The 56955-nt window shown below is 57.8% G+C and carries 53 protein-coding genes (1 of these 53 only partly in view); 30 read left to right on the top strand and 23 right to left on the bottom strand.

Annotated features, from left to right (window positions below):
• The 6 genes from EII23_RS02295 to EII23_RS02270 form a co-directional block, all read right to left on the bottom strand.
• Positions 1–722, bottom strand: partial view of a hydroxyacid dehydrogenase gene (locus EII23_RS02295; protein WP_124791724.1) — the 5' portion only. Its footprint begins 211 nt before the window's first position; only the first 722 of its 933 coding nucleotides appear in the window; its start codon is at positions 720–722; the stop codon falls past the left edge of the window.
• Positions 723–800: 78 nt separating this feature from the next.
• Positions 801–1262: a tripartite tricarboxylate transporter TctB family protein gene (locus EII23_RS02290; RefSeq protein WP_185702281.1), complete on the bottom strand. Its 462-nt coding sequence runs from the start codon at positions 1260–1262 to the stop codon at positions 801–803.
• Positions 1255–2781 (bottom strand): tripartite tricarboxylate transporter permease, encoded by a 1527-nt coding sequence (locus EII23_RS02285; protein WP_124791720.1) that lies wholly within the window; start codon positions 2779–2781, stop codon positions 1255–1257. The genes EII23_RS02290 and EII23_RS02285 overlap by 8 nt, the downstream gene beginning before the upstream one ends.
• 54 nt (positions 2782–2835) lie before the next feature.
• Positions 2836–3795 (bottom strand): tripartite tricarboxylate transporter substrate binding protein, encoded by a 960-nt coding sequence (locus EII23_RS02280; protein ID WP_124791718.1) that lies wholly within the window; start codon positions 3793–3795, stop codon positions 2836–2838.
• Positions 3796–3912: 117 nt separating this feature from the next.
• Positions 3913–5073 (bottom strand): UxaA family hydrolase, encoded by a 1161-nt coding sequence (locus EII23_RS02275; protein ID WP_124791716.1) that lies wholly within the window; start codon positions 5071–5073, stop codon positions 3913–3915.
• 5 nt (positions 5074–5078) lie between these two features.
• On the bottom strand, positions 5079–5363 hold the full coding sequence (locus EII23_RS02270; RefSeq protein WP_124791714.1) for a UxaA family hydrolase: 285 nt from the start codon (positions 5361–5363) through the stop codon (positions 5079–5081).
• A gap of 346 nt (positions 5364–5709) precedes the next feature.
• On the opposite strand from EII23_RS02270, the gene EII23_RS02265 reads away from it, so the two are divergent.
• On the top strand, positions 5710–7305 hold the full coding sequence (locus tag EII23_RS02265) for a sigma-54-dependent Fis family transcriptional regulator (RefSeq protein WP_185702280.1): 1596 nt from the start codon (positions 5710–5712) through the stop codon (positions 7303–7305).
• A gap of 142 nt (positions 7306–7447) precedes the next feature.
• Here EII23_RS02265 and EII23_RS02260 read toward each other — a convergent pair whose 3' ends face one another.
• Positions 7448–8389, bottom strand: coding sequence for a chemotaxis protein (locus EII23_RS02260; protein WP_124791710.1), 942 nt, complete (start codon positions 8387–8389; stop codon positions 7448–7450).
• 107 nt (positions 8390–8496) lie between these two features.
• On the bottom strand, positions 8497–9411 hold the full coding sequence (cysK, locus tag EII23_RS02255; protein WP_124791708.1) for a cysteine synthase A: 915 nt from the start codon (positions 9409–9411) through the stop codon (positions 8497–8499).
• A 186-nt stretch (positions 9412–9597) separates the two neighbouring features.
• On the opposite strand from cysK, the gene EII23_RS02250 reads away from it, so the two are divergent.
• Positions 9598–10059, top strand: a complete 462-nt coding sequence (locus EII23_RS02250) for a nuclear transport factor 2 family protein (protein ID WP_124791706.1) — start codon at positions 9598–9600, stop codon at positions 10057–10059.
• 41 nt (positions 10060–10100) lie between these two features.
• Here EII23_RS02250 and EII23_RS02245 read toward each other — a convergent pair whose 3' ends face one another.
• A complete protein-coding gene (locus tag EII23_RS02245; RefSeq protein ID WP_124791704.1) occupies positions 10101–10607 on the bottom strand; it encodes a peptidylprolyl isomerase in 507 nt (168 codons plus the stop codon).
• 192 nt (positions 10608–10799) lie between these two features.
• Between EII23_RS02245 and mutY the strand changes: the two genes are divergently transcribed.
• From mutY to EII23_RS02130, 23 genes are all read left to right on the top strand, one after another.
• Positions 10800–11948, top strand: coding sequence for an A/G-specific adenine glycosylase (gene mutY, locus EII23_RS02240; RefSeq protein WP_124791702.1), 1149 nt, complete (start codon positions 10800–10802; stop codon positions 11946–11948).
• Positions 11949–12166: 218 nt separating this feature from the next.
• Positions 12167–12832 (top strand): ribosome maturation factor RimP, encoded by a 666-nt coding sequence (gene rimP, locus EII23_RS02235; RefSeq protein WP_124791700.1) that lies wholly within the window; start codon positions 12167–12169, stop codon positions 12830–12832.
• A 76-nt stretch (positions 12833–12908) separates the two neighbouring features.
• Positions 12909–14219 carry a transcription termination factor NusA gene (nusA, locus tag EII23_RS02230; RefSeq protein ID WP_124791698.1) on the top strand — a complete coding sequence of 437 codons (1311 nt, stop codon included), beginning with the start codon at positions 12909–12911 and terminating at the stop codon, positions 14217–14219.
• The gene (locus tag EII23_RS02225; protein ID WP_185702279.1) at positions 14203–14448 is read left to right on the top strand and encodes a YlxR family protein; all 246 of its coding nucleotides are present in this window, start codon (positions 14203–14205) and stop codon (positions 14446–14448) included. Before nusA ends, EII23_RS02225 begins: the two co-directional genes overlap by 17 nt.
• Positions 14441–17293 (top strand): translation initiation factor IF-2, encoded by a 2853-nt coding sequence (infB, locus tag EII23_RS02220; protein WP_124791694.1) that lies wholly within the window; start codon positions 14441–14443, stop codon positions 17291–17293. The genes EII23_RS02225 and infB overlap by 8 nt, the downstream gene beginning before the upstream one ends.
• 45 nt (positions 17294–17338) lie before the next feature.
• Positions 17339–17635 carry a DUF503 domain-containing protein gene (locus EII23_RS02215; RefSeq protein ID WP_124791692.1) on the top strand — a complete coding sequence of 99 codons (297 nt, stop codon included), beginning with the start codon at positions 17339–17341 and terminating at the stop codon, positions 17633–17635.
• Positions 17622–18746, top strand: coding sequence for a bifunctional oligoribonuclease/PAP phosphatase NrnA (locus EII23_RS02210; protein ID WP_124791690.1), 1125 nt, complete (start codon positions 17622–17624; stop codon positions 18744–18746). Before EII23_RS02215 ends, EII23_RS02210 begins: the two co-directional genes overlap by 14 nt.
• Positions 18747–18967: 221 nt before the next feature.
• Entirely contained in the window at positions 18968–19951 is a 984-nt protein-coding gene (gene pseB, locus EII23_RS02205; RefSeq protein ID WP_124791688.1) for a UDP-N-acetylglucosamine 4,6-dehydratase (inverting), read from the top strand.
• Positions 19952–19956: 5 nt separating this feature from the next.
• A complete protein-coding gene (pseC, locus tag EII23_RS02200; RefSeq protein WP_124791686.1) occupies positions 19957–21183 on the top strand; it encodes a UDP-4-amino-4,6-dideoxy-N-acetyl-beta-L-altrosamine transaminase in 1227 nt (408 codons plus the stop codon).
• The gene (locus tag EII23_RS02195; RefSeq protein WP_185702278.1) at positions 21128–21691 is read left to right on the top strand and encodes a GNAT family N-acetyltransferase; all 564 of its coding nucleotides are present in this window, start codon (positions 21128–21130) and stop codon (positions 21689–21691) included. Before pseC ends, EII23_RS02195 begins: the two co-directional genes overlap by 56 nt.
• A 7-nt stretch (positions 21692–21698) precedes the next feature.
• Positions 21699–22592 carry an aldo/keto reductase gene (locus tag EII23_RS02190; RefSeq protein WP_185702277.1) on the top strand — a complete coding sequence of 298 codons (894 nt, stop codon included), beginning with the start codon at positions 21699–21701 and terminating at the stop codon, positions 22590–22592.
• Between the two features lie 5 nt (positions 22593–22597).
• Positions 22598–23911, top strand: a complete 1314-nt coding sequence (locus EII23_RS02185) for an aminotransferase class III-fold pyridoxal phosphate-dependent enzyme (protein WP_124791680.1) — start codon at positions 22598–22600, stop codon at positions 23909–23911.
• Between the two features lie 12 nt (positions 23912–23923).
• Positions 23924–24610, top strand: coding sequence for a pseudaminic acid cytidylyltransferase (gene pseF, locus EII23_RS02180; RefSeq protein WP_124791678.1), 687 nt, complete (start codon positions 23924–23926; stop codon positions 24608–24610).
• Positions 24607–25674 (top strand): UDP-2,4-diacetamido-2,4,6-trideoxy-beta-L-altropyranose hydrolase, encoded by a 1068-nt coding sequence (pseG, locus tag EII23_RS02175; protein ID WP_124791676.1) that lies wholly within the window; start codon positions 24607–24609, stop codon positions 25672–25674. Before pseF ends, pseG begins: the two co-directional genes overlap by 4 nt.
• A complete protein-coding gene (locus tag EII23_RS02170; RefSeq protein WP_124791674.1) occupies positions 25649–26578 on the top strand; it encodes a class I SAM-dependent methyltransferase in 930 nt (309 codons plus the stop codon). Before pseG ends, EII23_RS02170 begins: the two co-directional genes overlap by 26 nt.
• 3 nt (positions 26579–26581) lie before the next feature.
• Complete coding sequence (locus tag EII23_RS02165; protein ID WP_124791672.1) at positions 26582–27667, top strand: radical SAM/SPASM domain-containing protein; 1086 nt, start codon at positions 26582–26584, stop codon at positions 27665–27667.
• A 3-nt stretch (positions 27668–27670) separates the two neighbouring features.
• Positions 27671–28978, top strand: a complete 1308-nt coding sequence (locus EII23_RS02160) for a WbqC family protein (RefSeq protein WP_124791670.1) — start codon at positions 27671–27673, stop codon at positions 28976–28978.
• A complete protein-coding gene (gene pseI, locus EII23_RS02155; RefSeq protein ID WP_124791668.1) occupies positions 28956–29999 on the top strand; it encodes a pseudaminic acid synthase in 1044 nt (347 codons plus the stop codon). Before EII23_RS02160 ends, pseI begins: the two co-directional genes overlap by 23 nt.
• A gap of 133 nt (positions 30000–30132) precedes the next feature.
• Complete coding sequence (locus EII23_RS02150) at positions 30133–31287, top strand: hypothetical protein (RefSeq protein ID WP_124791666.1); 1155 nt, start codon at positions 30133–30135, stop codon at positions 31285–31287.
• Between the two features lie 174 nt (positions 31288–31461).
• Positions 31462–32559: a glycosyltransferase gene (locus EII23_RS02145; protein ID WP_124791664.1), complete on the top strand. Its 1098-nt coding sequence runs from the start codon at positions 31462–31464 to the stop codon at positions 32557–32559.
• A gap of 70 nt (positions 32560–32629) precedes the next feature.
• Positions 32630–33832, top strand: coding sequence for a hypothetical protein (locus EII23_RS02140; protein ID WP_124791662.1), 1203 nt, complete (start codon positions 32630–32632; stop codon positions 33830–33832).
• 103 nt (positions 33833–33935) lie between these two features.
• Positions 33936–34970 carry a polysaccharide deacetylase family protein gene (locus EII23_RS02135; protein ID WP_185702276.1) on the top strand — a complete coding sequence of 345 codons (1035 nt, stop codon included), beginning with the start codon at positions 33936–33938 and terminating at the stop codon, positions 34968–34970.
• Between the two features lie 2 nt (positions 34971–34972).
• A complete protein-coding gene (locus EII23_RS02130) occupies positions 34973–35926 on the top strand; it encodes a glycosyltransferase family 2 protein (RefSeq protein ID WP_124791658.1) in 954 nt (317 codons plus the stop codon).
• Between the two features lie 3 nt (positions 35927–35929).
• On the opposite strand, the gene EII23_RS02125 is transcribed toward EII23_RS02130, so the two are convergent.
• The 12 genes from EII23_RS02125 to EII23_RS02070 all read right to left on the bottom strand — a co-directional run bounded on the left by EII23_RS02125 (position 35930) and on the right by EII23_RS02070 (position 49176).
• On the bottom strand, positions 35930–37024 hold the full coding sequence (locus EII23_RS02125; RefSeq protein WP_124791656.1) for a GNAT family N-acetyltransferase: 1095 nt from the start codon (positions 37022–37024) through the stop codon (positions 35930–35932).
• 9 nt (positions 37025–37033) lie between these two features.
• A complete protein-coding gene (locus EII23_RS02120; RefSeq protein ID WP_124791654.1) occupies positions 37034–38122 on the bottom strand; it encodes a DegT/DnrJ/EryC1/StrS family aminotransferase in 1089 nt (362 codons plus the stop codon).
• On the bottom strand, positions 38122–38865 hold the full coding sequence (locus EII23_RS02115; RefSeq protein WP_185702275.1) for a trans-aconitate 2-methyltransferase: 744 nt from the start codon (positions 38863–38865) through the stop codon (positions 38122–38124). Before EII23_RS02115 ends, EII23_RS02120 begins: the two co-directional genes overlap by 1 nt.
• Before the next feature lie 32 nt (positions 38866–38897).
• Positions 38898–39824, bottom strand: a complete 927-nt coding sequence (locus tag EII23_RS02110; protein WP_124791650.1) for a glycosyltransferase — start codon at positions 39822–39824, stop codon at positions 38898–38900.
• An 11-nt stretch (positions 39825–39835) separates the two neighbouring features.
• On the bottom strand, positions 39836–41047 hold the full coding sequence (locus tag EII23_RS02105; RefSeq protein WP_185702274.1) for a glycosyltransferase family 4 protein: 1212 nt from the start codon (positions 41045–41047) through the stop codon (positions 39836–39838).
• The gene (locus tag EII23_RS02100; protein ID WP_124791646.1) at positions 41044–42870 is read right to left on the bottom strand and encodes an ABC transporter ATP-binding protein; all 1827 of its coding nucleotides are present in this window, start codon (positions 42868–42870) and stop codon (positions 41044–41046) included. The genes EII23_RS02105 and EII23_RS02100 overlap by 4 nt, the downstream gene beginning before the upstream one ends.
• Positions 42871–43231: 361 nt before the next feature.
• Entirely contained in the window at positions 43232–44452 is a 1221-nt protein-coding gene (gene nspC, locus EII23_RS02095; RefSeq protein WP_124791644.1) for a carboxynorspermidine decarboxylase, read from the bottom strand.
• A gap of 13 nt (positions 44453–44465) precedes the next feature.
• Positions 44466–45680 (bottom strand): saccharopine dehydrogenase family protein, encoded by a 1215-nt coding sequence (locus EII23_RS02090; RefSeq protein ID WP_124791642.1) that lies wholly within the window; start codon positions 45678–45680, stop codon positions 44466–44468.
• A gap of 87 nt (positions 45681–45767) precedes the next feature.
• Positions 45768–47144, bottom strand: a complete 1377-nt coding sequence (locus tag EII23_RS02085; RefSeq protein ID WP_124791640.1) for a histone deacetylase — start codon at positions 47142–47144, stop codon at positions 45768–45770.
• Positions 47131–47466, bottom strand: a complete 336-nt coding sequence (locus tag EII23_RS02080) for a hypothetical protein (protein ID WP_124791638.1) — start codon at positions 47464–47466, stop codon at positions 47131–47133. The genes EII23_RS02085 and EII23_RS02080 overlap by 14 nt, the downstream gene beginning before the upstream one ends.
• Before the next feature lie 52 nt (positions 47467–47518).
• The gene (gene tmk / locus EII23_RS02075) at positions 47519–48172 is read right to left on the bottom strand and encodes a dTMP kinase (RefSeq protein ID WP_124791636.1); all 654 of its coding nucleotides are present in this window, start codon (positions 48170–48172) and stop codon (positions 47519–47521) included.
• Positions 48148–49176: a 3'-5' exoribonuclease YhaM family protein gene (locus tag EII23_RS02070; RefSeq protein WP_124791634.1), complete on the bottom strand. Its 1029-nt coding sequence runs from the start codon at positions 49174–49176 to the stop codon at positions 48148–48150. The genes tmk and EII23_RS02070 overlap by 25 nt, the downstream gene beginning before the upstream one ends.
• A gap of 82 nt (positions 49177–49258) precedes the next feature.
• Between EII23_RS02070 and surE the strand changes: the two genes are divergently transcribed.
• A complete protein-coding gene (gene surE, locus EII23_RS02065) occupies positions 49259–50017 on the top strand; it encodes a 5'/3'-nucleotidase SurE (protein WP_124791632.1) in 759 nt (252 codons plus the stop codon).
• 4 nt (positions 50018–50021) lie between these two features.
• Here surE and EII23_RS02060 read toward each other — a convergent pair whose 3' ends face one another.
• On the bottom strand, positions 50022–50681 hold the full coding sequence (locus EII23_RS02060) for a DUF4956 domain-containing protein (protein WP_124791630.1): 660 nt from the start codon (positions 50679–50681) through the stop codon (positions 50022–50024).
• A gap of 33 nt (positions 50682–50714) precedes the next feature.
• Positions 50715–52946 carry a CotH kinase family protein gene (locus EII23_RS02055; RefSeq protein WP_185702273.1) on the bottom strand — a complete coding sequence of 744 codons (2232 nt, stop codon included), beginning with the start codon at positions 52944–52946 and terminating at the stop codon, positions 50715–50717.
• 175 nt (positions 52947–53121) lie between these two features.
• Between EII23_RS02055 and EII23_RS02050 the strand changes: the two genes are divergently transcribed.
• The 4 genes from EII23_RS02050 to EII23_RS02035 form a co-directional block, all read left to right on the top strand.
• The gene (locus EII23_RS02050; protein ID WP_124791626.1) at positions 53122–53799 is read left to right on the top strand and encodes a polyphosphate polymerase domain-containing protein; all 678 of its coding nucleotides are present in this window, start codon (positions 53122–53124) and stop codon (positions 53797–53799) included.
• Positions 53800–53937: 138 nt separating this feature from the next.
• Entirely contained in the window at positions 53938–54864 is a 927-nt protein-coding gene (gene fba, locus EII23_RS02045; protein ID WP_124791624.1) for a class II fructose-1,6-bisphosphate aldolase, read from the top strand.
• Between the two features lie 38 nt (positions 54865–54902).
• A complete protein-coding gene (gap, locus tag EII23_RS02040) occupies positions 54903–55904 on the top strand; it encodes a type I glyceraldehyde-3-phosphate dehydrogenase (RefSeq protein ID WP_124791622.1) in 1002 nt (333 codons plus the stop codon).
• 230 nt (positions 55905–56134) lie between these two features.
• Positions 56135–56955, top strand: an 821-nt coding sequence (locus EII23_RS02035) for a flagellin (RefSeq protein ID WP_124791620.1), incomplete at its 3' end; no start/stop codon positions are given.

Below are 56955 nucleotides of genomic sequence, written 5' to 3'. Positions count from 1 at the left end.
TCCTCGTCCACAATGCCGCCCCGCGCCGTGTTGACAAGCAGCACACCCTTGCGCAGGCCTGTCAGACGGCGGGCGTCAAAAAGCATGCGGGTCTGCTCCGTAAGCGGAACGTGCAGGCTGACCGCATCAGACTCCGCCAGCAGCGTGTCCAGGGGCATGGGCGTCACACAAAATTTTTTCCAGACTTCGTCATCATCCGCAAGAAAGGGGTCATGCCCCAAAAGGCGCATCCCGCATGCTCCGGCGCGCACGGCAACCTCGCGGGCAATGCCGCCAAAACCCACCAAGCCCAACGATTTGCCAAAAATTTCCCCTCCCACCATGCGCTCGCGGGGCCACAGCCCGGCAGCCACATCCTCCGAAGCGTGATAACAGCCGCGCGCCAGCATCAGCAGGCAGGCCAGCACGTATTCGGCAACCGCCACGCTGTTGGCGCCGGTAGCGGGAATGACCTGGATATCCCTTGCCCGACAGGCTTCCAGGTCGATATTGTCCAACCCGACCCCCAGACGACCCACGATCTGCAAGCGGTGCGCACTCTCCAGCAGCGCGCCGCGCACCTGAGTCTTGTTGCGCACAATGAGCGCGCGGCAGTCTTTCAGCGCCCCGGCAAGGTCTTGGGGCTTTTGCAGCAAATCCTTGTCATAGAGTACCTCAAAACTGTCTGCCAAACGGGCAACAGCCTCTTCATCCATGAACTCGCTGATGACGATTTCGGCCATGCCATCTCCTCTGCCCGCCGGAAGGCATGCCGGATCGGGACTTTTGCAGAAAATGTTACAAATACTGCTGTAAAAAACCTAAAACAACAGGCCTGCGGGCGTGGGAACATTGAGCAGTTTGACGAAGCACGCCCAGACGGCAATGCTGAAAAGCCCCCCGAAAAGCACTGCGGAGAATGCCTTTCTGCCCAATGAGACTCCTTTTGCCTCATTCAGGATCATGTAGGCCATAACGAGAAAGAGCATGGTGGACGCAAAAAAGCCCAGCCAGTCCAGGCACAGGGCATAGCCGAGGGCCAGAGCACTGATCAGACCGATGCGCGGCCAGTCGGGCTTGTCACTTGCTGCGGCAGCGCGCTCGCGCAGCAGGCCGATTCCGCCCTTGACCAGAAAGTACACCCCCCCGATGCCCACGAATACAATGAGCGCTGATGGAAAAACCCTGCTGACGCCCTCCAGTTCATGCAACTGGACGCCAAATGCCGCCGCCAGGGCAAAAAAGCCCGCACCGGCGCCGAGATCGGCACAGCACTTACGCATGGGAAACCTCCTGCCGCTCCGCATCCCGGAGCCTTTTCTTGCGGGCCAGCCAGAGCGGGGTAAGCAGCGAAAGAACAAGCGCCAGAATGAGTATTTTGGAAATGAGGCTGCCCGTCATGACCGCAAACAGGCCGCCGTCAACAGCAGGAGCAAGGTCCAGGCACTTGCCCAGATTTTCTTCCACCATGGGGCCAAGAATCACCCCCAGGGCCATGGCACCGGTATCCATGCCCATGCGGCCGCCGAAATAGCCGAGAAAGCCGAACAGCACCACAACCCAGATGTCCACAAGGCTGTTGTTGATGGCATAGGCCCCGATAAAAGACAGAACCACAATGCCGATGGCTACCAGGGTCAGGCGGATGTTCAGCAGATGTGCCATGCAACGGCAGAGCACATAGCCCACGGGAACCATGAGAATATTGACCATAAACTGGGAAATGATGAAGGTATAGGCCAGATCTCCCGTGACCGTAAAAATCTTGAAGCCGGGCTGTATGCCGTGCGCCATAAGTGCTCCCAGGATGACGGCGGCCACAGCACTGCCGGGAATGCCCAGAGTCAGCATGGGAATGAGCGAGCCGCCGATGACGGCATTGTTGGCGCTCTCGGAAGAAGCCACGCCTTCAATACAGCCCGTACCGTACATTTCCGGCTTGTCGCTCCAGCGTTTGGACTCGTTGTAGGCAATGATGGAGGCAATTTCCCCGCCAGCGCCGGGCAACATGCCCACCCAGGTGCCGATGAGCGAGGAACGCGTCAGAACAGTTTTGCACTTGGTGGCCAGATAGCGGAACACGCCCCAAAAAGCGCCCTTGCGCGGATTGTAGCTCGCGATGAACTGCTTGCGCGAGCCGATGAGAAAGAGCACCTGGGAAAAAGAAAACAGGCCGATCATGCAGGGGATGACCGATACCCCCTGCACCAGCTCGTAATTGCCGAAGATGAAGCGGGGTGCGCCGCTGTTGGGATCAAGCCCCACAGTGGCTATCAGCATGCCCAGCGCACCGGAGATGATGCCCTTGCCCATGTTGTCCATGCTCATGACCGCGATGGTGGAAAGGCCGAACAGGCAGAGCCAGAAATTTTCCGGACCGCCAAAGCGCAGGGCAAAACGCGCCAGGGCTGCGGCCAGAAAAAGCAGAAAAAACGTGCCCACAATGCCGCCGAAAGAGGACGACAGAAGCGAGACATACAGGCCCTCATCAGCGCGGCCCTGCTGGCACATGGGCCAGCCGTCAAAGGTGGTGGCCACCGAGGAGGGCGTACCCGGCGTACAGATGAGAATGGCCGAATTGGCCCCGCCGTAAATGGCTCCCACATAGATGGCTCCCAGCATGATCAGCCCGCTGACGGGATTCATGGCAAATGTCACGGGAACCATGAGGGCCACGCCCATGGTGGCGGTGAGCCCCGGCAGGGCACCCACAAGGATGCCGCCCACAAGGCCAACGATTATCAGAAAAATATTCAAAGGTTCCAGCATGTGCAGGAAAGCGGGGATGACAAGTTCGCTCATACAGGCTCCTTCTGAAAAAAGCCCGCCAATGTCAGGCACTGGCGGGCTTTCTCTCTATTTTTTCAGCAGACCTGCTTCCTGGAGCATCTGGCGCACATGCGCGTCCAGAGAGGCGATATAGGCTTCAAAATCCGGGCCATCCTTGTATTCGTGGGGCTGCCCGGCCTTTTTCATGTCCGCGATGTACTGGGGATCCTCGCATATTTTGCGGAAAGTCTCGCGCAGGGAGGAGAGAACATCCGCTGGCAGCCCCTTGGGGGCCACAAAACCGCGCCTGATATCGGAAACAATGTCAATGCCCGCTTCCCTGAGGGTCGGAACCTGGGGCAGAAAATCCTCATTGCGTTTTTCCGAAGCCACATTCAGCACATTGAATTCGTCAATGGAGCGCATCACGTCGTTGATATTGCCGATGATCACGTCCACCTCTCCGCCCAGCAGGGCGGCATTCTGGTCCGCCGCGCCCTTGTAGAAGACAGGGGTAAATTTCACATCGGGGAATTTGCGCTGCATGTCGAGATACATGATGTGGTGGCCGGACAGGGGGCCGACCAGGCCGATTTTCACCTTGCCGGGGTTGCCCTTGGCGTGCTCCAGAACAGCGCCGGTGGTGGTGAACTTGCTGTCCTTGCGTACGGCAATGCACTGGGGATCATTGACCACCTGACAGATATAGTCGAAGCTGGCGGGCGTGAACTGGGCGTTCTGGCCCATGTACTGCAAGATGACATGCGGCACGTTGAGCCCGCCCACGGTGTATCCGTCGGCCTTGGCGCGGGCCACTTCCGTAAAGCCGATGATGCCGCCGGCTCCGGGTTTGTACACAAAAACCCAGGGCTGGGGAGAATGTTTGTCCCAGTATTTCTGCATGATGCGGGCTTGAACGTCGCTGGAGCCTCCAGCCGTAAAGGCGATGATCATGTTCACGGGTTTTTCGGGGTAGGCGGCCAGAGCAGGCGCAGCCGCCAAACCAAGCAAACTTGCAACCAGCAGAAGACGTGCAAAAACTTTCATGGTTTCCTCCCGGAAAGTGAAAAATGCTCTCACAATATTTCCAGAAAAGCTGCAACAGGTTCTGTTTTTTCGCGCCGCGCCCCTTTACCGGAACAGGGGCGCGGCGTGCTGCGCCGGTTACGCGCTTTCGTACAAACGGGTCATGACAAATTCGCGGTGTCCGAGAGCTTCGGCGCTGGTATGGCGGCCGTTGCAGGTGCGGATCATCATTTCCAGCAGCTTGTCACCAGCGGCGTTGAGATCATATTCGCGCTGCAAGAGACCACTCACGTCCACGTCAATGTGTTCGCTCATGGTGCGCACGGTACGCGGATTGGCCGACAGCTTGATGACCGGCAGAATGGGGTTGCCGATAATGTTTCCCTGGCCTGTGGGGAAAAAGTGCACCACAAAGCCTGCGGCAGCGGCCAGAGTGACCATTTCTGCGGCGGCGGAAGAAGAGTCCATGAACCAGAGGCCGGGACCGGTGGGGCTTTCGGCCTTGTCCAGGCAACCGACGACCGGAGCCTTGCGGCCGATCTTCTGGATATTGCCCAGAGCCTTTTCCTCGATGGTGGTCAGACCGCCCTCAATATTGCCCTTGGTGGGCTGGGAGTCGCAGAGGTCGTTTGTTTTGTGATCATCCACCACCTTGGCGTACCGATCAAAAAAATACATGAACTTTTTCTTCACTTCCTCGGTGGCGCAGCGCGCGGCCACCAGATGCTCACCGCCGGTAATTTCCGTGGTTTCCCCGAACAGGGTGGTGGCACCGGCCTCCCACAGCTTGTCAAAGGCATTGCCCACCGTGGGGTTGGAGGCGATGCCCGATGTGGTGTCGGACTCGCCGCACTTGCAGGAAACCCACAAATCCTTGATGTCGCAAGGCACACGCAACTGCTCGGTGGCATGGTGCACAAATTCCTTGGCCTTGCGCGATGCGGCGCAAATGGTGGCAAGGTCGCCGTTCTTTTCAATGGCGAAACCGGCCACGGGCTTGCCCGTTTTGGCGATGCCGTCCACAATGCGCTGGGTCCACACAGGCTCGATGCCGATAACCACCACCGCGGCCACGTTGGGATTGCACCCGCAGCCGATCAGCGTACGGAAATGCAGTTCCAGATCTTCACCGAACTGCAACCGGCCATAATGGTGCGGCAGGGCCAGCGTGCCCTTGACATTGTTGGCCACAGCCTCGCAGGCGGCATTGGAAAGGTCGTCCAGCGGCAGGATCACCACATGGTTGCGGATGCCCACGCGGCCATTTTCACGACGGTAGCCGAAGAATTGTCTTTCCATGATGCTTACCACCTCTTGGTCTTGACGTTGTGCACATGCAGGTGTTCGCCCTTCCTGATGGGTTTCACCACCTTGCCGATGTCGGTATTGTATTTGATGACGGTGTCGCCCACGGCAAAATCCTTGAGGGCCACCTTGTGGCCGATGGGAATGTCGTCCAGCACCTTGAACGTGACGGTCTTGTCTTCCTGCATGATCCAGCCGGCACACTCCATGCCTGCCTTCAGCCCCTCGACGACAACCACACCGACGCCGTCCACTTCTTCATGGACCACAAATTGGATGGACATATCAGCTCCTGAATGTTGCTCCGTTATGCATGCCATACCGGCAGGCCCGCGCCGCGCGCGAACCGCCCCATCCCTTGGCAGCCCTCCTGCCGTCCGGTACGGCGCAAAGGCTGTTGCAGGTGAAAAGCAAGGAGCATTCCAAACAAAACATTTTCATAATATCGCGAAATACGTTCTGTTTTTTTACCAGCCTCCTCAAGAATGCCTTCTTGCAGACAAAAAATGTTCATATATGGACAAATATTGTCCAATAGCGTACAAGTGCGGACACAAAAAGTCCGACAGTCCCGCGCGCTCCCCTTGCGTTTTTGCGGAGAGTGAACTGACCGGCATCCACGGAGCCGCCATGCCCCTTTACCTGGAAAATATCCCTGCCTTGGCTACGGAAATAAGCCAGAAACTCATGACAGAGCTGACCGCTTCCACCAGCCGCAAAAATTTTTTTTCTTCTCTCTCGGCGCTGCTGCGCGCCCACATTGCCTTTGACCGCCTGTGCATCAACCTCTATGACCAGGCCGGGGACATGCTCATCTACTTCACGGCCGCCCAGGGAACCATCGCCAGCACGCTTTCACCCGTGCGCCCCGCCGAAACGTCCACCACCGTGGCCGGACGCGTCATTGCTTCGCGCAAGCCCGTGATCATCACGGATTTCAGCAGGGATTTTCCCGATGGCGACCCCCACCCCATTGCCGAAGCCGGGCTTACCGCCACCATGGCCTTTCCCCTGATCCTGGACGACGAGATCTTCGCCACCCTGCACTGCTCCTTTGCCCGGAAACCCGACCATATTTACGAATACGCCACGCTCCTTCTGGCCCTGTCGCCCCCGCTGGCCACCTGTCTGGGCGCCATTCTTTCTCTGGAGCAGGTGCGCAGAAAAGGCTGTCTGCAATGCCAACCCCTGATCCCTCCGCTGGAAAACGATGACGACATTGTCTGCCACAGCCCGGCCATGCGCGAAGTCATGCGCAAGGTGGACGCTGTCAGCGGCCTCAACATCCCCGTGCTGCTGCTGGGCGAAACAGGAACGGGCAAAAGCCTTCTGGCCCATGCCATCCACCGGAGAAGCCCCCGGAAAAATTCCCATTTCGTCAAAGTGAACTGCCCATCACTGCCGCAGACCCTGTTTGAGAGCGAGCTGTTCGGCCATGCCAAGGGGTCTTTTACCGGAGCGGTGAGCAAACGTGTGGGGCGTTTTGAACTGGCCCACGGGGGAACGCTTTTTCTGGACGAGATCGCGGAGCTTTCGCCGGAAATGCAGAGCAAATTCCTCCAGGTGCTGGAGGACGCCAGTTTCGAGCGGGTGGGAGAAAGCGTTTCACTGGCTGTGGATGTGCGGGTTCTGGCGGCAACCAATGTCCATCCCGGGGATGCCGTCAGGCGGAAAAAACTGCGCGCGGACCTCTTTTACCGCCTGTCGCCCTGCTCCATCGAGCTGCCTCCCCTGCGCCGCCGGCAAGAGGACATTCCGCCTCTGGTGACCGCCCTTTCAGCCCAGGTCAGCGCAACACTGGGCCTGCCCGCGGCCTCTTTCGGCAATGCCCTGCTGGCGCCGCTCACGCAGTATCCTTGGCCGGGGAACGTCAGGGAACTGCGCAACGTGTTGAGCAAACTGCTGGTCCTGCGCAGCATGGGCAGAACCCTGACCACGGGTCTGCTTGAGGGCGTTTTGAAAGAAAACAGCCGCACCATGGGGCACGGCTCCGAAAACTGCCCGGAGCCGGAATCTGTGCAGCGCCCCGCACGGAGAAAGGATGTTTTGCCGGAAGATCTTGTGGAAGAAAGGGATGAAACCCTGGCCGCTCTGGAGAAGGAGCATATCCTGCGGGTGCTGCGGCGCACGGGCGGCGTTCTTTCCGGCCCGCGGGGCGCTGCCGCCGCGCTGGGTCTGCCCCGGAGCACCCTGCTGCACCGCATGCGCAAGCTCGGCCTGCGCTGAACGCCCGGTTTTGCCGCAACCGGGCGACCCTGTCGGGCAAGGCAAGGCTGGTCACCCCCGCATGAGGACGGTTGACCTGTCTGGCTTGCAGCAGGCCAAAAAAATCAGGAGCTTCAAAAAGTCCGCGAAAATATCCGGCGCTTTACTCCCACGCCTGCGTGATCAGTTCGTACAGCCGCAGGGAAAGGGCCACCAGATCCGGCTTGGTAAACTGGGCATCCGCGCCCACCACCGCGCACTTCTTGGACAGGCTGTCGTTGATCATGGACGAAAAGATGGCCACAGGCAGTTTGCGCAGAATGGGATCTTCCTTGATGTGCTTGCAGAGAGCCAGACCATCCATGGCGGGCATCTCGATATCCGTAATGACACCCTGCACAAAGTCGGAAATGGGGCGCTGCTCGGCCTCGCACTGCTCGCGCAGAGCCACGAGCCTGTTCCAGCCCTCCTGGCCGTTGACGCTCTGCTCCACCTCAAAGCGCCCTTCCTTGTTGAGCAGGTCCAGCAACAGATTGCGCACGCTGCGGGAGTCGTCCACATGCAGGATCTTGTACGTCCTGCCCTCGCCAAATTTCACGGCATCCGCCTCAAAACGCAGGGCCATGGCCGGATACAGTTCGGCCACAATGGCTTCCAGATCCAGCAGAAAGACCACACGCCCCTCAAGACGCACAACCCCCGTGACCGAACCGCGGCTCATGGTTTGCAAAAACTGGCCCGGAGCTTCCACGTCCGTCCAGCTCAACCGGTAGATGCGGCTGACGCCGGAAACCAGAAAGCCCGTGCGCACGCCGTTGAACTCGGTCACAATGACCTTGGCGTCGGCATTGTCGATGGGGGCGCTGTCCAGAAACTGGGCCATGTCGATGAGCGGCACAATGCTGCCGCTGCGGTGCAGAAACGCGCCGAGAAGCGCCCTGTGGCGCATTTCGGGCATGACCGTGACGGGTTGGCGCCGCCCTATCTCCACCACCTTGGCCACGTTGAGCCCGTAATGGGCCTCATAGCCATCCTGGTTGACGTAGAACTCGACAATTTCGAGCTCGTTGGTGCCGGTTTCCAGCAATATATTGGTCTGGGCCATCAAAAAACTCCGTCGCTATCCGAGTCCGGGCTTGGGTACGCTCTGCCTTCTTATCGGCGCGGAGCGGCAGCCGTTTAGGGCCAAAGCCCATTTTCGCTCCGGCAGGCTCAGGGCATCTCCGCAAAAAGTGCCGTGGACATATAGCGTTCGCCCGTATCACAGGCAAAGGTCACGATATTTTTGCCCTTCATCCCGGGCCGCGCAGCCACGTCAAGGGCCGCGCGCACGTTGGCGCCGGTGGATATGCCTGCCAGTATCCCTCTGGACATGAGCAGGCGCGCTGTTTTCAGGGCGGCCTGACCATCGGCCAGCAGAATTTCGTCCAGCAGGCTGCGGTCAAGAATTTCCGGCACAAAACCCGCACCAATGCCCTGAATGGGGTGCGCCCCCGCCGTACCGCCGGAAAGCACCGGCGATGCCGCAGGCTCCACGGCAATGACCCGAAAGCCCGCAATGCGCTCCTTCAAAAAACGGCCCACGCCGGTGATGGAGGAACCGGAGCCTACCCCGGCCACCAGAACGTCCATCTTGCCCACGCTGTCCCTGAAAATTTCCGGCCCGGTGGTCTTGTAGTGCGCCTGCACGGCCTCGGGATTGGTAAACTGCCCCAGAAGGCGGCCGTCCTCCTGCTCCGCAATGCGCCGGGCTTCCGCCACGGCGCCGGCCATTCCCTGCCCGGCGGGAGTGAGCACAAGCCTGGCCCCCAGCCCCTTGAGCAGATTGCGGCGTTCCAGGCTCATGGATTCGGGCATGGTCAGAACCGCGCGCAGACCGCGCGCAGACGCCACCAAAGCCATGCCGATGCCCATGTTGCCGCTGGTGGCCTCCACCACAAGACCGCCTTTTTCCAGTTCTCCCCACTGCAAGGCGCTCTCGACAAGGTGAAAGGCCACCCTGTCCTTGATGGAGCCGCCGGGATTGCGATTTTCCAGCTTTATCCAGACTGTGCCCGGCAAATCGTCGGACAGATCCAGACGCAACAGGGGAGTATTGCCGATGGTTTGCAAAACAGAAGTAAACATGGCTGCACCCCGTGGCGGGAGGTTTTGCCTGCGCGCCGCTTTTTCGCACGCACTGTACGAAGCCCGGGGCGGGACGCAAGCTTTACAAAGGCTGTTTTTTGCCTGACACTGCACGGAAAGAGTAGAGGAAAGTCCTTTTTTTGGCAATTTTTCCCAAACCCGGCTGCCAGCGCAGTGGAGGCTCCCATGAGATTGCCGCAGACAGTGTTTCTGCCCCTTGCTCTCGTTTTCTGCCTTTTTGCGGGCACGGCCCAGGCCAAACCGGACACCATAGCACTCTACATCGAAGCCCTGCTTGCGGGTGATGCGCCTGCCCTGGAAAAACTCCTGGCCCCCAACTACTGGCATGTGAGCACCAACGGGCACATTCAGGACAAGGAGCATTTCATCAACAGCATCAGGAACAGAAAGCTGGTGGTCAGCCGGATGACCTTCAGCAATGCCCGCACCGTCATGATCGGCGAGGCAAAGCTGGTCACTGCCACCGGCTACCTCAAGGCCACATCGCCGCATCCCTTGCCGGAAGGGCTCCTGCGCTTCACCCTTGTCCTTGTCAAGACCGGCCGGGGCGAACAGGTCGTCCTCTATCAGGGCACTCCGGTGATTCCCGGCAAGGACTGCGACGACGGCAATTGCGACATTCAGTAGACAGACGGTGCCGGACGGCGCGTCCGGCACCGGATCCGTATTCAGAAGCGTCCCGCCGAGGTGATCAGCACCATATCGGTGGGGACATCATCGTGCATGCCCTGGGACTTTGTTTTGACGGCGGCGATTTTGTCCACCACGTTCATGCCTTCCGTGACCCGGCCGAAAACGCAGTAGCCCCATCCGTCCGGCGTGGGGGAAGTGTGGTCCAGAAAGGCATTGTCCACCAGATTGATGAAAAACTGGGCCGTGGCGCTGTGCGGGTCGCGGGTACGGGCCATGGCCAGAGTTCCGCGCGTGTTTTTCAGGCCGTTGTCCGCTTCGTTGGGCACAGGCTCGCCGGTGGGCTTCTCGTCCATGCGCGGGCCGAGGCCGCCCCCCTGGATCATGAAGCCCTTGATAACCCTGTGAAAAATGGTGTTGGCGTAAAAACCGCTGTCCACATACTGCAAGAAGTTGGCAACGGTTTTGGGAGCCTTGTCGGGAAAAAGCTCCACCAGAATGTCTCCGGAAGAGGTTTCCAGCAGAACCGTGGGATTGTCAGCCATGTATGCTCTCCTTCAAGGATGTATGGTGCCGACGGCCCATCGGCCCCCTCCGGGGGCAGGGCTGCGGCTTCAGGGCTGCGCAGACAGCGCCTGCTGCACAAACGTGCGGGCAACGTGCCTTTTGCGCCCGAAAAAACATAGACCAAGGCTCCGGGGATGACAATGCAAACAAAGCAGGCTACACGAAAAGGCATGCCCGCCACTTCCACCCCCGCGCCTCTTTTCGCCGCGTCCCCGACAGCTTCCAGGCATCTGCCGCCCGCAGAGCATTTGCCGGAACTGGGGCAGGCCCTGCTGGACTGGTTCGCCGCCAACCAGCGCGCCCTGCCCTGGCGCAACGGTTATGCGCCCTACCAGGTCTGGATATCCGAAGTCATGCTCCAGCAAACCCGTATGGAGCGCGGTGTGGACTATTTTCTGCGCTGGATGGAGCGTTTTCCCGATGTCGCCACGCTGGCCCGCGCCGATGAGGAGGAGGTTCTGCGCCTTTGGGAAGGGCTTGGCTACTACTCCCGCGCGCGGCATGTGCTGGCCGCTGCCCGCCAGATCATGGAGCGGCACGGGGGCGTTTTTCCGTCGGACCCTGCCCACATCCGCGCGCTCCCCGGCGTGGGGCCGTACACGGCGGGAGCCATTGCCAGCATCGCCTTTGGCTCCATGCTGCCCTGCGTGGACGCCAATGTGGAGCGCGTCATCGCCCGTGTTTTTGACGTGGACGGGCCGGTCAAGCAGGAGCCTGCGGCGGGCGTGGTGCGCGTCTGGGCCTTGCGGCTGGTGCCCGAGGGCAAGGCGCGGGAGCACAACCAGGCCATCATGGAACTGGGGGCCCTGATCTGCGGCAAAAAACCGCGTTGTCCCGCCTGCCCGCTGCAAAGATATTGCATCAGCCACTATCTGGGCATTGAGAAACAGCGCCCCGTGCGCGGCAAACCTGCGGCCATCAGGCCCATCCAGACCGTTGCCGGCGTGCTGCGCCACGCTGGACGCCTCTTTGTCCAGAAGCGCCCGCCTTCGGGCGTCTGGGGGGGGCTGTGGGAATTTCCGGGAGGCCGCATCGAACCGGGTGAAGACGCGCCGTCCGCCATTGTCCGCGAATTTCTGGAAGAAACCGGCTTCACCGTACGCGTAACGCACGGCCTGGGCCTCATCCGGCACGGCTATACCACCTACCGCCTGAGGCAACACTGTTTCGGGCTGGAACTGGAAAGCTGCATGCAGACGGGCAAACCTCCCCTGCCGCCCTGCCTGACAGCGGCCACCGACGCCCGCTGGGTCACCATGGACGAACTGAACTGGCTGGCCATGCCCGCTGCCCACCGCAAACTGGCCGATCTTCTGTAGGCTTTGCGGCGATGCATGCGCAACGACATCCCGTGCCGGGCAAAAAAGCGGGCAGCGCGGACTGTCGCCCCAAATACTGCTTGACAAAACTTCCGTCCCGGCATAAAAATTTTTATTCAAAGCGGCGATGCACGCGTTGCCGCAACATCCTGATGAGGACAATGTTCCACGGGGTGGCCTTTGAACGGGCCCCCTTTTTTTTGTCCGCAAGGAAGGGCATGACAGACAACGATCTCAAAGCCGCCGTCACCCGCCTGGCCGCGCCCGTGGTCACAAGCCTGGGTCTGGTCATATGGGGAGTGGAGGTTCTCCGCGCCGGGCGCACCGTGGTGCGCCTGTTTGTGGATGTTCCCTCTCCCGGCGGAGCGCCCTGCCCGACGGACCTTCCCGCCCGGACAGACGGTGACGAGCAGGACATGGCCGCCCTTTCGGCCAGTCTGGATCAGTGCGAAGAAATATCCCGCCATCTGGGCCTTGCCCTGGAGGTGGAGGACGTTGTCCCCGAAGCCTATGTGCTGGAGGTTTCCACGCCCGGCCTGACCCGCCTCTTTTTCTGCCTCGCGCAGATGCGTCCCTATCTGGGATCCGTGGTGGAAGCCCGGCTGCTGGAAGCCGTGGACGTTCCCGGCGGCGGGCATCCCCGTCGGCTGTGGCGCGGCGTACTGGACGCCGTGGAAGACGATGCCTTTGTGCTCTCTCCGGCAACCATTTCCCCGGAGGGGCTGGTAGAACCGGAAAATGTTTCGCCCGTGCGCATACCCTGGCACACGGTGCGCCGGGCCTGCCGCATGTATATTTTTGCAAAACCGCAAAAACCGGGCAAAGGGCCGAAGCGCGCCCCAAACAAACCGGAACGCGGCAAACAGACGGTGAAACAGCGTTGACCCGTGACGCTACAGGTCGGACAACCATGCCGGAATCTGCGATTTCATGCCGCATGCGCGGCTGCCGGAGGCACTCATGAATCTCGAACTCAAAAAGGCCATTGACCAGATCAGCAAGGACAAGGGCCTCAATCGCGACATGCTCATTTCCACCCTTGAAGATGCCGTGCGCACCTCCGTTCTGCGCCGCTTCAACGAGAATATGGACGTGGAAGTGAGCTATAACGACGAAACGGGCGACATTGAGGTCTACCAGTTCAAAATAGTCATGGCCGACGGCGATGTGGCCAATCCCGACCTCCAGATCGAGCTTTCCGAAGCGCGCACCCACGATCCTTCGGTTCAGGTGGACGACGAAGTGGGCTTTCGCGTCAAGGTGGAAGACCTGGGACGCATCGCGGCCCAGTCGGCCAAGCAGGTGATCATCCAGCGCATGCGCGATGCCGAACAGGAAATCATTTTCGGGGAATACAAGGATCGCGTGGGCGAAATCGTGTCCGGCACAGTGCAGCGGCGCGACAAGAACGGCTGGGTGGTCAACCTGGGCCGCACCGAGGCTCTATTGCCGCGCGAGGAGCAGATCCCGCGCGAACACTACAAACGGGGCGACCGCCTGCAGGCCCTGATTATCGAAGTCCGCCAGGAAGGACGCGGCCCGCAGGTCATCATTTCCCGTGCGCACAGGGACTATATGGCTGCCCTCTTTCGTCGCGAAGTGCCGGAAGTGGATGACGGCGTGGTTCAGGTCATGGGCGTTGCCCGCGACCCCGGTTCCCGCGCCAAGGTGGCCGTGCTCTCGCGCGAGCGGGACGTGGACCCGGTGGGCGCCTGCGTGGGCGTGCGCGGTTCGCGCATCCAGAATATCGTGCAGGAACTGCACAACGAGCGCATCGACATTGTCGTCTGGAGCCCCGACATCGCCACCTATGCCCGCAACGCCCTGGCCCCCGCTCTGGTCTCGCGCATTGTGGTGGATGACGAGGAAAATCTGCTGGAAGTCATTGTTCCCGACGACCAGTTGACCAACGCCATCGGCCGCAAGGGGCAGAACGTCAAGCTGGCTGCGCGCCTTCTGGGCTGGAAGCTCGATATCTTCACCGAGAGCCGCTACAACGAGGCCAATGCCATCGGGCACGGCCTGGAGCAGGTGGCCAGCGTGGCCGAAGTTTCGCTTGAGGCTCTGCTCAGCGCCGGATACAGATCGCTGGACAGCCTGCGCACGGCTTCCGATGAGGACCTGGCCGAAAAACTGGGCCTCAGCGCGGCGCACATTTCCGATCTGCGTTCGGCCATCAACTTTTTGGCGCCTCCGAGCCCCGCGCCGGATGCAGCCGCAACACTTCAGGGCGAACCCGCCGGGGACGGCGCGAATGGCGGAGAGCAATAGCCGCAGGAAACAGCGCCCTGAAAGCCCGGTGCGCATGTGCGTCATCTGCCGCCGCCGCTTTCCCAAGGAAACCCTGACACGCAATGTTCTGGTGCAGGGAGTTTTGACGATTGACGCGGAAAAAACCAGTCCGGGCAGAGGCTGGTATGTGTGTTCCGATCCTGTCTGCATCGCGCGATTGGCAAGGTTCAGACCCGGAATGCGGCGCAAGGGGAGAAAACATGTCTGACGGAAGAATCAAGCTCAAGGCCCTTGGTGAGGAAATTTCCCGCGATCCCAAGGAAATTCTGGCCCTTGCCCGTGAAATGGGCATGGCGGTAAAAGCCGTTACAGGCTCGGTGAGTCTGGAGGAAGCCGCGCGCCTGCGCAACCGCTTTGCCGAAGAAAAGCGCGCCGAAACACAGCCCAGCGTCATTGTGCGCCGCCGCCGCAAGGAGACGCCGCCCGTTGCCGAAAACTCCGGCGGGCCGGACTCCCCGGCCACGGAAAAAGCCGAAAGCCCGGCAAGCGTTGCCCCTGTGGAAGAAAAGCCCGCTCCCCCGGCGGATGAACCGGCAGAAGACAAGCCCGCCCGCGCGCCCGGCAAGGCGCAGCCCGCCGCCCGCGTCATCAGCCGCCCGGACGACCTGCCGTCCGCTCCGGAAGACACGCCCGCCCCCCCTGTCGCAGAGGCATCCCTGCCCGATGCCCTGCAGCCCGATACGCCCCAACCTGCGGCGGTTCTGCCTGATATGCAACCCGGCACACCTGCAGACAAGCCCGTCAAGCCGACCCGCCTGGCCCGCCCCGATGCCTCGGCAGTGCCCGAAGGCTCCTCGGCCCCCACTCTGCCCGCTGCGGCCGCCTCTCCGCGCGCTGATGCGGATGACGCAGAAGCCGACCAGGCCGACGGCGAAAGCGCCCGCGGCATCCGGCGTGAAAACGCTGCTCCCCAGGTGCGCATCATTTCGCGGCCCTCCCCGGCCAGCCAGCCCCGTGGCGATGACCGCGCGCAGCGGCCTGCGGGCGGGCGGCCCGGCGCCCCGCGTGACGCGGCAGCCCGTCCCCCCCGTCCGGGCGGAGGACGCCCCGGCGGCGCGCCCCGTCCTGCTGGCGGCAGGCCCGGCGGTTTCGGCCAGCAGGCCGCGCCTGCGGCTCCTCTGGACAGCCGTGACGGCCAGAGCAAGAAAAAACGCCTCAAGGGTCGGCGTACCGTGGAATTTCAGGGCGATTTCGGCCGCCACGGAGACGACGACAGCGTGCGTCTGAACCGCGGCAAGGGGCGGCGCAAGGGCGGCAAACAGGCCACCCCGCAGACGACCCAGCCCATCAAGGCCGCCAAGAGAAAAATCCGCGTCACCGAGGCCATCCGCGTGGCCGACATGGCCCACCAGATGGGCCTCAAGGCCAACGAGATCATCAAGGTTCTCTTTGGCCTCGGCGTCATGGCCACCATCAACCAGGCGCTGGATATCGACACAGCCACCCTGGTTGCCGCGGAATTCGACTATGAAGTGGAAAAGGCCGGTTTTTCCGAAGACGACTATCTGCTGCCCAAGGAGGCCGACGCGCCCGAAAATCTGAAGCCGCGCCCGCCCGTTGTCACCATCATGGGCCATGTGGACCACGGCAAAACCTCCCTGCTGGACGCCATCCGCAAATCCAACGTGACCGTGGGAGAAGCGGGCGGCATCACCCAGCACATCGGCGCCTACCACGTCAAGACCAAGAAGGGAGAAATCGTCTTTCTGGACACGCCCGGCCACGAAGCGTTTACCGCCATGCGCGCCCGCGGCGCGCAGGTCACGGACCTTGTCATTCTTGTAGTCGCCGCCGACGACGGCGTCATGGAGCAAACCCGCGAGGCCATCAACCATTCGCGTGCCGCCAACGTGCCCATCATGGTGGCTGTCAACAAGATGGACAAGCCCAGCGCGGACCCTGACCGCGTCCTGCGGGAACTGGCGGAACTGGGCCTTCAGGCCGAGGAATGGGGCGGCGATACCATTGTGGCCAAGGTTTCGGCCAAGAGCCGCCAGGGCCTGGACGACCTTCTGGAAATGGTGGCCCTGCAATCGGAAATCATGGACCTCAAAGCCAATCCGGACAAAGCCGCCCGCGGCCATATTGTGGAAGCCAAACTGGACAAGGGGCGCGGCCCCGTGGCCACGGTGCTCATTCAGGAAGGCACGCTCCGGCAGGGCGACAATTTTGTCTGCGGGCCTTTTTCGGGCCGCGTGCGCGCTCTGGTCAACGACCAGGGCAAGAAGGTCAAGGAGGCCGGGCCGTCGCTGCCGGTGGAAATCCAGGGTTTTGAAGGCGTTCCGGAAGCGGGCGAAGAGTTTTTTGTGGTGGCCGACGAAAAGCTGGCCCGCCGCATCGCCGACTCGCGCGCCATCAAGCAGCGTGACCGCGAGCTGGCCTCGGAATCGCGCGTCACTCTGGAAACATTCCTCTCCCAGCGCAAGTCCGATCAGGAAACCCTGACCCTCAACCTCGTGGTCAAGGCCGACGTGCAGGGCAGCCTGGAAGCCATCAGGGAAGCCCTCATCAAGCAGAGCACGGACAAGGTGCGCATCAACGTGGTGCACGGCGGCGCCGGGGCCATCACCGAATCCGACATCATGCTGGCCGCTGCCTCCCAGGCCATCATCATCGGCTTCAACGTGCGCCCCGCAGCCCGGATCAAGGACGTGGCCGAGCACGAAAACGTGGACATCCGCTTTTACGAGATCATCTACAAGCTGGTGGACGACATCAAGGGCGCCATGGCCGGCATGCTGGCCCCGGTGCAGCGCGAGGTGTATCTGGGGCAGGCCGAGGTGCGCAATACGTTCAGCGTGCCCAAGGTCGGCCTGATCGCCGGTTCCTATGTGGCGGACGGCAAGATCGTCCGCAATGCCGGAGCGCGCCTGCTGCGCGACGGCGTGGTCGTGTACACCGGAAAAATCTCCTCCCTCAAGCGGTTCAAGGACGATGCCAGAGAAGTGGTCAAGGGCAACGAATGCGGTGTGGGCCTTGACAACTTCAACGATATCAAAATCGGCGACATCATTGAAACCTTTGAAACTGTTGAAGAAGCGGCAACTCTTTAGCCAGAAGGCGGGCCGCCCTGCAAGGCGGCCCGCCCGTTCGATGCCATGCCCCTTTTTGTGGCGGTTCTGACCGTGGAGTTCAGCCTGGACGGCAACGACAACCTCAAGGCCAAGCGCCGCGTTGCCAACAGCCTGAAACAGAAAACACGCAATACGTTCAACGTGGCCATTGCCGAGGCAGGCACCGAGCAGAGCCTCAGCCGCCTGCGCCTTGCGGTGGTCTCCCTTTCCAACAGCGAAACCCATCTGCGCAGCCGCATGGACAAGTGCGCCCTGATGATGGAGGCCGTCTGCCCGGAAAGAATGACGGACAGCCAGGTGGAAATCTATGCAGCAGACTGACCTTGTGCCCGCGCGCTTTCGCGACGGCGCAGCCCGTATGGCCCAGGCTCTCGCCCGGACGGACAAAATCATCGTGGCCGGGCATGTTGCCCCTGACGGCGATGCCGTGGGCTCCCTGGCCGCCGCAGGGCATGTTTTGCGCGCTATGGGCAAGGAGTTTTTTCTTTACGCCCGCCCCGACGTGCCGCAGTACCTGCGCTTTCTGCCCTTTCCCGGCGTGGTCCGCACCACGCTGGAGCATCCGCCCTTCACCCCGCAGGCCGCCCTGCTGCTGGATTGCGGCGAAGCCTCGCGCCTGGGCGAGGAACTGGCTGAACGCCTGCCGTCTCTGGAAAGCCTGAATATTGACCACCATCTGGGCGGCAGCGGCATGGGCAGCAAGGCCAACTGGGTGGAACCGGAGGCCGCCGCCACCGCCCAACTCATGGCCTATGTGACGCACATGGCCGGACTGCCCCTTGCCGGCGATGTGGCAACCTGTCTGGCGCTGGGCATCATTACCGACACGGGCGGCTTCTGCCACGGCAATACCGACAGTGATGTGCTGGCCCTTGCCGCCCATCTGGCCGCCAACGGCTGCGATATTTCCCTTTTGCGCCACAAGCTGGAAAATGACTGGAGCCTGGGCCGCATGCGGCTGTGGGGAGAACTCATGAGCCGCATCCGCCTGGAGTATGGCGGCAGTGTGGCCTTTTGCCCGGTATTTTTGAAAGACATGCAGGTCTTTCAGGCTCTCAGGGAGGATCTGGAAGGCTTTGCGGAGCAGATGCGCCGCTTGCGGGGGGTTTCTGTGGCCGTGTTCCTGCGGGAAGACGCTCCCGGCCTGTGCAAGTTCAGCCTGCGCTCCTACGGAGCCACGGACGTTCGCGCCGTAGCCGCGCTGCTGGGCGGGGGCGGCCACCGCAACGCGGCCGGCGGCACCCTGCACATGGGCATGGAAGAAGCGCAGACCACACTGCTGGCCGCTGTTTCTGACGTGTTGGGCGGATTGTGCCCCCCTAAAAATAGTACACAGAAAACGGATAATGCCTGTGCAGAGGCAAACCTTCAAGGCTACTCTTCCGCACGCAGAAGCGCGTCCACCGCAGATAGCTTAAAGTTCTCCAAATAGCACTGTAGAGATGGTCCCCACTGTTCGAACAGTAATGTCTCCTTTTTTCAGAAAAAACTTGCTGCCACAGCACCATCAGCTTGTCTTTGCTTTGCGGATAACGTAACTTAAAAATTTGGTGCGCTTGGACATAACTATGCTCCGGCATTGCCGTTGCCGTAAAAAAACTGGCGCTTTTCAGACAAAAACCGGTGCCCGTGCCGGAGTAGAAACGGAATAACATGTTTAACGGAAAAACAATTCTTATCACCGGCGGAACAGGGTCTTTTGGCAAAAAATGTGCTGAAATCCTGTTGAAGAACTACAAGCCGAAACGGCTGATCGTTTTTTCGCGCGACGAACTCAAACAGTTTGAAATGGCGCAGACATTCTCCCTCCAGGCATACCCCTGCATGCGTTATTTCATCGGTGACGTACGCGACAAGGAACGCCTGTACCGGGCCTTTCGCGGTGTCGACTATGTGATCCACGCCGCCGCGCTCAAGCAGGTTCCCGCTGCCGAGTACAATCCAACGGAATGCATCCGTACGAATGTCACCGGTGCAGAAAACATCGTGAACGCCGCTGCGGACTGTGGCGTGAAAAAAGTTGTCGCTCTGTCTACAGACAAGGCAGTGGCCCCGGTCAACCTGTATGGGGCCACAAAACTTTGTTCAGACAAGCTCTTTATTGCCGCCAATGCCTTCACCGCCTGCGAGACGGTCTATTCCGTAGTGCGCTATGGCAATGTCATGGGCAGCCGGGGCAGCGTTATCCCTTTCTTCATCAAGCAACGCGAGGCAGGCGGCCCACTGACCGTCACCGATGCCCGCATGACGCGCTTCTGGATCACTCTGGAGCAGTCCGTGCATATGGTGCTGCGGTCTTTTACGCTCTCCGGGGGCGGTGAGGTTCTCGTGCCCAAGATTCCCAGCATGAAAATTACCGACCTGGCCGAAGCTATTGCTCCCGGCATGTCCACCGTGGAGGTGGGAATTCGCCCCGGCGAAAAACTCCACGAAACCATGATTACCCGCGAAGACTCGCGACACACCATCGACATTGGCGATTACTACGTCATCAAACCGGAAACCTTTCCCTATCGAGGCCCGAACGGGAAGCCCGTGCCCGAAGGTTTTGAATACAATTCCGGCACCAATGGACAATGGCTGAGCGTGCCCCAGTTGCGCAGCACCTTGCGTGAACAGGGTTTTGATGTCAGGTAACCGACATGGACGATACTTCTTTTCTTCCCTATGGTCGTCAAATCATCGATGATGCCGACATTCAGGCTGTCGTGGAGACGCTGCGTTCGGACTGGCTGACTACAGGCCCGGCTGTGGAGCGCTTTGAAGCCGATGTCTGCGCGTACACCGGAGCGCGGTACGGTGTGGCCGTCAGCAACGGTACCGCAGCCCTGCATGCGGCCATGTTTGCTCTGGGTATTGGCAAGGGGGATGAGGTCATCGTCACTCCCATGACCTTTGCCGCTTCGGCCAACTGCATTCTGTATCAAGATGGTACGCCTGTTTTTGCCGATGTGGACGCCGACACTCTGCTGCTTGATCCGGCGGCAGTGAAGGCGGCCATTACTCCGCGTACCAAGGCCATCATCGCAGTGGATTACGCAGGGCAACCCTGCGACTGGGATGCGTTGCGCGCCATTGCCGACAGGCACCATCTGGCTCTGGTAGCGGACAGCTGCCATGCTTTGGGCGCGGTATACAAAGGCCGTCGCGTAGGGACGCTGGCAGACATCACAGTGTTCAGCTTTCACCCTGTCAAGCATATCACCACGGGCGAAGGAGGGATGGCCGTAACCGCTGATGCCACGCTTGCGGCCCGGATGCGGGCCTTTCGCGGGCACGGCATCACCACTACGGCCAGCCAGCGCGAAAAGACCGGCGCATGGTTTTATGAAATGACCGAACTGGGCTACAACTATCGCATCACGGACTTCCAATGCGCTTTGGGCAGTGCGCAACTCAAAAAGCTGGACACCTGGATTGAAAAGCGCAACCATCTGGCACGGCGGTATGATGTCGCTTTTGCGGGCACGGCCTTCTGCCCGCTTGCCAGGCATACGCATGTTTTCCACGCTTACCATTTGTATGTGGTGCGCACGCCAGCCAGGGATGAGGTTTTCAAGCGCTTGCGCGGAGCTGGCATCGGCGCCAACGTCCATTATGTGCCCATATATCTGCATCCGTACTATCAGAGCTTGGGCTACAACGCAGGCTTGTGCCCTATAGCAGAGACGGCCTACGGACAGATTTTGACACTACCCCTCTGGCCAAGTATGGATGATGAAGATATAAGGCGAGTGTGTGTTGCCGCCGGATTGTCCCGAAAAAATCGGAATCCCTGTCAAGAACCATCTCTTCATGCTGATGAGGATTTTTATGGAACCGGAGATTCTCACAGAACGTCTTTTACTTCGCAGACCAACAGTATCTGACATTACGGAAGAATATATACAATGGATGAATAATCCCGATGTAAACCGTTTTCTGGAAGTGCGTCATCGCAGGCATACCAGAGAAAGTTGCGCTGCCTACGTCAAAATGCGCCGTGAAAATTCCCAACTCGGCCTGCATTTCGGCGTGTTCGCAAATCATGGCAAACTTTTTATAGGGACAGTGACATTTAACGGATTTCACGCGTTGTACAAAACAGCGGACATCTCTTTTGTCATCGGGCATCCACAGGCGCAACGCAAGGGATACGCCACGGAAGCTGTTGCGGGCGCGTGCCGTTTTGCTTTTCGTGAACAAGGACTCTTCAAGGTTACCGGAGGGCACTACGCCAATAATATCGAATCGTTGAGAGTCTTTCAAAAAAATGGATTTCATATTGAAGGAATTCTCCGTGCACAGCATGTCAATGCTGAGGGCGTACGAGGGGATAGCATTGTTCACGGACTCTTGGCCACAGAGTTTGAAAGTTTCCATTCCCAGCAAGCATGATAAAAAAATGACAAACAGACTCATCCTTGGCACCGCGCAACTGGGACAAGCTTACGGCATAGCCAATGCCAGCGGTCAGCCGGACCAGCAGGAGGCCAATGCCATCGTCCGTACCGCGTGGGACGGTGGTATCGTATATTTTGACACGGCGCAGGGGTATGGTGCTAGCGAATCCGTGCTGGGGGCAGCCTTGCGGGCTTGTGGTGCGGGGAAGGCCGCCCGTGTCATCACCAAACTGGTTTCCGTGCTTCCCACAAACCCTTCCTCCCTCCGCGCTTCCGTCATGCGTTCGCTGACGGAATTGGGCATACCGAAGATCTTCTGCCTCATGCTGCACCGTGAGGAACAGCTTGCCCTGCTGGACGGCTGGCAGGGAGCAGTTATGGAAGATCTACTGGTTCAGGGAAAGACGGATTACATCGGTATCTCGGTGTATACCCCTGAGGCTGCCTTGCAGGCATTGGCTCACAGGCTCGTTGCCGTGGTGCAGATCCCTGCCAGCCTTTTCGACCGAAGGTTTGAAGCCGCGGGAGTTTTCGCCGCCGCCCGTGACATGGGCAAGGAATTGCATGTGCGTTCCGTTTTTCTGCAAGGGGCTCTGGGAATGCTGCCGGAGCATTTGCCGGATTTTTTGGCTGGCTTGGCGCCAGCGCTGGTCTCCCTGAGGCGGATTGCCCTGGAAGTGGACTGCTCTCCCCTGCAACTGGCGCTGGTATGGATGTTGCGGCGCCATCCTGACCAGCGCATTCTGTTCGGCGCGGAACAGGCTGCGCAGGTACGGAACAATCTTGACTTTGCTCATGCGGCTGCTACCTTTTCTCCGGCGGTTCTGCAGCGCCTTGATGCCGTTTTTCCGCCGCAGCTTCCTGAACTTCTCAATCCTGCCCTGTGGCGAAGGTAGATGCCATGCTCCAGTCCCAAAAACTTCAGCTTGAAGGTCGCAAGCGTATACCGGGCATGACGCAGTTGTTGTCCAAGCGTCCCGACATGTTCTCGTTGGGCGTCTGGCCCGGATATTACAGCAGGGCCAAGGGCGCGAAAGTATGGGATCTGGACGGCAGAGAATATCTCGACATGTCCATCGGCGGCATTGGCGCGTGCGTGTTGGGCTATGCGGATGATGAGGTGGACGATGCCGTCGCGCGGGTTGTCCGCAATGGCGTGGCCTGCTCGCTCAACTGCCCGGAAGAGGTGGAATTGGCCAACCTTTTGTGTGATGTTCACCCGTGGGCGGACATGGTGCGCTATGCCCGTGGCGGCGGCGAGGCCTTGAGTATCGCCGTACGCATAGCCAGAGCGTACACGGGCCGTGATGTGGTGGCCTGTTGCGGCTATCACGGTTGGAGCGACTGGTATTTGGCCGCCAACCTGGCGGAAGATTCGGCCTTGGACGGGCATCTCATGCCGGGGCTTGCCCCGTCCGGCGTACCGCGCGGACTTCAAGGGTCCACCCATACGTTTCGCTATAACCACCCGGAGGAGCTGTGCGCCATTGTGGAAAAACATGGCCGGTCATTGGCAGCGGTGGTTATGGAGCCTGTACGTTCGGCCATGCCGGATCCCGGCTTCATTGAAACCGTCCGGCAGCTTGTCGACGATGTCGGCGCTGTGCTCATCATGGATGAAGTTTCGGCGGGCTTCAGGTACTGCTTGGGCGGAGCGCACTTAGTGCTGCACCAGGTACAGCCGGATATGGCGGTATTTTCCAAGGCGCTGGGCAACGGATATGCCATTTCCGCTGTCATCGGCAAGGCGGATGTCATGCAGGCCGCCCAGAAAACCTTTATCTCTTCCACCAACTGGACGGAACGTGTCGGGCCTGCGGCGGCGCTTGCCTGCATGAAAGCCTATGCCCGGCGCAAACCGTACGAAAAATTTACCCGCCTCGGGCAGCGTATCAAAAAATCCTGGGTGGAACTGGGTGCAGCCCACGGCTTTGCCGCCCACGCCGAAGGCATGGATGCCATGTCGCATTTTGTCTTTGATGAAGATGACTTTCTTGCCTTCAAGGCGTATTTTGTGCAGTGTATGCTTGAGGAGGGTATCCTCGCATCCAGCCTCTGTTACCTTATGGACGCACATACTGATGCGGATGTAGAGCGCTATCTCGCCGCTTGTGGTCGATCTTTCGCCAAGCTGGCTGACGCCAAGAAGGCGGGGGATATTCATGAGCGCCTCAAGGGTGCTCCCGCGACCAGTGGTTTCAAGAGGTTGGCGTAGTAGAGAGTGCGCATGGATATTGCCATCATTACCGCCCGTGGGGGATCCAAGCGTATCCCACGCAAAAATATCCGTCCTTTTCTGGGCAAGCCCATGATCGCTTGGCCTATTGAGGCGGCATTGGCGTCAGGCTGTTTCGGGCACATTCTGGTCAGCACGGATGACGCGGAAATTGCTGATGTTTCCCGCCAGTATGGCGCGGAGGTGCCTTTTTTGCGCCCTGCGGAACTGGCCGATGACTTCACGCACGCGCACAAGGCGGCAAGGCATGCCTTGGAGTGGGCAATGGAATGTTGGGGGGCTATAGAACAATTTTGCCATCTGTATCCTACTGCTCCTTTTTTGTCAGCAGAGCATATCCAGCAAGGCCTCATGCTGATCAGACAAGGAGCACCCAATGCCTATGCCATGCAGCGCGTCCCTTTTCCTGTTTTTCAGATACTTGTACGAAATACAGCCCACGAACTATCGCCACTGTTTTCACAGGATAAGGCGAGCATGCGTTCGCAAGACATGCCAGAGGCTTTTGTTGACGCTGGGCAAATGTACTGGTTTCGGACAGCATATTTTTTGGCACACGAAACTGCGGTCAGTCTCAAAACCGGAGTGATTGAATTGCCCCGGGAAGCCTGTATAGATATTGATACCTTAGAAGACTGGCTTTTTGCTGAGCGAATGGCTGCTGTGATAAAAAAATGAAAATATCTGCTGCCTCTGCTGTACTCATCAGGGCAGATACGCCTACGGGGCTAGGCAGTGGGCATATCCTGCGTATGATTGCACTGGGTCAAGCTTGGCGAAGTAACGGTGGACGGGTTATTTTTGTTACCAACACAGTGTCTGAAGTGCTGCTTTCCCGGTTACACAATGAGGGTTTTGAGGTACATCGAACTATTGGAGCACATCCTGCAAGAGAAGACATTGAAAAAACATTATACCTCGGCCAAACGTGTGCTGTTAGGCATATCGTGCTTGACGGTTATCATTTTGATCGTGTTTATGTACAACACCTCAGGGGGGCTGGGTTTTGTGTTGCAATGGTGGAAGATATCAACCAGCAAGATTTTTATGAGCCAGATATCCTCTTGGTGCCGGCACCTGATGCAAAAAATTATGGCTTTTGTACCGCTCCATGGACAAAAAAATTGTTTGGCCCTGAATATGCCTTGATTCGTAAAGAATTTTTACAGGCAAAGAAACCTCAACGGCTACTTGGACCTTCCCCGCATGTCTTGGTTTCCTTCGGTGGGGAGGATACCCCCAACGCTACCGGTTTGGTCTTGCAGTCTCTGATGACCATTGGATGGCTGGGAAGAGTGTCCGTTGCGTTAGGAGTCTTAAACCTCCACAGAAAGAGATTGATGGAATTTTTGCATAACAACATGCTTGATATTGAAATATTGCCCTTTCAGGATAATATGGCGGATATATTTGGAGAAGTGGATATTTTGGTAGGGGCGGGGGGCGGCACTTGTTGGGAAGCTTGTTTTTTTGGTGTCCCTTCGTTTTGTTTGGCGATTTCGAAAAATCAGGAACCTGTTCTGGAATCTTTGTCCAAGCTCAAGGCTCTTGTCTATGGTGGAAACATATTAACATTGAACAAAAAAGAATTTACATTGCAACTACAAAAATTTTTGCAGTGCCCATCTGATCTGCAAGCTATGAGGGAACATGCACTACAGCTTGTGGATGGAAAAGGGGTTGAAAGATTCATCTATGAAATGTTGAGGAATTCATATGGAAAAGAAATATGTCATAGTTGAGCATCCTGAATATGGATACCGACATTTGTCCCCTATCCCAAGCACTGAAGAAGTTGAAAGATTTTACCGTGAAGAGTTTTACTCTTCACGGTATGGATTGTGCAATGACTCTTCACAAGAAAAGCAGAGCGAAGATCGTATATTTAATCATGGCAGATATGAAGATATATGTACAATCTTGGAAGGACAACTGGGATCTTTGCAGGGGAAATCACTTTTTGACATCGGGTGTGGATTTGGCGAGCTGCTATTATTTGCTCAAGGAAAAGGCATGCAAGTAGCCGGGATGGAAGTTGCTCCGGAGGCAGTTTCTTTTCTTCAGAAAAAAAACATTTCAGTTTTTTTGTCTAATATAGACACAGATTTTTCCCATATCGTGCAAGAAAAACGCTATTCTGTTGTCACGTTGCTGAATGTGCTTGAGCATCTGCGCGAGCCAGCAAGAACGTTGCGAGAAATTCGAGAGCAGCTTTTAGAGCCGAATGGTGTACTGGTAGTTGATGTTCCCAATGAATTTAACCCATTGCAGATGGCTGCACGCGATGTGCTTGGACTTGGCGAATGGTGGGTTGCTGCCCCTGTCCATATTAATTATTTTACTCCAGTTTCATTGCAACGTTTGTTACAAGCTTGCGGATATGAAGTAATAGACTTGCTGTCCAGTTTTCCGCTGGAATTATTTTTGCTGATGGGAGATGTATACGTTGGAGACAATATTTTGGGGCACCAATGCCACAAAAAACGTGTATTATTTGAAGAGAATCTGCGCAAAGCAGGGAAGTCTGCAGAATTGCGTGACTTCTATCGGATGTTGGGGAATGGCGGGTTTGGGCGTCAGATTGTATGCTTTGGAAAAGTTGACGTCTACTCTATGGCTACCCCTCCCAAACAGATAGAGAGGTAACTCATGGAATTTATGGATATATCGCGCTGTGGCGTCAAGCAGAAGGCTGGGGTAGTGCCCGATTTCAGGCAACTCAGGCAACTGCCCAAAGTGGAAGTGTCAATGGATCTGGAGTTTATTGATACGGCAGAGAATAAAAGACGATTGAACGAAACCCTTGCCCAAGGAAGCGCTGTTGTCAATATTTCAAAGATAAACCTGCATGCTAAGAAAGACTGTTTAGATGAGTTTCCGAGAAGAATTTTGTTTGAAATGACAAGTGTATGCAATGTCCTCTGCAAAATGTGTCCCAGGAATCACCTCTTGCGCCCTGCCATGCATATGCCCAAAAAGGATTATATACGTATTTTAAAGGAAATTGGTGAAGTTGGCGTAGAAGGATTATGGCTTTATCATTTGGGAGAATCGTTGATGCATCCAGATTTTAGAGAAATTGTCAATGCGGTTAGCAGGATTGGCAATTTTGGATATGTATGGATGTCAACGAACGGCCATCTGATGAATGAATCAAATTGCCATTTTATTCTTGACTCCTGCATTGATTATATAAACTATAGTATGCATGGTGTATCCGAAGTCACACATAAGTCTGTGATCCCGCAAGGGAATTTTGCAAAAGTCATGGCAAATTTTGAAACCCTGATAGAGTTGAAAAAAAAGTCATCGAAGCGTCTGCCCTATATTCATCTGCAGATGATTGAACAAGAAACAACGAAACATGAAGTCAAACCTTTTATAAAAAAATTTTTTCCCAAGGTTGATGTCGTGAGCATCAATATGCTTGAATATGTGAACCTTCCTGAAAATTCATTTGGATATGCACAGCGAGAGCGCCGTCCTCGTGGGCATTGTAAGCGTATCCAAGGCAGAGATTGCTTCATCTGCTCAAATGGTGCGGTTACACTTTGTGATGCTGCATATAATTGTGAAAAAAAATATGTTGGCCCACTGTATCTGGGGAATATTCATGAAAACTCTCTTTACGATATCTGGAATGGCGATAGGAGAAAAAAACTTTTGGACATAGAAAGAGAAGGATTGCTGACCTCTATTCCTCTTTGCAGCACTTGTACCGATTACGATTTTTGAGCCATGTATCTGCGCTTATCTCCTTTGAGAACCCGCCACTTGGAGCAAACACTCCACTGGATCAATAATTCTGAAATTGCCAAACCGTTTGGGGTGGACAGGCATATTACGCATGCACAGCACATGTTTTGGTTTATGTCCTTGCAAGAAGATGAGACTCAAGCCATTTGGGCCATAGAACAAGACAGTTTGGGACATATCGGCAATATCGGATTGAAAAATATTGATCGTCAGCACCGCCGGGGCGAGTATTGGATATATGTCGGCAATGGCGATGCTCAAGGTCGTGGGTTTGCCACTGCAGCGACAGAATTGATTTTGGAGCAGGCTTTCGACGCGCTCGGATTACGCAAGATATATTTGCATGTGAGGCCTGACAATCATGCGGCGTTGCGCTTGTACGGACGTTGTGGTTTCGAGCATGAAGGATTGCTCATACAAGAGTATGAAGGTGCACAAGGGCGTTATGATATACTTCGGATGGGGATCTGTGAGTCTTCATGGCGAACAATGAAAAAATTAAAACCACGTGTTGCATTGATGCAGCCCACATTTATGCCATGGCTTGGGTATTATGAGTTGCTTGAGCAGGCAGACATTTTTGTTTTTCTGGATGATTTTCAATTTTCACGGCAAAGCTGGGGGCAACGGAATCAGTTGTTTCTGTCACCTGGCCGGGCGGGCATCATAACACTTCCTGTACAGCATCCAAAAAATATTGCTGCAACGTTTTTGGAGATTTCTCCGGCACATACAGCGCATTGGATGAAAAAATTTTTTACTTCCATGTCTCAAAGCTATGGCAAGGCACCGTATTTTCATGCCGTAATGCCATTGCTCGAGGAATGGTTAAAGCGTTCATATGCAAATTTAGCGGACATGTTGACATACTTTATTTGTCAGACCGCCAAATATATTGGCATACGCACACACGTTCTATGCAGCTCAAGGTTAAATTATGAAAGAAATGAACAGCGCTCGTCAAAAATTTCTTCATTGCTCCATTCTGTGGGGGCTCGATGCTACTATTCTCCCAAAGGGAGCTTAACCTACATGAAACAGGATGCACTATTTCCTCTTAAAAATATTATAACATATTTTCAGTACCACAATCCAAAGGAATACTGTCAATATGGAAATGCAGTTTTTGTTCCCTATCTTTCTGTTGTAGACGCATTATTTAATCTTTCCCCTTCACAGATTCGTAAAACATTGCGCGGGACACGGCGCTGGCTGACTTGGGAAGAGGCGATCGTGCATTTTAGTGCGGAACAAAAGGATAGCCCTGATGAAATCACGCGTTGCCGATGACGCACAGAAACCTTCTTTTTCTTGTTGTATTGTGGCAGAAATTTCCGCAAACCATAATCAGAGTGCGGAAAGGGCCGAAAATATCATCCGTGCGGCTGCCATGTCTGGAGCAAATGCTGTCAAATTGCAGACATACACAGCAGATACCCTCACAATTCCTTGTGACAATGAGTATTTCCGTATCAAAGGAACTCTTTGGAAAGGACGAACACTGCATGATCTGTATCAGGAAGCGCATACGCCTTGGGAATGGACTCCGCGTCTGATGGCACTCGCAAACGATCTGGGCATGGACTGCTTTTCCACGCCTTTTGACCTTACTGCGGTAGATTTTTTGGAGAAATACGGCATCGCGCGGTATAAAATCGCCAGTTGTGAGGTGGTGGACATTCCCCTTCTGAAAAAAATCGCACTCACAGGCAAGCCGGTTGTCATGTCCACAGGTATGGCGACCCTGGGAGAAATTGACGAGGCCGTACGCTCTTTGCGAGAAAACGGTACCACGGATCTTACTCTGCTTAAGTGTACCAGCGCTTATCCCGCGCCGCCTGAAGAGGCCAACCTACGCACCATACCGCATCTGGCCCAAGCTTTTGACTGCAAGGTGGGACTCTCCGACCATACTATGGGGAGCGCGGTAGCTGTAGCGGCAGTGGCGCTCGGCGCAACAGTTGTGGAAAAGCATTTTACCCTTGCGCGTGCCGATGGTGGTCCCGATAGCTCTTTCAGTATGGAACCCCAAGAACTCAAGCAGATGGTGCATGATATCCGCACGGTGGAAAAGGCGCTGGGAAGAGTATGCTACGATCTGACGGAAAAACAAAAAGAAAGCGCTGCGTTCCGTCGTTCACTCTTTGTGGTGCGAGACATGCGCGTCGGTGAAAAGTTCACCCCAGAAAATGTGCGCAGCATTCGCCCTGGGTATGGCTTGCATCCGCGATATCTGGATGTTGTTTTGGGAAAGCACGCGAAATGCGATCTGGCCACCGGGACACCCCTTTCTTGGGAACATGTGGGATGAGCCAATATGCTTAGTTCCAGAGTTTCATATTGGGGACGCACCAGGTTTCTGCCGGTGCCCGTCCTGTTCCGAACACGAGAGGATGACCGTGCGAAAAGTTATCACTCTTGCAACATGCCCTCTCAAGGAAAACATGTCGCATGTCGTGCGCCTTCAGAGCTTGTTGCAGGCGGGGATTGACGTTGCCGCTTGGAACGTCTGCGGTGCTCTCTACGGGAGGTTTATTCCGCAAGGGGCAAGCGCCTGTCCGGAGCGCGAAAAAAATATCATGTCTTTGCTGGAGCTTGAAGCCGCTGTGGCGGATGAGGATCTTGACCAGACGCTCTTTTTGGCTTTTGTTGGACATGAAATCGCCAGTAAAGACTTATTTTGCCATTTGCGTGACAAACGTGCTGTCACGGGCTACCTCGACAACATGACTTGGTATTTTTATGAGGATATTCCCCGCTGGCGGCGTTTGTGGCTACGTGCACATTCCCCCAAGACATTTTTGCCTTTTCTGCGCGAAAAGCTGCTGCGCTGCAGGCTTGCGAACGATACTGCAGGGTATGATGTTGTTTTTTACGATGCTGCTATCCGTAAACCACAGGGCTGTTGCTTGGCTGTGCCGGTCAATTCCGTGTTGTATGAAGAAGCCCTGTTTGCTCCCGTACCGTCCCCCTTTCATGGCGGGTCGTATGCGGTCTACTTGGACACGGCCATGGGCGCGCACCCGGATGTCCTGCAGTTTAATGTCGACCAAATTCCCGGCGCGGAATACAGGGCGTCGCTCCTCCGGTTTTTTGACAAACTGGAACGCGATCTGGGGCTGAAAGTTGTTATTGCCGCGCACCCGAAGGCCCAATATCAAGGAGATGAGTTTGCGGGCAGGCCCATCTTCCGGCAACAGACCTGCGCTCTGGTGCGCGGCGCGCAACTGGTCCTGAGTGACGGAAGCACATCCACGCTGTATGCTGTGGCCCTGCACAAGCCTATCATCTTTATTTTGAACGATTGCCTGCTGCGCTGGAGCCACGCTGTGGGCGGACTTAACCCTGCCTATGGTGCGTATTCACAAATTTTGTCTCTGCGCGCGCAATCGTTGGACATGCCCCTGCTGAACATTGACAGGTGCGGCCCAGCTCCCCTGCGTTTGCCGCAGGTGGACAAGACCGTTTATCAGCGGGAGTGCTTCAAGTGGCTGACCCATCCGGGCATGGAACATATCAGATCTGAAAAAGTTTTCCTTGAAACATTGCAACAGATGGATATAAGGCAATTGCGGCGTGCCATATCCTGTGAATCCTGATGCAGCAGCCATGCCGGAACTGAGCAGGGAGAGGACTTACCCCCTGTGCTACGGGCGGGATTTTTCTGTTTCTTGCTGAAGTTTGTATCTTTTTGTTCTTCTTGGTCGGCCAACGATATCCAAAATGAGCCGGACAGACGCAATGGCATGATGCCATAAAAATCCCTTTTGGAAATGTGCACCAAGTCCTTCGGCGTCCTGCATATTACGCTCTCGTCCATGATCGGCGGCGGTCCGGAGCATGTCTGGCAATTGGTACGCCATCTGCCGGATCACATCACGTCTTTTGTCGCCGCTCCTGATACCCGCCCCTATGGCTCGCGTTTTTTGCAGGCCGCAGGCCGGGAACGCTTTTGTGTCATGCCGCAACGAAAGTTTTCCCTTCCCTCCCTCTGGAGGTTGATATATTTTCTGAAGCGGAACAAAATTGATATTGTTCATTCTCACGGCAAGGGGGCGGGAGTCTACGGCAGGATCGCGGCACTTGTCACTGGCATCCCCAATGTACATACGTTCCACGGTGTGCATCTGCCCGCCAACCAAGTCAAGCGCAGGGCCTATTTATCGCTGGAGCGCGCCCTTTGTTCTATCAGCAAGGCCTGCATTGTGGTTTCTCCTGGTGAGGCGTCTTCCGCAGAAGCACTTGGCCTTTGTTCCAACAAGCTTGTCGTCATTGCCAATGGGGTTGAAGTTGGTGCGGATTTGCCGCAAGGTACGCAGCCCAGCCCCTTTTCGCTGGTGCATGTGAGCCGTTTCGATCCGGTAAAAAACAGCCTGTGGTTGCTGGACTTGGCGCAGGGACTGCGTCAGGTCGGATTGCTGGATCAATGCCGCTTCCTGCTTGTGGGAGACGGGGAAGAACTGCCCACAGTGCGTCAAAAAATTCAGCAGCACGCTATGGAAAAATATTTTCAGATTCTGGGCAGCCAGCCCTCATCGCGCCCTTTTCTGCGTGAAGCCGGCTGCTATATTTCCACCTCCCGCCGGGAGGGCTTGCCCTTGGCGGTGCTGGAAGCTCAGGCAGAAGGAATCCCCGCCGTGGTGAGCCGGGTGGTGGGAAATACGGATGCTGTAGAAGATGGCATTACCGGATTTACATACCCCCTGAACGATGTGCCCAGAGCTGTGGAATGCATCCGCACTCTGATAGAAAACCGGGATTTGTGGCAAAGGATGCGTACCGCCGCCTACCGGAGAACAAAAAAACACTTCAGTGTGGAGTGCATGGCTCGAGAAACAGCGCAATTGTATAAAAACATTCTTCATGCTTGACGGAACACATTCTGAATAGGAATCAGGCTGCGTGCACTACGTTGAACTATATGAAACTCAAGGGAAATTCATGTATAAAAAAATCATAAAGGCATTTTTTACAGCAGGGATTTTTCTCACAGCAATTCTTTTGTCTTATGGATATTTTCTCACAAATATTTTGTCTGATACAGCCATTCCGGATAAACTTCTGCATGGTAATGCATTCTATATTATACAAGATAACCCTTTTTTTGATTATGCGCGTATCAAGGATGCCGTCCATGCTGCCCGTAATCCTAGCGTCATTGCCATTGGTTCATCCAGAGTTCTTCCATTTCGGGAATCTTTTTTTACCAAATCTTTTGCAAATCTCGGGTATGGCATAGGCAGCATTAGTGATATGGAAAAAACATACCAAATTCTGAAGGAAAGAAAAAAAGAAGGAAAAGAAGAACTTGATATCATCCTTTTTGGCATTGATTTCTGGTGGTTTTCCAACGGATATGATGATGCGATTTTGGGAGATCCGCCACGCTGGTACACTCCACTCAAATATTTGCCAGTTTTTTCCACTATCCGAGAATGCCTCCTCCCCTATAAAAAAATCTGGCTCAAGCCAGGTTATCTCAAAAGTTTGGTTATCCCTTATTTTCAGGATGTATTTATGGTACAGGACGGTAGCTATCCTCTCAATATAGCAGGAATAGGTCCGGATGGTTCCGGATACTACACAGACATTGTTGTGGGAAAAAGAAAATCGGATATCCGGTTTGGAGAAACCCTCCAAGCCATATGGGAGGGGCATTTCCATTTTTCACGAGTTAAAAAGATAAATTTGGCCTATGTGGACAAGTTTATGGAGAATGTGAAGAAGCTACGAAGCCTGCATAAGAATATTATCTTTTTTTTCCCGCCATTGGCAAATCCCGTATATACGGAGCTGCGATCGCGCGAGGCGGAATACCAGCATGTTTTTTCGCTTAAACAGATTCTTGAAGAAAGGGGGATAGTTGTTCACGATTATTCTTCGTTGTCGTCCTTTGGATCGAACGACTGTGAAATGGTCGACGGTTTTCATGGCGGAGATGTGTCTTATGCACGCATCCTGCTGCATCTGGCTGCGGCCAGCCCACAGGTGAAGGGCGTTATCAACGAACCATATTTGCGCGAAGTCACGGAAGAGTTTTCCGGCAATGCGATGATCCCGGACAAGAGGGTAACTCTTGATCCGGAAGTGGATTTTCTGGAACTGCAGTGCGCCAAGGGCAGACGGAGATCCGCTTCCCATTGACGGCCAGCAGAGTGTCTGCCCATCTGCGGCACAGAAGGCATATGGGCGAGGCGATGGCAACCAACTGTGACGCATGCGTCTGACACTGACAGGAGAAAACCTCATGCACTTGCCCCTGCCGTTCAAGCAAGGCTTTGCGCAAGGTGCCCGGGCCTTGGGGCGCTTGCCAGGTATGAGGCTTGTGAGCGCTCCGTGGCGCGGAAATCCTGTTATTGTGGGGTATCACCGCATTCTGCCCAGAGAAGCCTGGCTGCGCTACCCGTGTCTTCATGCCGATCTGGCTGTCACTCCGGAACGCTTCAGGGAGCACATGGCCTATTGGGCACGCGCCGCCAGCTGCGTCAGCATGGATGCCGTTGCGGCCGGTACTCTGCCCAACCGTGCTGTTGCCGTGGGGTTTGATGACTTCTATAGCGACGTAGCCTGCCATGCCCTGCCTGTGCTGGAAAAATATAATATTCCCGCCATATTGTATCTTTGTACCGATTTTGTGGAAGGTGACCCTTTTTTGTGGTGGTACGGTGTGGATGCCGCAGTCAACAGCGGCAAGGCGTCACTGGACGTCCGCTTTGAAGAGTGGCATTTTTTCGGTTCACTGAAATATGCTTGGCAACGGCAGAACATGTTTCGCCGCCTGAGCGCCTGCTGCTCCCGGCTCGATGCGCCACGGCAGCGGGCCTTTCTGGACTGCTTGGGCACAACAGCCCACTGCCGACAACCGGGAATCCTCCCTACCTGGGAACTGGTGGAGAAACTGGCCCGCCACCCCTGCATCACCATAGGCGCTCATACCTTGAGCCACGGAGCGCTGTGTTCCCTTTCTCCGGAAGAAAGTCGTCGCCAGATGGAGCAGTCCCGTCTGCATATTGAAAAACATCTTGACATGCCCGTACACCATCTGGCGTACCCTTTCGGCGGTCACGATGCCGCTGCGCAACGCGAGTATGTCCTGGCCGCCCAGTCGGGCTTTCGTACGGCTGTGACTACGGAACGCGGGACCAACTCCCCAGACACGCCTCTTCAGGCCCTTCATCGTTCCATCATTTTGCAAGAACACAACACAACCGTACTGGAAGCGCTTAATTCCGGCTGGGACACAGTTCTGCGCGCCGCGCGCCGAAAGTTGGCGGGGCAATAAGCATGCCTGAAGTCACCGTCATTATTCCCGCCTACAATGCCGCCCCTTGGCTGGCGGATACCTTGCGGTCGGTACAGGAACAGGACTTCACGAATTTTTCCTGTATTGTTGTGGATGACGGTTCAACAGATGCCACAGCGGAGATTTTTGCGCGCGGCGTAGCCCATGATTCGCGTTTTCTTCTGGTGCGGCAGGCACACGCCGGGGTGTGCGCGGCCCGCAATGCGGGCATGGAATTGGTGCAAACTCCCCTTGTCGCCATGCTGGACAGTGATGATATCTGGCATTGCTCCTTTCTTCGCCGCATGGTGCATGCGTTGGCCAAACCCGGGGTACGGCTGGCCTGTTGCCGCTATGCCCTGTTTCATGACAAGACCTGCCTGCGCAAGCCACAAGCCTGGATCAATATTCATGCCACGGGGAACATCTGGTGGGATATGCTTCTGGATTCCGTTTTCTGCATGGGGGCCTGGGTCGCAAGAACGGCAGACACACGCATGGTCGGCGCGTTTGCTCCCTCCCTTGCCTGTGCCGAGGATCGGGACTTTCTGCTGCGCCTGTTGGCTTACTGCGCTGCCGGAGGAGATGGAAGCATGATTTGTATTCCGGAAGAGCTTCTTTTTTACCGACAGCGGCGGGAAAGCGCTGTGCGCACCACCACACAACCTCTGGAAACGGAATGGACGCTCATGAGCGAGCATCTGGAACACCCCTCTGTGCCTCCAACTGTCAGGCGGCGCGGCTATTCTTTCCTGGCTTTCAAGATGGCCGTGATCGCGGCCTGTGCACACCATGATCTGAAGGCAGCCCTGCGTTGGTATGCCAAAGCCGTTGTCCTTTGTCCTGCGAACATGAATCTCTATCTGCTGCCGCTACGCAAGCTCATGCTGAGCCTCTCCCCTCCCCAAAAACTGCCCTGGCTTTGCAGCTTTCTGTCCCGTGGAGATGAAGGATAATTCTTATCCCTTCCGGAACAGCCGCAATGCTCCGCGTTTTGCGCCGAGCACCGCGGCATAGGCTAGGCCGCGCACTCCCGCAGGGTGGCAGTGTGCATATATCGGTTGTTCCTCATTGCACCAGTCGGATTTATAGGCTTCGCCGCCAACGGTAAAGTCAAAGCAGACGCAATGCTCGTCAAAAATTTGTTCCATAAGCCACTCCAGCAGCAGACGCCCGCAAGAATATCGCTGCCATTCCCCCCCCTCATAGGATGGCATAAGATAGCTGAACGTATGCCGCCACACAAAACCCCAATGGACAGCAAGGATTTTGTTGTCCAGCAACAGGGCGGAAATGTGTACATGAGGGAGATTTTGTGAAGCACAGCCGTCGTCCCGCGCCAGCGAGAGGTAAAACGCCTTATGCCCCGGCAGGGAAAAAACGTCAAAAACGCCAGTTTCCTTGTAGCGGCGCTGTTTTTGCGCGATCATGGTTTGGGTGAACAAAAGCCTCTCTTCGGGGGTGGACGCGGTGACAAAACGCAGGTTCCCCAGAGCGCCCAGTCTCTTCAACTGACGCCGTGAGTCTTGGGTCAGACGTTTTTTCCGGATGCGTTGCAGAAAGGCTGCTCCGGCTTCGCCGTTGCTGCGCGCGGCGCAGGCGGTTCCGTTGTTCCAGAGAGGCAGCAGGGTCAGGGGATTGGTGCGAGATGTGCCGTTGACATTGGGGATATCTGTGCAAACCTGCCGCAGATGAGCCGCCTGGGCACCGCTCTGGCACACCAGTGCATGCCAGATATCGCGCATGGCTGCCTGATCCGGCTGGGGGCAGCGGGGAGCCAGCACCGGAGCTTCATAGTCGCAGAGCAGACCACCGCAAAATTCCAGTATGGTCATACCAAATCGCTGGCGGAGAGCCAGAGGAAAAATCATTGCCGGGGTGTTGTCCATCTCCACCAGCGCAAGGCAGGGTTCACGGCGCTGCGCTGCAGCCGCAGTTTCAAGCCATGTTTGCACAAAGGCCCGTGTCTGGAAGACGTGCAGGCTGCCCTGCTCTTCCCAATGCCGCCATAGAATTTCCAGAGGGGCAATGGATTTTTCAATGGTGATGCGCATGCGGGGCTTCTAACATGGAGGCGTCAGGCTGTGCAACAGGTGGGACAATTCATGCGAATCCACTTCTTGGTGTATGGGAAAGCAGACCAGGCGGTTCCAGCGATCCATGATGCGGGACAGGACGCGCAAATTTTCGGGCAGGGTCGGCCAGGTATGCACAGCCATGTCGTGCAGCCAACCCCAGCGCAGCCAGTCGTCCCGGCTGCCGCGGTCCGGAGCATATGCCGGAAAGCACAGAGGCGCGGCCCCGGCGTGAAGCGCGGGGAAGACAGGGCGCAGTCCTGCGGCGCTCGTCCAAGTTTCCCAGATGCGGTATACGGCCCTCCGGCGGGCGGCATCCGCGGCGGGGCGCTGTTGCGCCAGCCAGCCGGCAACAGAGGGCGACATTTTCTGTGGCTGCTCGGGAACACTTGCGGCGGCTACTTCCGGCAGGTACGCCGGACGCATATAGCGCAAACGCAGTTGCGGAGTGAGGGTCAGCAAAGCGCGCAGTCGAGACTTGAAAAAAGGCGCAACATACCGCACCCGCCGGGCACTCAGCGCCGTGCAGAGCCGCAGGGCCTCATCAAACGCGGCATCCGGACGCAGATACAGAAAAGCGCCATGCGGAATGGCATATTGCTTCCAAGGGGAGGCAAAGCCCATGTCGCCAAATGTCCCCAAAGGCTGTCCGTCACGTTCGGCGCCCCAGCCGTGTGCGTTGTCCTCTACAAAGAGGACTCCCTGCTGTCCACAACATGTTCCGAAGCGGACACTGTCCTGCGGCTGCCCGAAGGGATGGAGCAGTACAGCCGCCTCTGCGGACGGCAGCATTTTTTCAAGACTCTCCCAATCGGGAGAGAGATGGTCGTCCAATTCATAATAGAGCGGGCGAAGATTCAGACGCTGGAAAGGTACCAGCATGACATCACAGATATACTCCGGCAGCAGAACGCGCGCACCCGGTCTGACGCCCAAGGCACGAAGGCCGATTTCAAACGCCGCACGCCCCGTTGCCAGCGGCAGGGCATGCGTGAAGGCAGTGGCATCGCGCCCGTGGAGCAGCAGGGCGGCAAAGGCTGTGGACGGTTTGCGGGCAAGGCGTCTGATGTGCGGCATTATTTTTTATGCCTGACTTCCACGCAAAGAATGGGGGAGCGTTTTCGCAGCCTGTGCAACAGCGGTGCTGCGATACGGGATGCGAACAGGGAAACCCTGTTCATCCCCATGATATCCGTCATTTTTTTCATGGGGAACTGAAAGACATGAAAAACGGCTTTGCCCGCCAGCTCCGCACAAACATCCCGCAATGTCACGTCAATGCATGGCAGGGTAATGGCCTGGTTGATAAACATAACGCCGCCGGGCGGCAGGCTTGCCAGCAACGTGGCAACAAGACCCGCATGCATTTTCGCGTCATCAATACGGCTGAACGGATAAAATTCATTGCAGACGATCATGTCATATGGTTCCGCTGCGGGCAATTTTGCATATGCGTCTACCACATGAACAGAAAAATTGACGGAAGAAAAATGTCTTTTGGCAAAAAGAATGGCGCTTTCCGACGCGTCGAAAGCGTCAACTTCGGCTTGGGGAAAACGGGCCTTGAGGCAGCTGCTCACGAACCCGGCCCCACATCCCACGTCGACGATGCGCGCGGGCGAGGGGATTCCGCAGGATCGGGCCAGAAAGGCGAAAGCTTCCGCACAAAAAGAAGCATGTTCTCCCATGACGTTGTGGTCGCTGACAAAGGCGGCGTCCTCATTTTTCAGCAGGCCGTCATAAGCGGCAAAAACACCAACCCCCTGCCTGCTTCTGGAGCGAATCCCCTCCGGTGAAGCCCAGTGAGCATTTTTTTGCATGAAAATTCCTTTGCAGATGCCCGGCGGCATGGTTACGGGAGTCTTTCGCATTCCTCCGGCGAATGCGGATAGATCCGGCCTTCCGGCCGCCATGAAAGTGTCATGGCCGCAGCATACCCCAAGGCGCGCACGGCATACTGAAACGCCTGGAACCAGTGCCTGTTCCGGGCCATATCCAGAGCACAACGCCCGGTAAAGCGAAACATCCTTCTGTACACGGCCCAAGGGTGCCTGGGCCTGTACGGGAGCAGATGCTTGCGCAACACGGCTTCCGTAGCGTCAAAGTGACGCTTGAGTCGTGCGCTGGAATTGCCGCCGTGCAGACGGTAGCAGCCCAGCACATCCTGCAGGAAGACGCTTTCACCCAAGGGGCATGCGCGTATCCAGAGATCATAATCTTCAGCTGTAACCATGGACGGATTTTCATCAAAACCGCCCACACGCACAAAAATATCCCGGCGCAGCACGGTCGCCGCCGTACTGAACGCATTGCCCCCAAACAGCAACCCGGAAAGCAACTCCGGCCCGCGCGGCCCGTAGTGTTGCGTGGCGAAAACCTGACCATCCTGAAAAATGTGCTCCGCATGACAAAACAGCACCGCCTCAGGGCGGGCCGCAATGGCTTCTTTCACCATCGCGAGCTTTTCCGGCAGCCAGAAATCGTCTGCATCCAGAAAGGCCAGCCACGGAGCTTTTGCGTGCGCAGCCGCAAGGTTGCGGGATGCCGCAATATTGCCGATGATGTCAATGCTGAAAACCGTACAGGCAAGATCGGGAAATTCCTTGGCTACGGAAGCCGTGCCGTCCGTGGAGTGGCTGTCGGCAATGAGAACTTCAAAATCTTTGCAGGTCTGCTGCCGCAGGCTTTGCAAGGCCTCGCGCAAAAACCCGGCACAGTTGTAGGCCGGGATGATGACAGAAAAAAAGGGGGAAGGCGGTATGCACGAATCCGCAGACATGAAACATTTCCTTATGGGACAAGACTGCGAGCAGGGGCATGGACTGCCACGGCATAACGCGCGGCCATCCGCTCCGGCGTGAACTCCCGCGCGCGGATCTGTGCCGCGGAACCCATCTGCCGCCGCAGGACGGGATTTTCAACAAGTTCACAAATGCGCTGAGCAAACATGGCAGGGTCTTGATGTGCAACCACATATCCTGTCATGCCGTCCTGTACGACCTCCGGCATGCCTCCCACATCAGTGACGACAGCGGGAACGCCGTGGCATCCTGCCTCAATGATGGTAAGACCGAACGATTCAAATTCCTGCGAGCCGGACAACAGGAGATACGCCCCTGCAAGAAGATTGCCCGGTTCCGGCAGAAAAGGCAAGACATGCACATGATCTCTGGCGTCCGCCGGGATGAGGGAAGTCACACGCAGCATTTCCGCCGGGCAGCCATAGCCGCAGAAAACAAGATGCAGATCCCTGTGCGCCACGCGCGCCTCCAGGAAGGCACGGAGCACAAAAGCATGCCCCTTCCCTTCTTCGTATGTACACAGCATGAGCAGATAACGTTCCTGCGGGCGCAAGGGGAAAAGCTCTTCCGCAACAGGACCGCGCCTTGCAAGAGGGGAAAGCCCGTTATGGACGACCTCAACAGGGCAGTGCCCTTCAAGGCCCGGCCTGCCGGAGAGACTCTGCCGCACCGCACAGGAGACCACAAGCATGGTCTTGCACGAAGCCGCCACAAGACGATCCACCACATATTCCGGCCAGACCAGCAGACGCGGCAACGGCGCGGCGAGGCCGTGCAGATTGCAGACAACGCTCCCCCCCCCTGTGTGCAGCATGCCTGCGATGGTGGCGGCGCGGCAGGAATCCCCGCCGGGATATCCGCCGTTGACCACCAGCACGGCCTCGCAGTGCTCTTTTTTGAAAACGCGGAAAAAATGCAGGACATGGTATGCCAACAAGCCATACTTGAGGAAGGGGATGAAAAGTTTCCGCCACCAGGTGCGCGGGATGCGGGCCTGAACGCTGGCGAACACAGGCCAGGAGTGCGCCAGGATGGTCACAGGCCGCTTGATCTTTTCCCGATAGGTGGCAATGCCGGGGTGGGAGGCGTTGCAGACGATCGTCAGATCGTCATCAGAACGCGGCCAGTGGTTGCACAATTCCACAAGAACGGTATCCATACCGCCCTTGAAGAAATTTTCGGTAACCAGAAAAATTTTCACGCTTCCACATCCGTACACATGTTCGCCTGCCCAGGACGGGCGGGAGTCCTTTCCGCTGTGCCGCATGCGTCAAGATACGCTTGATAGACGGGCAAAATTTTGTCAGGCGCACCGGCGGATCTGACCCGGCCATCGTGTATCCAGAAAATATTATCGCAGTCCCGCACGGTGCTGAGCCGGTGGGCGACCAGAATTACGGTGAGATTTTTCTTCAGGGACAGGATGGTCTGTTGAATGGCGCTTTCCGCAGCGCCATCAAGGGCGCTGGTGGCCTCGTCGAAAAACAGAATTTCGGGCTGCGCGTAGAGTGCCCTGGCAATAGCCACACGCTGCAACTGACCGCCCGAAAGACGCACTCCGCGCTCTCCCAGAATGGTATCCAGCCCCTGCGGCAATTCATCCACAAAATCCAGCGCCGCCATGCGACAGCATTCCCGCACCCTGTCCATGTCGGGCGCTCCGCCCGCTTCACTGAAGGCGATATTCTGCGCCAGACTGGCGTCCAGCATATAGGGCTGCTGCGGCACATAACCGATGCGCAGGTAGCCGGGAGAAGGTTCCACCGCAATGCCGTCCACGCGCACAATACCCTGTGAGGGCGCAACAAGACCGGTCAGAATGTTGATCAGAGTGCTTTTGCCCATGCCGGAAAGCCCCACAAAGCCTGTCAGCCGCCCCCGCCTGATGGTCAGATCTATATTGCGGAGTACGGGCATAGCGCTTTCGGGATATGTAAAAGAGAGACCTTCCACCGCGAGGCTGTGCCGGAACGGGCGGGGTTGGGCAGATTCTTCCGCAACGCGGAGGCTTATGGCTTCAAGCAGATTTCCGGCCGCCGCGTGGTGGGTTTTGTACTCCAGGCTGGATGCCAGAAACTTGTTGCACGCGGGCAAAAGACGCCAGCAGGCTCCCGCCAGAAGGGTTAATGTCCCTGTTGTAGCGGCAATGCTTTCGCCCCTGAGCGCCATGAGCAGCACCAGGCCCAGAAGCACAAAGAGCCCGATGCTTTCAAGGCACCACTGGGGGATGGAAGGAAAAACGGCCCGCCAAGCCATGATTTTTGTGTACTGGGGGTAAAATCCGTCAAACCGGCGCCACAGCGCGTCCTGCTGACGGTATATCTGCACCTCCGCAATGCCGTTAAGCCCGGAAACAAGCATTTTGCTGCTTGCCATGTGCAACGACGTCAGGTCGTCACCGTTCTTCTTTGCCCTCGACTGCACAATCCTGTAGACAAGAAAGGCGGAGAGTCCGATTGTGCCGTAGAGCAGAGCGGCCTCCAGCGGGGAAACAAAAAGCGTTGCCGCCACAAGCACGCAAATGATGCAGGCCTGGCTGGCCATGTTCATGCAACCGACAACAAAAAAGCCCAGATAGCTGCGCCATTCGATTGTTGTGCGCAGATCGGAACTGTTGTGACGCGCATGCCACAGCCAAGGTAAAAAAAGATAGGTACGAAAAAGCCTGCTGGTCAGTTCCCAGGACAGGCCGTGCGCGTAACGGTTGAGGAAAAATGTTTGCAGGCTTGTGGCGAGATTCTTGCCAAGAGTTGCCGCAAATGCCCCCAAAAAAGCAAAAAGCAGCATGGCGAGCGCGGGCGAATCCACGCCACACACCTGTTGCGCCAAAGCGGCTCCCCGGCGCAATACCGCAAACCGCTCCAGACTGGACGGCGAGGCAAGCGCCACGCCCAACAGGGAAATGGTGGCAGCCAGAAGCAGTTCGCTCAAGCCCACCAGCACCATGAGGAATACTAAAATGGTACCCTGTCGGCGGCTGACAGGGGTAAGCTGGCCCCAAAAAAGCCTGATCAGTTGTGGCATGAGTGTCACATATAGTTTATGGGATGGCGGTACGCCGCAATTTTCCTATCTCCATCTGTTGCAGCGCGTCAAGGAATACTTTTTCAAAATTGATTTGTCCATGCCCGCGAAGGGGAGTCATGTAGGGTACTCCCGTGAGACATTGGATTTTTTGCTTTGCATTGGGGCAATGCCTCTATGGACATTGCTGTCCGGCTAAGGGCTGAAAACAAACCCATTATGTAAGGATCCGCGATCAATGAATGCTCTACCAGCTTTAGCCGATGGAGTATTCATTTCAAGATCGCCTTCTTGACAGGGAGTCATTGGATATCGGCTGTCGCTTTGTGTGATTTAAAAAGGTGAAGAAAATTTGGCTCTCTCAGGATAAACGCTCTTTGAAGTCCCTGTAGCCGAACTCGCGCAGCAGCCGGAACTGCGGCCCGCGTGAGGCATCTTCTTCGCAGATGCCGATGGACGGCAGCCGCAGACCGTTGAACGTGGTCGTCTTGACCATGCTGTAGATGGCCATGTCCGTAAAGACCAGCCGCTGGCCCACGCGCAACGGCTGCGCAAAGGAATACTCTCCCGCCACATCGCCCGCCAGACAGGACTTGCCCGCCAGACGGCAACTCCATTCCCCTTCGCCGGGCAGCCCCGCTGCAGCCACGCGCCCTTCTTCCCCGTACAGAACGCCGGGGCGGTAGGGCATTTCCAGCACATCAGGCATATGGCAGGGCACGCCGATGTCCAGAATGGCCACAGGCATATCTGCCTGCACCACGTCCAGCACGGTGCAGGTCAGCCAGCCCGCGTGGAGGGCCACGGCCTCCCCCGGCTCCAGATAAATCTGGGCATCGTACCTGTCGCGCCAGGTGGTGAGGCAGCGGCAGAGCAGATCCAGATCATAGTCGGGCCGGGTGATGTGGTGGCCGCCTCCCATATTGATCCACCGGCAGTTCGGCAGCCAGCGCCCGAACTTTTTTTCCACCGCAGCAAGCGTGCGCTCCAGGGCATCAGCATTCTGCTCGCACAGGGTATGGAAATGCAGGCCGGATATGCCTTCCAGAGCGGCCTCGTCCAGATCGCCGCAGCGTATGCCCAGGCGCGACCCCGGCGCGCACGGGTTGTAGATGGCCGTTGCGCCTTCGGAGTGTTCCGGATTGATGCGCAGCCCGCACTGTATTTTCCGGTCAGGACAGCGGCTCCTGTTTTGGGCCTCGACGGCTGGCCGGAACCTCTGCCACTGGGCCACGGAATTGAAAACCAGATGGTCTGCCAGTGTCAGAAGCTCCGCCATTTCGCGCTCGTTCCAGGCCGCGGCAAAGGCGTGCACCTCGCCACCGAACTCCTCGCGGGCCAGGCGCGCTTCGTCCACCGAACTGGCGCAGGCTCCCCACAGGGGCCCCTCTCCCCTGTCTCTGGACAGCAGGGGAAAAGTGGCCCAGGCCGCGTATCCCTTGAGCGCCAGCAATATCCTGGCTCCGGTACTCTCCTGCACCGCGCCGAGCACCGCCGCATTGGCCCGCAGGCGGCCCGCATCCAGCACAAAGCAGGGGGAAGGCACAGGCAGGGGATCAAACAGGAAAGCCGGACAATCCATACGCAACCTCGCGCTAGATCCTGCTGTGGGGCACGTCTTCGCACTGCCACGGCAGGCCGTAGGCGGCAAGGTCCGCCAGGAAGGGATCGGGGTCCATCTGCTCCATGTTCCAGACGCCGGGCTTGCGCCACAGGCCTCCGGCCACCATTTTTGTGCCGACCATGGCAGGCACGCCTGTGGTGTAGGAGATGGCCTGGGAGCCCACCTCGGCGTAGCAGGCCTCATGGTCGCAGATATTGTAGATGTAGACTGTTTTTTCCTCGCCGTTGCGCAGGCCGCGCATCACGTTGCCGATGCAGGTTCTGCCCCTGGTCAGGGGGCCGAGGGATGCAGGATCGGGCAAAAGGCGGGCCAGGAACTGGATGGGCACAATGTCCTGCCCCTGGAATTTTACCGGATCAATGCGGGTCATGCCCACATTGCCCAGCACCTTCAGATGGTTCAGATAATTTTCCGAAAACGTCATCCAGAAGCGCGCACGGCGGAGCCCCTTGAGGTTGCGCACCAGAGATTCCAGTTCTTCATGGTACATGAGAAAGCACTTCCGGGAGCCGATACCGTCCGGAAACGCAAAGTCCATGGACCAGGACAGGGGATCGGTTTCCACCCATTCGCCGTGTTCCCAATAGCGCCCGCGCGCCGTCACCTCGCGGATATTGATTTCAGGATTGAAATTGGTGGCAAAAGGCTGGCCGTGGTCGCCCGCATTGCAGTCGATAATGTCCAGCACGTGCACTTCGTCCAGTTGGTGCTTGAGAACCCAGGCCGCAAACACATTGGTGACGCCGGGATCAAAGCCCGATCCCAGCAAGGCGGTCAGGCCCGCCTCGCGAAAACGGTCTGCATAGGCCCACTGCCATTTGTACTCGAAGCGGGCGGTGTCCGGCGGTTCATAATTGGCCGTGTCCACATAGTGGACGCCGCATTCCAGGCAGGCGTCCATGATGTGCAGATCCTGATAGGGCAAAGCCACATTGCAGACCACATCCGGACGCACCTGCCGGATCAGGGCGCAGAGTTCGGGCACATTGTCCGCGTCCACCTGCGCCACGGCAACCTCCGCCCCCAGGCGGTTCCTGACACTGCGGGCCACATCCTCACAACGGGCAAGGGTGCGGCTGGCCAGGGTAATGCGGCCAAAAGCCCCTTCTCTGGCGGCCGCCTGAACACATTTGTGAACCACCACGCTCCCCACGCCGCCCGCGCCGATAATCAGAATATCCGCCATAGCATCCCTCTTTCCAGACATCATTGCACACATATCCGGGCACAGTGCGCGCCCGCCGCCGGGGCAACCCCGTGCCCGGCCAGCCTCTCACGCCAAAAAGTCTGTTTCTTCCCCGTCCCCAAGGCAACAGGCCGCATCCCCGTCCAGCAGAAGAACATGGGCGTAGCCTCCGTCCCCGCGCGCCCTGCGCGCCAGATCAAGCCCTGTTTTCCGGCAGCGCGGGCAGGCGTGGCGCGGCACAAGCACACAGAGGGAGCGCGCCGTCCGTTCCGACACGGTTTCCGTGCGCCCCAGACCGGAGCAGTCCGGGCACAGCCGCCATGCCTCGATCTGGTTTTCGCGCAGCATGTCCGTATCATAAAAGATACGCTTGCGGCGCACCCACCAGCCGTCCTGCTCCCCGCCTTCCGCAGGCCGGGAAGGCGGATGAAAATACTGCCTACGAACCTGCTCGCACAAGCGGGCGATGTGTTCTCCCGTGGCGCCGCTTTGCCGCGCGGCGTCCGGGCTCCAGTCCGGCTCCCGGATCTCGTCGGTCGGCATGCCCGCCAGCGCAAGACAGATAGCCAGATTGACGTAGGGAAGCGCCCCTCTCACGGAATATCCCCCCTCCAGCACTGCCACATGGGGGTTCAGAGCGCGGGTGAGCGCGGCATAGCCCTGCGCCGAAAGCTTCATGCTGGCCAGAGGGTCGGTGAAATGATTGTCCTGCCCTGCGGAATTGATGACAATGTCCGGCCTGAAGTCTTCCAGCAGCGGCAAAACCGCATGCTCCACGGCGTACAGATAGCCCTCGTCCGATGTGCCCGGCGGCAGGGGAATATTGACGGTGCGCCCCAGCGCCCCCGGACCGCCGCATTCCTCCGGAAAGCCTGTGCCGGGATACAGCGTGCGGCCGTCCTGATGCAGGGAGACAAACAGGGTGTGGGGGTCATTCCAGAAAATATCCTGGGTTCCGTCGCCATGGTGCACGTCCGTATCCACAATGGCGATGCGCAGGGGGCGGCCGTCAGGGTGCGGATAACGGTCACGGATGTATTCTACCATGACGGCTTCGTTGTTGATGTTGCAAAAGCCCCTGTTGCCGTGCACCACGCGCATGGCATGGTGCCCTGGCGGGCGGACAAGGGCAAAGGCGCGGCGCTCGCGCCCTTCCAGCACCAGACGCGCGGCGCGTATGGCCCCGCCCGCAGATGCCCGGTGCGAATCGGTGCACACCGCCTCCACCGACGGCAGGCAGAAATGCACCCGCTCCAAATGGGCGTCGCAGGCAAAAAAAGGGCGGTATTCGGTGATGCCCGGAAGGTCGAACAAGCCTTCCTCAAGGAGTTGGTCCCGCGTATAGAGCAGCCTTTCCTCCCGCTCCGGATGGGTGGCGGAAATGGCCCAGTCAAAAGCAGGAAAAAAAACCACCCCCAGGCGTCCGGACGCTTCTTCGGGCAGGCCGGAATCAGTCGTCCGCATCGGCAAACTCTTCAAAAACATCCGCTCCGTAACGCGCATGGGAGGTCAGCGCGCCAAAGTGCGCCAAACCCGCGGCATAGGCCAGATTGCTTCTGGCCACGGCGGCAAACAGCTCGCCCTCACGGTCGTACACCACAAACAGACCTCCGGGTCCCGTGCGGCAACGCCAGACCACGCAGTGCAAAAGAGCGGGATCTCCCATGCGCCCGGCCACTTCATGCCCTTCCGGCGGGCAGCCCCCTGTTCCGGCGCAGAGCGCGCCCTCTCCGGCGACAAAACGCAGGGACGCGCCCTCCGCTTCAATGGCATACCACTCGCCCATGCTCACCTCCCCATGCGGGCTGACGCCCGCACAGACGCCGCGCCGGGAAGATTCAGTCCAGCCCCCTGCCCCGCAGGTGCAGGCACGTCTCCAGAGCAGACCGGCATTGCAGCACAATGTCTTCCGGCGACTCCGCAGCCTGTACAATGGCAAAGCGGTCCGGTTCTTCCGCAGCCAGGGCCAGATAGCCCGCGCGCACCCGCTCATGAAAATCCAGACTTTCGGCGTCAAAACGCCCTTCCGCAACCACTGTGCCCAGGGCCTTGTTGCGTTCCCCCGCCCGTTCCAAGCCACAGCGCACGGGCACGTCCAGCAACAGGGTCAGATCCGGCTTCAGCCCGCCGGTGGCCATCTGGTCAAGGCTGCGCAGTTGCTCGATGTCCAGCCCCCGCCCGTAGCCCTGATAGGCCAGAGTGGAGTCCGTATACCGGTCACACAGCACCACCTGACCGGCCTCCAGCGCGGGTCTGACAACCTCGGCCAGATGCTGCGCCCTGTCCGCCAGAAAAAGAAAGAGCTCGGCGCGGCTGGACAAGACTCCCGTGCGCGCATCAAGCAAAAGCGAACGCAGGCTGCGCCCCAGTACACTGCCGCCGGGCTCACGCGTGCAGACAGGGTCATGCCCCTGCTCCCGCAAAAATTCGGCCAGATGGCTGATGGCCGTGGACTTGCCCGCGCCCTCTATACCTTCAAAAGTGACAAACATTCTCTTTTCATCGCTTTTTTGCGGGGTTCCGGCGATTTTTTTTCCGGCGTGCGCTCAATCCGGCACAAGGTTCGCCCCAGGCTTGACTGCCACGGGGTCCAGCCCGGTCCGCCGCCCTGCTGCGCAAAAAGCCCCCGGCACTGCGCCAGCTTGGCATCCAGATTGTCGGCATAATGCAGGGTCAGGGCTTCCGCTGTCTGCGGCAGACGGACGGCGCCGTATTCCAGTTCCCCATGATGGCTCAGGATCAGATGCTTCAGATGCATCTGCAGGGCTTCGGACAGCCCGCTGCGCGCCAGAAACGGCTCCAGCATGGCAACGCCCAGCATGATGTGCCCCAACAGGCGGCCTTCGTCAGTATAATCATTGGCCAGACCACCCGAAAATTCGCGGATTTTCCCCATATCGTGAAACAGCGCCCCGGCCAGCAGGGCCTGCCGGTCCAGTTCTTCATACAGGTCGGCCAGACTGCGGCACAGCTTGAACACGCTCAGGGTATGTTCCAGCAGGCCGCCCGCATAGGCGTGGTGGATGCCCTTGGCTGCGGGGCAGATGCGAAAATCCGCGCGCAGCCCTTCATCGGCAAAAAAATCCAGCACCAGCTTGCGCCACGGTCCGTGATGAAATTCCTCCCTGCACAGGGCCAGCAGTTCGTCCAGCATGCCGTCCAGCGGGTAGGGGCTGGACGGCAGAAAGGCCGCTTCGTCCAGTGCTGCCTGCTCCGCAGGGGAGAGAAAGCGCATACGCTCCACTACAAGCTGCACCTGCTCGCGAAAGAGCTCCGCGCGCCCCTCCGCCCAAACCAGGGAGCCGGGAGCGATGTCGGCGAAGTCCGCGCTGAGCGGATGCCATATCTTGGCCTCCACACCGCCGCTGGCGTCCGTCAGGGTCAAACGCCAGTACGGGCCGTTGCGCGCCTTGCCCTGCGCGGCCTGACTGACCGCAAACACCCCCCCCACATCGGATGCGGGAGCAATATCTTTGACGTAACAGCCTTTTTCCATATAGTGTTTCCGTACGGCAGGCTGACGCTGCCCAAGCTTCCCCTTTTCCCCTACATTTCCCTTCTTTCAGGGGTATTGTCAAATGAACATTCTTCTGACCAATGACGACGGCATCAGGGCGCGCGGCCTGCGCGCCCTGTACGCGGCCCTGCGGGAGGCCGGACATCATGTACACGTGGTGGCCCCCATGCGCCAGCAGTCCGGCGTGGGGCATTCCCTGACGGTCTTTGAGCCTGTGCGCACCGTGGAGCTTGAAGAACCGGATTTTTGCGGTACGGGCGTCTACGGCACACCCACCGACTGCGTGAAGCTGGCTCTGGGGAGTCTGTTGCCCTGCAAGCCGGACATGGTAATCTCCGGCATCAACGCCGGAGCCAATGTGGGGCCGGACATTCTCTACTCCGGCACGGTGGCCGCAGCCACCGAAGCGGCCCATGAAGACCTGCCCGGCATTGCCGTTTCCCACGCAAGCCCTGTTCCGCCCGACGATCTTCTGCCGCAGGCGCGCCACCTGATACGTCTGGCCGAGCGCCTGGACTGGTCGCAACTGCAAAAACGCAGGATCATCAATGTCAATTATCCCGCCTGCCCCCTGGAAGAAGCCAAGGGGCTGCGCGTCTGCCCGCAGACCAGCGCCGTATGGGTCAATTCCTACACCCGGCGCGAGGATCCCCGTGGGGCTCCCTACTGGTGGCTGGAAGGCGAAATCCCCCCGCACACCATCGAACACGGTTCGGACAAGGATCTGCTCAACAGGGGGCACATCACCGTCACCCCCCTGCGCTTCGAGTTTACCGACAGGGAGGGTATGGACGTTCTGGGAAGCATGCCCCTGGCATGAGGGGTTATGAGTACGTCCCGTTGTATTCCACCAGCGCGGCACTCTCAAGAAAATCCGCGGAAGCAAAGGGCTTCATGAAGGCAGTGTTTCCTTTTTTGACCCTGACCTCAAGGGTCAGTTCCGTGACCTCGCGCGTGACGCTTCTGTTTTTCAGCGTGTATTTCAGGTTTTGCAGCAGCGCCTCGACACGCTCTTCGCACGGGGAAGCATAGCGCAGAATCAGCAAAAATGTCCGCGCGTCCCTGCGCACTGATCTCATGGCAAGATAGACAAGACCGATGACCGCCGTGCCAAAAATCGCCACCATGTAAAGCCGTGCCCCGGCGGTAAGCCCTGCCGCGATGCTCCAGTACAAAAAGCCCACGTCCAGAGGATCCTTGACAGGAGCGCGAAAACGCACAATGGACAGCGCACCGACCATACCCAATGACAACACGAAGTTTGTGCCGATGGTGATGATGATAAAGGCGGTGATGCCGCTGACAAGCAGGATGAGTACGCCGAAATTCTCGTTGTACACAACGCCGCGGTAAAAAAAGCGGTACAGCAGATAGATGGCAAGCCCGCACCCGAGAGCAACGGCCATGGTCACGGCCAGAGAAAAAAAGGTCAGTGCTTCCTGCTGTGAAAAAAGAAGGAGGATCTTGCGAAGTTCTTCAGTCATACATCACCGACGGCATACCGCCTGTCCTTGAGGTTACGGGACGACAACGGAGGACAGTATCCGTCCTGTCCCGTCCCGCAGATAAAGGGTTTCGCCCTGCGAAGGCCTGAAATTCACCTGCATTTTTTTCAGGGCAGAAACATGGCGCACGCCCTTGCCCACAAAGAGAATCGTCTCACCCGGCCCGAAAACAATGCCCGACAGATCGTATTTGCGCGGCTTGGCAAGCCTGTCGCTCACATATACGTCCTTGACTTCAAGGGATGCATTTGTGGTGTTGCGCAGGGAAAATCCGCAGACATGCCCATGGTCGTAGGCATTTTCAAGCACCAGCGGCGGCGGGCGGTCTTCTGTCACCAGCCGCACCCGCACATGCCCCGCGAGCGCATCGCCGGAGGAAATTGTGATGCGGTCTCCTGTCCTGATCTGCCCGTTCACCTCCCAGTGGCGCACGGCCTTGTGCGGCGGCAGAGCGGGGGTCACCGTAACGGAATTTTCCACAAAGTACCAGCCTTCGGGGTTGGGGCGATCAATGGTGTTCAGCCGGGCCGGGCCTTCCACTGTTACACAATACAAATCCGTATAACCGAAAAGGTGACGCAGTTCGTTCAGGGCATGTTCCGGACGCTGCCTGAAAAAGGCGAGGATGGTTTCGCGGCCCCTGTCGATGGTCTGCTGCAGGCCGGGCGGGCTGTACTGCCCGTGCTGCGCCGCGTAGCGAATTTCGTCAAGGCTCACGGCATCCAGATCTCCCATGACCCGCCGCACATTCTCTTCCGTATAGTGGACAAAAGCCATGTCGCACATGTTGTTGGCAAACTGCGCCGCCAGTTCGGGGCGCTCCAACAGAGAGGAAAACAGGGGACTTTCTCCCCGCGCCCAGCCCAAAGTAGGAAGGGCCGGGGACCTGGACCCGCTCCAAGAGCTCAGAGCCGTGACATCAAGGTCGTACAGCACATAGCGCCAGCGCCCGTCCAGTTCGGGCGTCTTACCGCCCTCCTGCCCCGTGTAGCGCCACACCCTGACGTTCAGATTGTCCCCGGGCCAGTCCCGGTTTTCGATATAGCACTGGATGGCGTAGTACAAAAGCAGATTGTCCACATCAACCTGCTCCTGTATGGCGCGGTACAGATCCTCGTTCATGCGCTCCTGCCCGCAGCGGCTAACTAGATCGGCAAATTTACGTATGCTGCGCCAGTGCAGCAATTCCGGATACTTGGGTGAGGAGCGCAACATCCTGACCCCGCCGTTCAGCACGACAAAGTCCTTCCTCGGTCTGGCAAAAAAACTTTCCAGCAGACCATCGTCCAGCCGGGTGCTCAGCCAGGCGTGACCATAATACGTGCCGTTGAGATACACGGCGGCCGAATGCATCGGAGTTGTCCAGGCGTAGCCAGCCTGGGCCGCGATGTGCGTCAGCAGCGGCGTACGGATCTGTGCATCTTCAAGATCCTGCCCGCCGCTGCTCAACACCAGGTTGTCATAAGCCAGTACAGGAAATCTGGCATCTTCGCGGGCCAGTTCAGGAAAAAAAGGATACTTGAACTTGCCCGCACCCGGCTCATACGCCTTGCGGGCAATGAACCGCAGGGATTTCTGCGCAAAATGCCGCGACACTGCACCTATAACACGCATTCCGGCTTTTTGCGCGAGCAGGCGGCTGCCATCAGGATGAAAAATCTCCACGTCCACAGCCCGTTCCCAGTCCCGGCCACGGCCCTTGTAGTTGGCGTTGTGGGCATGCTCTTCCTTTTCGGGGAAACGCCGTACGGACTCCTCCCGTAATTTTCCGGGCACAAGAATGCCCGCGTCATGCCCGTAGAGATCTTCCTTTTCTGCAGACAGGGAAAACACATAGGGCCCGTGGGGCAACCGGCTGCCGAAGCCGAAAAAATAGCTGTGCGTGGACACCGCGCTTTCCCGGCCGTCAATGACGGCAACAGCCTTGACAACGATACAGGTTCGGCCCTTGCCGGGCGACAGAGAAAAGGGGCCTGTATAGGCCATGCTGTTTCTGGTGGGGCGCGAGCCGTCCAGAGTGTAGTGGATTTGTGCGCCGGGCACGGCACAGATAATTTCCACCGGCACGGATTCAACCAGAAAATGCGCGGACGGCCTGAAGTGAGGCCTTTCCATGCTTTTCTTTTCCTGCCGGATGGTATAGCCAAGAATTTCGCGCGAGCGCGCGTCTTCAGCGCTCGCTCCGCCGGAAAAGTCGGGGGGGAGGAGCAGAGAAGCCGCAGCGCAGACCAGTGCTCCGGCCAAAAATAAACATATGGTAAATGTTCGCATATGGGAGGGCTTCGGGAACGGCAGCAAATCCGGGACAGGATCGCCCATGGCTTCGTATTTGTATAGCCTCCCATAGCCTCCGTCAACCGTACCCACACCTTGCAGCAGAAGAACAAGGCTTCGCGGGCGACATTCCAGGATCGGAACCATGCGCCGGAAACAATTCAGGCATGAGCACAAATACTATCTGACACCGGGAAATGCAGACATCCTGCGCCGCCGCGTCCACAGCCTGCTGTGCCGCGACAGACATTCAAACGGGGCATACCGCATCAGCAGCCTGTATTTTGACGACATGTACGACACCTGCCTGCACGAAAAGCAGAGCGGCGTCTTTGTACGCGATAAATGGCGTATGCGCTGGTACAATGACAGCCTTGACCCCGTACACCTGGAGCGCAAACACAAAGAGGGAGAACTGGGACACAAGCAGCATGACCGCGTTTCACAGGAGCAGTATCACAGGCTATGCGCAGGCGATATGAGCGTGGCCGCCGGGCAGGCCGGCGCGGTGTGGGAGGCTTTTTACCAACTGCACTGCCTGCGCCGTCTGCGCCCGGTTGTTACCGTGATCTACGAGCGTGAAGCTTTCAGCTATGCCCCCGGAAATGTGCGTGTCACTTTTGATTCTGGACTGCGGGCGGCCGTACCCGGCTCCGCCGTATCTCTGCCTGTCTGCGATGGCCTGACCATTCTGGAACTGAAGTATGACAGTTTCCTGCCCTCGGTAGTGGGGAGTCTGCTTTCGGGTTTGCAGTTTACCCAGTTGGCGCTCTCCAAGTACGTTATGGCCCGGCACGCCCTGATGGATTGCGGTTTTGCATAGGCTGCCGCAGACTGCTGCCGCCCGTTTCTCCGGATCCGCGTTACAGCCATTCCCCTTTGCCCGGATTTGCGCTACAATCTCTTCATGCCCGCGGCTTGCGGCCGCGCGCTTCTTCACGTCTGACCCCAGGGGGAAAACATGCCTCTCACCAGTCCCAAAGAAATGTTCGCCGCCGCGTACGCCGGTGGGTACGCCATCGGCGCCTTCAACGTCAACAACATGGAAATCATCCAGGGCATCATGGGCGCGGCTTCGAAAGAAAAATCTCCTGTCATCCTGCAAGTTTCCGCGGGAGCACGCAAATATGCCGGGCAGGTGTACATCATGAAGCTGGTGGAGGCCGCTCTGGCGCTGGATCCGTCCGTCCCCGTGGTGGTGCACCTTGACCACGGCCCCAGCTTTGAAATGTGTCGGGACTGTATTGACGGAGGCTTCACCTCGGTCATGATCGACGGTTCCCACCTGCCCTACGAGGAAAACATTGCCCTCACCAAACAGGTGGTGGACTATGCCCACCAGCGCAACGTCTGGGTGGAGGCCGAACTGGGCAAGCTGGCCGGAGTGGAAGAACATGTGAGCTCCGCCGAGCATGTGTACACCGACCCTGATCAGGCTGTGGATTTTGTTGCCCGGACGGGCTGCGACTCTCTGGCTGTGGCCATCGGCACCAGCCACGGCGCATACAAATTCAAGGGCGAGGCCAAGCTGGATTTTGAGCGCCTGCAGGCCATCAATGCCAAACTTCCGGGCTATCCCCTTGTGCTCCACGGCGCGTCCTCGGTGCCGCAGGAATTTGTGCAGCTCTGCAACGAGTACGGCGGCCAGGTGGGCGGCGCCAGAGGAGTGCCCGAAGAAATGTTGCGCAAATCCGCAGGCATGGGCGTGTGCAAAATCAATGTGGATACCGACATACGCCTGGCGCTCACGGCCACTGTCCGGCAGTGCTTTGCCGAACACCCCGAACAGTTTGACCCCCGATCCTATCTGTCTCCCGCCCGCGAGGCTGTCAAGAAGATGGTCGCCCACAAGATCCGTCATGTCATGGGTTCCGCAGGCAAGGCCTGAGCGCGGCAAGCAACTTTACAAGACCAGAGGAGATCTTTATGCCCGTCACACTGGGGATGAACGGTTTCGGCCGTATCGGACGCTATCTTCTGCGGATCATGGCCGACGATCAGGACGTACGCCTCGCCGCCATCAATGCCCGCGCGGACAATGCCGCTCTGGCCTATCTCTTCAAATACGATTCTGTCTACGGCCCGTTCGCAGGCACGGTGGACCATGACGAAAACGGCATCATTGTCAACGGCCGCCATATCGCCGTTACCCGCTGCAAACCCGGAGAGTGGGAGTGGAAGCGCCTGGGCGTGCAACTGGTTGTGGAATCGACAGGCACCATCAAGGACCGGGAAGGACTTGCCGGGCATCTGGACTGCGGGGCAAAAAAGGTCATCATTTCCGCGCCAGCCAAGGGTGTGGACGCCATGATCGTCATGGGCGTGAACCATGACGTCTATGACGGCGCCCGGCACAACATCCTTTCCGCAGCCTCCTGTACCACCAACTGCCTTGCGCCGGCGGCCATGGTGCTGCACAAAAACTTCGGCCTCCGCCACGGGCTCATGACCACCATCCATTCCTATACCATGAGCCAGCGCATTCTGGACGGCTCGCACAAAGACTGGCGACGCGGTCGGGCCGCGGCCGTGTCCATGGTGCCCTCCAGCACAGGAGCCGCCAAGGCTGTGGGGCAGGTCATCCCCGCTCTGGAAGGCAAGCTCAACGGCATGTCTGTGCGCATACCCACCGCCAGTTGCTCCCTGGTGGATCTGACCTGTGAAGTGGAAAAATCCTGTGACGCCGATGCCGTCAATGCCGCGCTCAAAGCCGCCAGCCAGGGGGCCTTGCGCGAAAACATGGGTTTTTCCGAAGAGCCTCTGGTTTCCATCGACTACCGTGGCAGCACCCACGGCGGTGTGGTGGATGCCCTGTCCACGCAGGTCATGGACAAAACCATGGTCAAGCTGCTCATCTGGTACGACAACGAATCCGGCTTCACCCATCAGCTCTGCCGCCTGATACGCCTGACCGCCCGCGACTGCTGATTCCCCTCCTTATATATACCATGCGCCAGAACCCGCCGCCAGGCGGGTTCTGACGCAGCGGCAAAAATTTCCCCCTTGCATTCCGGGCGCTGGCCCAATGCTGAAAAAATTTCCCTCAAGCTCTAAATTTTTTTTCTCTGCCCCCGATAAGGTGAGCAAAGGCGGTAGCACGCAAGGACGCGTCGGCATTTCGCGCCGCCTGTGACATACAGCATTCATGGAGGAATGCCATGTATATCAATAACAACCAGATGGCGACCAATGTCGGCAACACCCTGACCAGCCACTACAACAACCTCAGGACGTCGACCCAGCGTCTTTCCACGGGCCTGCGCGTCAACTCCGCGGCTGACGACGCCGCCGGCCTCGCCATCCGCGAACTGATGCGCACAGACATTGCGGCCCTGCAGCAGGGCGTGCGCAACGCCAACGACGCCATTTCCCTCATCCAGACCGCTGACGGCGCGCTGGCCGTTATCGACGAAAAGCTCACGCGCATGAAGGAACTGGCCGAACAGGCAGCCACCGGTACCTACGACTCCACCCAGCGCCTGATGATCGAATCTGAATATCAGGCCATGGCGTCGGAAATCACCCGTATCGCCAATGCCACGGACTTCAACGGCATCTACCTGCTCAACGGCAACCTGTCCGGCGACTCGCACGACGGCTCGGGCCTGTCCTCCACCGGCAAGCTCAAGGTGCACTTCGGCTCCATGAACGACTCGGCAGAAGACTATTACTACATCCAGATCGGCACGAGCACGGCCTCGGCCCTGGGCGTGGGCAACGAAGCCGCTGCCGGTGCCATGGCCTATACGGTTTCCACCCAGCAGGCCGCGCAGAGCGCGCTGGTAGGCCTGAACGAAGCCGTGATCTCCAAGGACAAGATCCGCGCCCACCTCGGCGCGCTGCAAAACAGGCTGGAAAACACCATCTCCAACCTGACCACTCAGGCGGAAAACCTGCAAGCCGCCGAATCCCGCATTTCCGACGTGGACGTGGCCACGGAAATGACGCGCTTCGTGCGCAACCAGATCCTCACCCAGTC

Origin of the sequence: Desulfovibrio sp. OH1186_COT-070 (assembly GCF_003860215.1) — a bacterium.
GTDB lineage: Bacteria > Desulfobacterota > Desulfovibrionia > Desulfovibrionales > Desulfovibrionaceae > Desulfovibrio.
Note: the sequence above shows the minus strand (reverse complement) of the source record. Positions and strands in the feature narration are given on the sequence as shown.

What these genes read in the sequence shown, in the direction of transcription:
- EII23_RS02290 (WP_185702281.1), bottom strand. Translation starts at nt 1,262, where the DNA reads ATGCGTAAGTGCTGTGCCGATCTCGGCGCCGGTGCGGGCTTTTTTGCC.
- EII23_RS02285 (WP_124791720.1), bottom strand. Translation starts at nt 2,781, where the DNA reads ATGAGCGAACTTGTCATCCCCGCTTTCCTGCACATGCTGGAACCTTTG.
- EII23_RS02280 (WP_124791718.1), bottom strand. Translation starts at nt 3,795, where the DNA reads ATGAAAGTTTTTGCACGTCTTCTGCTGGTTGCAAGTTTGCTTGGTTTG.
- EII23_RS02275 (WP_124791716.1), bottom strand. Translation starts at nt 5,073, where the DNA reads ATGGAAAGACAATTCTTCGGCTACCGTCGTGAAAATGGCCGCGTGGGC.
- EII23_RS02270 (WP_124791714.1), bottom strand. Translation starts at nt 5,363, where the DNA reads ATGTCCATCCAATTTGTGGTCCATGAAGAAGTGGACGGCGTCGGTGTG.
- EII23_RS02265 (WP_185702280.1), top strand. Translation starts at nt 5,710, where the DNA reads ATGCCCCTTTACCTGGAAAATATCCCTGCCTTGGCTACGGAAATAAGC.
- EII23_RS02260 (WP_124791710.1), bottom strand. Translation starts at nt 8,389, where the DNA reads ATGGCCCAGACCAATATATTGCTGGAAACCGGCACCAACGAGCTCGAA.
- cysK (WP_124791708.1), bottom strand. Translation starts at nt 9,411, where the DNA reads ATGTTTACTTCTGTTTTGCAAACCATCGGCAATACTCCCCTGTTGCGT.
- EII23_RS02250 (WP_124791706.1), top strand. Translation starts at nt 9,598, where the DNA reads ATGAGATTGCCGCAGACAGTGTTTCTGCCCCTTGCTCTCGTTTTCTGC.
- EII23_RS02245 (WP_124791704.1), bottom strand. Translation starts at nt 10,607, where the DNA reads ATGGCTGACAATCCCACGGTTCTGCTGGAAACCTCTTCCGGAGACATT.
- mutY (WP_124791702.1), top strand. Translation starts at nt 10,800, where the DNA reads ATGCCCGCCACTTCCACCCCCGCGCCTCTTTTCGCCGCGTCCCCGACA.
- rimP (WP_124791700.1), top strand. Translation starts at nt 12,167, where the DNA reads ATGACAGACAACGATCTCAAAGCCGCCGTCACCCGCCTGGCCGCGCCC.
- nusA (WP_124791698.1), top strand. Translation starts at nt 12,909, where the DNA reads ATGAATCTCGAACTCAAAAAGGCCATTGACCAGATCAGCAAGGACAAG.
- EII23_RS02225 (WP_185702279.1), top strand. Translation starts at nt 14,203, where the DNA reads ATGGCGGAGAGCAATAGCCGCAGGAAACAGCGCCCTGAAAGCCCGGTG.
- infB (WP_124791694.1), top strand. Translation starts at nt 14,441, where the DNA reads ATGTCTGACGGAAGAATCAAGCTCAAGGCCCTTGGTGAGGAAATTTCC.
- EII23_RS02215 (WP_124791692.1), top strand. Translation starts at nt 17,339, where the DNA reads ATGCCCCTTTTTGTGGCGGTTCTGACCGTGGAGTTCAGCCTGGACGGC.
- EII23_RS02210 (WP_124791690.1), top strand. Translation starts at nt 17,622, where the DNA reads ATGCAGCAGACTGACCTTGTGCCCGCGCGCTTTCGCGACGGCGCAGCC.
- pseB (WP_124791688.1), top strand. Translation starts at nt 18,968, where the DNA reads ATGTTTAACGGAAAAACAATTCTTATCACCGGCGGAACAGGGTCTTTT.
- pseC (WP_124791686.1), top strand. Translation starts at nt 19,957, where the DNA reads ATGGACGATACTTCTTTTCTTCCCTATGGTCGTCAAATCATCGATGAT.
- EII23_RS02195 (WP_185702278.1), top strand. Translation starts at nt 21,128, where the DNA reads ATGGAACCGGAGATTCTCACAGAACGTCTTTTACTTCGCAGACCAACA.
- EII23_RS02190 (WP_185702277.1), top strand. Translation starts at nt 21,699, where the DNA reads ATGACAAACAGACTCATCCTTGGCACCGCGCAACTGGGACAAGCTTAC.
- EII23_RS02185 (WP_124791680.1), top strand. Translation starts at nt 22,598, where the DNA reads ATGCTCCAGTCCCAAAAACTTCAGCTTGAAGGTCGCAAGCGTATACCG.
- pseF (WP_124791678.1), top strand. Translation starts at nt 23,924, where the DNA reads ATGGATATTGCCATCATTACCGCCCGTGGGGGATCCAAGCGTATCCCA.
- pseG (WP_124791676.1), top strand. Translation starts at nt 24,607, where the DNA reads ATGAAAATATCTGCTGCCTCTGCTGTACTCATCAGGGCAGATACGCCT.
- EII23_RS02170 (WP_124791674.1), top strand. Translation starts at nt 25,649, where the DNA reads ATGGAAAAGAAATATGTCATAGTTGAGCATCCTGAATATGGATACCGA.
- EII23_RS02165 (WP_124791672.1), top strand. Translation starts at nt 26,582, where the DNA reads ATGGAATTTATGGATATATCGCGCTGTGGCGTCAAGCAGAAGGCTGGG.
- EII23_RS02160 (WP_124791670.1), top strand. Translation starts at nt 27,671, where the DNA reads ATGTATCTGCGCTTATCTCCTTTGAGAACCCGCCACTTGGAGCAAACA.
- pseI (WP_124791668.1), top strand. Translation starts at nt 28,956, where the DNA reads ATGAAATCACGCGTTGCCGATGACGCACAGAAACCTTCTTTTTCTTGT.
- EII23_RS02150 (WP_124791666.1), top strand. Translation starts at nt 30,133, where the DNA reads ATGTCGCATGTCGTGCGCCTTCAGAGCTTGTTGCAGGCGGGGATTGAC.
- EII23_RS02145 (WP_124791664.1), top strand. Translation starts at nt 31,462, where the DNA reads ATGTGCACCAAGTCCTTCGGCGTCCTGCATATTACGCTCTCGTCCATG.
- EII23_RS02140 (WP_124791662.1), top strand. Translation starts at nt 32,630, where the DNA reads ATGTATAAAAAAATCATAAAGGCATTTTTTACAGCAGGGATTTTTCTC.
- EII23_RS02135 (WP_185702276.1), top strand. Translation starts at nt 33,936, where the DNA reads ATGCACTTGCCCCTGCCGTTCAAGCAAGGCTTTGCGCAAGGTGCCCGG.
- EII23_RS02130 (WP_124791658.1), top strand. Translation starts at nt 34,973, where the DNA reads ATGCCTGAAGTCACCGTCATTATTCCCGCCTACAATGCCGCCCCTTGG.
- EII23_RS02125 (WP_124791656.1), bottom strand. Translation starts at nt 37,024, where the DNA reads ATGCGCATCACCATTGAAAAATCCATTGCCCCTCTGGAAATTCTATGG.
- EII23_RS02120 (WP_124791654.1), bottom strand. Translation starts at nt 38,122, where the DNA reads ATGCCGCACATCAGACGCCTTGCCCGCAAACCGTCCACAGCCTTTGCC.
- EII23_RS02115 (WP_185702275.1), bottom strand. Translation starts at nt 38,865, where the DNA reads ATGCAAAAAAATGCTCACTGGGCTTCACCGGAGGGGATTCGCTCCAGA.
- EII23_RS02110 (WP_124791650.1), bottom strand. Translation starts at nt 39,824, where the DNA reads ATGTCTGCGGATTCGTGCATACCGCCTTCCCCCTTTTTTTCTGTCATC.
- EII23_RS02100 (WP_124791646.1), bottom strand. Translation starts at nt 42,870, where the DNA reads ATGCCACAACTGATCAGGCTTTTTTGGGGCCAGCTTACCCCTGTCAGC.
- nspC (WP_124791644.1), bottom strand. Translation starts at nt 44,452, where the DNA reads ATGGATTGTCCGGCTTTCCTGTTTGATCCCCTGCCTGTGCCTTCCCCC.
- EII23_RS02090 (WP_124791642.1), bottom strand. Translation starts at nt 45,680, where the DNA reads ATGGCGGATATTCTGATTATCGGCGCGGGCGGCGTGGGGAGCGTGGTG.
- EII23_RS02085 (WP_124791640.1), bottom strand. Translation starts at nt 47,144, where the DNA reads ATGCGGACGACTGATTCCGGCCTGCCCGAAGAAGCGTCCGGACGCCTG.
- EII23_RS02080 (WP_124791638.1), bottom strand. Translation starts at nt 47,466, where the DNA reads ATGGGCGAGTGGTATGCCATTGAAGCGGAGGGCGCGTCCCTGCGTTTT.
- tmk (WP_124791636.1), bottom strand. Translation starts at nt 48,172, where the DNA reads ATGTTTGTCACTTTTGAAGGTATAGAGGGCGCGGGCAAGTCCACGGCC.
- EII23_RS02070 (WP_124791634.1), bottom strand. Translation starts at nt 49,176, where the DNA reads ATGGAAAAAGGCTGTTACGTCAAAGATATTGCTCCCGCATCCGATGTG.
- surE (WP_124791632.1), top strand. Translation starts at nt 49,259, where the DNA reads ATGAACATTCTTCTGACCAATGACGACGGCATCAGGGCGCGCGGCCTG.
- EII23_RS02060 (WP_124791630.1), bottom strand. Translation starts at nt 50,681, where the DNA reads ATGACTGAAGAACTTCGCAAGATCCTCCTTCTTTTTTCACAGCAGGAA.
- EII23_RS02050 (WP_124791626.1), top strand. Translation starts at nt 53,122, where the DNA reads ATGCGCCGGAAACAATTCAGGCATGAGCACAAATACTATCTGACACCG.
- fba (WP_124791624.1), top strand. Translation starts at nt 53,938, where the DNA reads ATGCCTCTCACCAGTCCCAAAGAAATGTTCGCCGCCGCGTACGCCGGT.
- gap (WP_124791622.1), top strand. Translation starts at nt 54,903, where the DNA reads ATGCCCGTCACACTGGGGATGAACGGTTTCGGCCGTATCGGACGCTAT.